53 protein-coding genes, 1 tRNA gene and 1 pseudogene (1 of these 55 running past the window's edge) are annotated in these 54,839 nt (G+C 62.5%); 34 read left to right on the top strand and 21 right to left on the bottom strand.

Features of this window, described 5'->3' with window-relative positions; translation table 11 throughout:
- The 3 genes in view from nadE to ACSVIK_RS18250 are tightly spaced (at most 10 nt apart) and all read right to left on the bottom strand, a layout consistent with a single transcriptional unit that may run on beyond the window.
- Window positions 1–126, bottom strand: partial view of an ammonia-dependent NAD(+) synthetase gene (gene nadE, locus ACSVIK_RS18260; protein ID WP_442445654.1) — the start only. 702 nt of this gene lie to the left of the window's left edge; only the first 126 of its 828 coding nucleotides appear in the window; its start codon is at window positions 124–126; its stop codon lies beyond the left edge, outside the window.
- 10 nt (window positions 127–136) lie between these two features.
- The gene (gene pncB / locus ACSVIK_RS18255; protein WP_442445653.1) at window positions 137–1,342 is read right to left on the bottom strand and encodes a nicotinate phosphoribosyltransferase; all 1,206 of its coding nucleotides are present in this window, start codon (window positions 1,340–1,342) and stop codon (window positions 137–139) included.
- Complete coding sequence (locus tag ACSVIK_RS18250) at window positions 1,339–2,025, bottom strand: nicotinamidase (protein WP_442445652.1); 687 nt, start codon at window positions 2,023–2,025, stop codon at window positions 1,339–1,341. The genes pncB and ACSVIK_RS18250 overlap by 4 nt, the downstream gene beginning before the upstream one ends.
- 100 nt (window positions 2,026–2,125) lie before the next feature.
- On the opposite strand from ACSVIK_RS18250, the gene ACSVIK_RS18245 reads away from it, so the two are divergent.
- The 4 genes from ACSVIK_RS18245 (at window position 2,126) to ACSVIK_RS18230 (ending at window position 6,144) form a co-directional block, all read left to right on the top strand.
- Complete coding sequence (locus tag ACSVIK_RS18245) at window positions 2,126–2,815, top strand: NUDIX domain-containing protein (protein ID WP_442445651.1); 690 nt, start codon at window positions 2,126–2,128, stop codon at window positions 2,813–2,815.
- A gap of 66 nt (window positions 2,816–2,881) precedes the next feature.
- Window positions 2,882–4,006 carry a GNAT family N-acetyltransferase gene (locus ACSVIK_RS18240; protein WP_442445650.1) on the top strand — a complete coding sequence of 375 codons (1,125 nt, stop codon included), beginning with the start codon at window positions 2,882–2,884 and terminating at the stop codon, window positions 4,004–4,006.
- Window positions 4,007–4,356: 350 nt separating this feature from the next.
- Window positions 4,357–5,841: a sodium/proline symporter PutP gene (putP, locus tag ACSVIK_RS18235; protein WP_442445649.1), complete on the top strand. Its 1,485-nt coding sequence runs from the start codon at window positions 4,357–4,359 to the stop codon at window positions 5,839–5,841.
- A gap of 84 nt (window positions 5,842–5,925) precedes the next feature.
- On the top strand, window positions 5,926–6,144 hold the full coding sequence (locus tag ACSVIK_RS18230) for a VF530 family DNA-binding protein (protein ID WP_442445648.1): 219 nt from the start codon (window positions 5,926–5,928) through the stop codon (window positions 6,142–6,144).
- Window positions 6,145–6,178: 34 nt separating this feature from the next.
- Here the strand turns inward: ACSVIK_RS18230 and ACSVIK_RS18225 are convergent, their stop codons facing one another.
- Window positions 6,179–9,262 carry a transglycosylase domain-containing protein gene (locus tag ACSVIK_RS18225; RefSeq protein ID WP_442445647.1) on the bottom strand — a complete coding sequence of 1,028 codons (3,084 nt, stop codon included), beginning with the start codon at window positions 9,260–9,262 and terminating at the stop codon, window positions 6,179–6,181.
- Window positions 9,263–9,407: 145 nt separating this feature from the next.
- Between ACSVIK_RS18225 and ACSVIK_RS18220 the strand changes: the two genes are divergently transcribed.
- Genes ACSVIK_RS18220 through ACSVIK_RS18210 form a run of 3 tightly spaced genes read left to right on the top strand, consistent with a single transcriptional unit; the run spans window position 9,408 to window position 11,333 of the window.
- On the top strand, window positions 9,408–10,088 hold the full coding sequence (locus tag ACSVIK_RS18220; RefSeq protein WP_442445646.1) for a class I SAM-dependent methyltransferase: 681 nt from the start codon (window positions 9,408–9,410) through the stop codon (window positions 10,086–10,088).
- 2 nt (window positions 10,089–10,090) lie between these two features.
- Window positions 10,091–10,525 (top strand): VOC family protein, encoded by a 435-nt coding sequence (locus ACSVIK_RS18215; protein WP_442445645.1) that lies wholly within the window; start codon window positions 10,091–10,093, stop codon window positions 10,523–10,525.
- Window positions 10,512–11,333 (top strand): aldo/keto reductase, encoded by an 822-nt coding sequence (locus tag ACSVIK_RS18210; RefSeq protein ID WP_442445644.1) that lies wholly within the window; start codon window positions 10,512–10,514, stop codon window positions 11,331–11,333. The genes ACSVIK_RS18215 and ACSVIK_RS18210 overlap by 14 nt, the downstream gene beginning before the upstream one ends.
- 60 nt (window positions 11,334–11,393) lie before the next feature.
- On the opposite strand, the gene ACSVIK_RS18205 is transcribed toward ACSVIK_RS18210, so the two are convergent.
- Together ACSVIK_RS18205 and ACSVIK_RS18200 are read right to left on the bottom strand one after the other, a co-directional pair.
- Window positions 11,394–12,344 carry a hypothetical protein gene (locus tag ACSVIK_RS18205; protein WP_442445643.1) on the bottom strand — a complete coding sequence of 317 codons (951 nt, stop codon included), beginning with the start codon at window positions 12,342–12,344 and terminating at the stop codon, window positions 11,394–11,396.
- A gap of 23 nt (window positions 12,345–12,367) precedes the next feature.
- Entirely contained in the window at window positions 12,368–14,083 is a 1,716-nt protein-coding gene (locus ACSVIK_RS18200) for a proline--tRNA ligase (protein ID WP_442445642.1), read from the bottom strand.
- A gap of 126 nt (window positions 14,084–14,209) precedes the next feature.
- Between ACSVIK_RS18200 and ACSVIK_RS18195 the strand changes: the two genes are divergently transcribed.
- Window positions 14,210–14,617: a PaaI family thioesterase gene (locus ACSVIK_RS18195; protein ID WP_442445670.1), complete on the top strand. Its 408-nt coding sequence runs from the start codon at window positions 14,210–14,212 to the stop codon at window positions 14,615–14,617.
- An 84-nt stretch (window positions 14,618–14,701) separates the two neighbouring features.
- On the opposite strand, the gene ACSVIK_RS18190 is transcribed toward ACSVIK_RS18195, so the two are convergent.
- On the bottom strand, window positions 14,702–15,979 hold the full coding sequence (locus ACSVIK_RS18190; protein ID WP_442445641.1) for an OprD family porin: 1,278 nt from the start codon (window positions 15,977–15,979) through the stop codon (window positions 14,702–14,704).
- 674 nt (window positions 15,980–16,653) lie between these two features.
- Between ACSVIK_RS18190 and ACSVIK_RS18185 the strand changes: the two genes are divergently transcribed.
- A complete protein-coding gene (locus ACSVIK_RS18185; protein WP_442445640.1) occupies window positions 16,654–17,085 on the top strand; it encodes an HIT family protein in 432 nt (143 codons plus the stop codon).
- Window positions 17,082–17,288 (top strand): SlyX family protein, encoded by a 207-nt coding sequence (locus tag ACSVIK_RS18180; RefSeq protein ID WP_442445639.1) that lies wholly within the window; start codon window positions 17,082–17,084, stop codon window positions 17,286–17,288. The genes ACSVIK_RS18185 and ACSVIK_RS18180 overlap by 4 nt, the downstream gene beginning before the upstream one ends.
- A 58-nt stretch (window positions 17,289–17,346) precedes the next feature.
- On the opposite strand, the gene ACSVIK_RS18175 is transcribed toward ACSVIK_RS18180, so the two are convergent.
- The 4 genes and pseudogenes from ACSVIK_RS18175 to ACSVIK_RS18160 all read right to left on the bottom strand — a co-directional run bounded on the left by ACSVIK_RS18175 (window position 17,347) and on the right by ACSVIK_RS18160 (window position 19,754).
- Window positions 17,347–17,589, bottom strand: a complete 243-nt coding sequence (locus ACSVIK_RS18175; protein WP_442445669.1) for a cold-shock protein — start codon at window positions 17,587–17,589, stop codon at window positions 17,347–17,349.
- A 120-nt stretch (window positions 17,590–17,709) separates the two neighbouring features.
- A pseudogene (locus ACSVIK_RS18170) lies at window positions 17,710–17,976 on the bottom strand (cold shock domain-containing protein membrane protein); the annotation flags it as partial.
- A 143-nt stretch (window positions 17,977–18,119) separates the two neighbouring features.
- On the bottom strand, window positions 18,120–19,187 hold the full coding sequence (locus ACSVIK_RS18165) for a GGDEF domain-containing protein (protein ID WP_442445638.1): 1,068 nt from the start codon (window positions 19,185–19,187) through the stop codon (window positions 18,120–18,122).
- Between the two features lie 96 nt (window positions 19,188–19,283).
- Entirely contained in the window at window positions 19,284–19,754 is a 471-nt protein-coding gene (locus ACSVIK_RS18160) for a Dps family protein (RefSeq protein ID WP_442445637.1), read from the bottom strand.
- A gap of 369 nt (window positions 19,755–20,123) precedes the next feature.
- Here ACSVIK_RS18160 and aspS point away from each other — a divergent pair, with 369 nt between their 5' ends.
- The 15 genes from aspS to ACSVIK_RS18085 all read left to right on the top strand — a co-directional run bounded on the left by aspS (window position 20,124) and on the right by ACSVIK_RS18085 (window position 33,183).
- Window positions 20,124–21,899 (top strand): aspartate--tRNA ligase, encoded by a 1,776-nt coding sequence (gene aspS, locus ACSVIK_RS18155; protein ID WP_442445636.1) that lies wholly within the window; start codon window positions 20,124–20,126, stop codon window positions 21,897–21,899.
- Between the two features lie 93 nt (window positions 21,900–21,992).
- Complete coding sequence (locus tag ACSVIK_RS18150) at window positions 21,993–22,742, top strand: YebC/PmpR family DNA-binding transcriptional regulator (RefSeq protein WP_442445635.1); 750 nt, start codon at window positions 21,993–21,995, stop codon at window positions 22,740–22,742.
- 152 nt (window positions 22,743–22,894) lie between these two features.
- Window positions 22,895–23,419, top strand: coding sequence for a crossover junction endodeoxyribonuclease RuvC (gene ruvC, locus ACSVIK_RS18145; protein ID WP_442445634.1), 525 nt, complete (start codon window positions 22,895–22,897; stop codon window positions 23,417–23,419).
- A gap of 21 nt (window positions 23,420–23,440) precedes the next feature.
- Window positions 23,441–24,046, top strand: coding sequence for a Holliday junction branch migration protein RuvA (gene ruvA / locus ACSVIK_RS18140; protein WP_442445633.1), 606 nt, complete (start codon window positions 23,441–23,443; stop codon window positions 24,044–24,046).
- Between the two features lie 102 nt (window positions 24,047–24,148).
- Window positions 24,149–25,201, top strand: coding sequence for a Holliday junction branch migration DNA helicase RuvB (gene ruvB / locus ACSVIK_RS18135; protein WP_442445632.1), 1,053 nt, complete (start codon window positions 24,149–24,151; stop codon window positions 25,199–25,201).
- Window positions 25,202–25,254: 53 nt separating this feature from the next.
- Window positions 25,255–25,707 carry a tol-pal system-associated acyl-CoA thioesterase gene (gene ybgC, locus ACSVIK_RS18130; RefSeq protein WP_442445631.1) on the top strand — a complete coding sequence of 151 codons (453 nt, stop codon included), beginning with the start codon at window positions 25,255–25,257 and terminating at the stop codon, window positions 25,705–25,707.
- A gap of 2 nt (window positions 25,708–25,709) precedes the next feature.
- Complete coding sequence (gene tolQ, locus ACSVIK_RS18125) at window positions 25,710–26,405, top strand: protein TolQ (protein ID WP_268178470.1); 696 nt, start codon at window positions 25,710–25,712, stop codon at window positions 26,403–26,405.
- A gap of 27 nt (window positions 26,406–26,432) precedes the next feature.
- A complete protein-coding gene (tolR, locus tag ACSVIK_RS18120; RefSeq protein ID WP_442445630.1) occupies window positions 26,433–26,885 on the top strand; it encodes a protein TolR in 453 nt (150 codons plus the stop codon).
- Window positions 26,882–27,874: a cell envelope integrity protein TolA gene (gene tolA / locus ACSVIK_RS18115; protein WP_442445668.1), complete on the top strand. Its 993-nt coding sequence runs from the start codon at window positions 26,882–26,884 to the stop codon at window positions 27,872–27,874. The genes tolR and tolA overlap by 4 nt, the downstream gene beginning before the upstream one ends.
- Window positions 27,875–27,879: 5 nt before the next feature.
- Window positions 27,880–29,178, top strand: coding sequence for a Tol-Pal system beta propeller repeat protein TolB (tolB, locus tag ACSVIK_RS18110; protein WP_442445629.1), 1,299 nt, complete (start codon window positions 27,880–27,882; stop codon window positions 29,176–29,178).
- 55 nt (window positions 29,179–29,233) lie between these two features.
- Window positions 29,234–29,734 carry a peptidoglycan-associated lipoprotein Pal gene (pal, locus tag ACSVIK_RS18105; RefSeq protein ID WP_442445628.1) on the top strand — a complete coding sequence of 167 codons (501 nt, stop codon included), beginning with the start codon at window positions 29,234–29,236 and terminating at the stop codon, window positions 29,732–29,734.
- 6 nt (window positions 29,735–29,740) lie between these two features.
- Window positions 29,741–30,550 (top strand): tol-pal system protein YbgF, encoded by an 810-nt coding sequence (gene ybgF / locus ACSVIK_RS18100; RefSeq protein ID WP_442445627.1) that lies wholly within the window; start codon window positions 29,741–29,743, stop codon window positions 30,548–30,550.
- Between the two features lie 1,174 nt (window positions 30,551–31,724).
- The gene (queE, locus tag ACSVIK_RS18095) at window positions 31,725–32,372 is read left to right on the top strand and encodes a 7-carboxy-7-deazaguanine synthase QueE (protein ID WP_442445626.1); all 648 of its coding nucleotides are present in this window, start codon (window positions 31,725–31,727) and stop codon (window positions 32,370–32,372) included.
- 2 nt (window positions 32,373–32,374) lie between these two features.
- Window positions 32,375–33,049 carry a 7-cyano-7-deazaguanine synthase QueC gene (gene queC, locus ACSVIK_RS18090; RefSeq protein WP_442445625.1) on the top strand — a complete coding sequence of 225 codons (675 nt, stop codon included), beginning with the start codon at window positions 32,375–32,377 and terminating at the stop codon, window positions 33,047–33,049.
- A gap of 58 nt (window positions 33,050–33,107) precedes the next feature.
- Window positions 33,108–33,183: transfer RNA gene (locus ACSVIK_RS18085), tRNA-Lys, on the top strand.
- 93 nt (window positions 33,184–33,276) lie between these two features.
- Here ACSVIK_RS18085 and ribD read toward each other — a convergent pair.
- The 6 genes from ribD to ACSVIK_RS18055 form a co-directional block, all read right to left on the bottom strand.
- A complete protein-coding gene (ribD, locus tag ACSVIK_RS18080) occupies window positions 33,277–34,443 on the bottom strand; it encodes a bifunctional diaminohydroxyphosphoribosylaminopyrimidine deaminase/5-amino-6-(5-phosphoribosylamino)uracil reductase RibD (RefSeq protein WP_442445624.1) in 1,167 nt (388 codons plus the stop codon).
- An 85-nt stretch (window positions 34,444–34,528) separates the two neighbouring features.
- Window positions 34,529–36,217: a WD40 repeat domain-containing protein gene (locus ACSVIK_RS18075; protein ID WP_442445623.1), complete on the bottom strand. Its 1,689-nt coding sequence runs from the start codon at window positions 36,215–36,217 to the stop codon at window positions 34,529–34,531.
- 18 nt (window positions 36,218–36,235) lie between these two features.
- Window positions 36,236–36,841 carry a GTP cyclohydrolase II gene (ribA, locus tag ACSVIK_RS18070; protein ID WP_442445622.1) on the bottom strand — a complete coding sequence of 202 codons (606 nt, stop codon included), beginning with the start codon at window positions 36,839–36,841 and terminating at the stop codon, window positions 36,236–36,238.
- Window positions 36,842–36,887: 46 nt separating this feature from the next.
- Window positions 36,888–37,820: a formylglycine-generating enzyme family protein gene (locus tag ACSVIK_RS18065; protein ID WP_442445667.1), complete on the bottom strand. Its 933-nt coding sequence runs from the start codon at window positions 37,818–37,820 to the stop codon at window positions 36,888–36,890.
- Window positions 37,821–37,939: 119 nt separating this feature from the next.
- Window positions 37,940–38,677 (bottom strand): class I SAM-dependent methyltransferase, encoded by a 738-nt coding sequence (locus ACSVIK_RS18060; RefSeq protein ID WP_442445621.1) that lies wholly within the window; start codon window positions 38,675–38,677, stop codon window positions 37,940–37,942.
- A gap of 430 nt (window positions 38,678–39,107) precedes the next feature.
- Window positions 39,108–40,016, bottom strand: a complete 909-nt coding sequence (locus tag ACSVIK_RS18055) for a LysR family transcriptional regulator (protein ID WP_442445620.1) — start codon at window positions 40,014–40,016, stop codon at window positions 39,108–39,110.
- A gap of 96 nt (window positions 40,017–40,112) precedes the next feature.
- Between ACSVIK_RS18055 and ACSVIK_RS18050 the strand changes: the two genes are divergently transcribed.
- From ACSVIK_RS18050 to nadA, 4 genes are all read left to right on the top strand, one after another.
- Complete coding sequence (locus ACSVIK_RS18050; RefSeq protein ID WP_442445619.1) at window positions 40,113–40,586, top strand: DMT family transporter; 474 nt, start codon at window positions 40,113–40,115, stop codon at window positions 40,584–40,586.
- Window positions 40,587–40,668: 82 nt separating this feature from the next.
- Window positions 40,669–41,763 carry an efflux RND transporter periplasmic adaptor subunit gene (locus ACSVIK_RS18045; protein ID WP_442445618.1) on the top strand — a complete coding sequence of 365 codons (1,095 nt, stop codon included), beginning with the start codon at window positions 40,669–40,671 and terminating at the stop codon, window positions 41,761–41,763.
- Window positions 41,760–44,831, top strand: a complete 3,072-nt coding sequence (locus ACSVIK_RS18040) for a MexW/MexI family multidrug efflux RND transporter permease subunit (RefSeq protein WP_442445617.1) — start codon at window positions 41,760–41,762, stop codon at window positions 44,829–44,831. The genes ACSVIK_RS18045 and ACSVIK_RS18040 overlap by 4 nt, the downstream gene beginning before the upstream one ends.
- A gap of 150 nt (window positions 44,832–44,981) precedes the next feature.
- The gene (gene nadA, locus ACSVIK_RS18035; RefSeq protein WP_442445616.1) at window positions 44,982–46,040 is read left to right on the top strand and encodes a quinolinate synthase NadA; all 1,059 of its coding nucleotides are present in this window, start codon (window positions 44,982–44,984) and stop codon (window positions 46,038–46,040) included.
- Window positions 46,041–46,213: 173 nt separating this feature from the next.
- Here nadA and ACSVIK_RS18030 read toward each other — a convergent pair whose 3' ends face one another.
- The gene (locus ACSVIK_RS18030; RefSeq protein ID WP_442445615.1) at window positions 46,214–47,290 is read right to left on the bottom strand and encodes an LOG family protein; all 1,077 of its coding nucleotides are present in this window, start codon (window positions 47,288–47,290) and stop codon (window positions 46,214–46,216) included.
- Between the two features lie 450 nt (window positions 47,291–47,740).
- Between ACSVIK_RS18030 and ACSVIK_RS18025 the strand changes: the two genes are divergently transcribed.
- Window positions 47,741–47,932: a hypothetical protein gene (locus ACSVIK_RS18025; RefSeq protein ID WP_268178451.1), complete on the top strand. Its 192-nt coding sequence runs from the start codon at window positions 47,741–47,743 to the stop codon at window positions 47,930–47,932.
- A 44-nt stretch (window positions 47,933–47,976) separates the two neighbouring features.
- Here ACSVIK_RS18025 and ACSVIK_RS18020 read toward each other — a convergent pair whose 3' ends face one another.
- Window positions 47,977–48,378 (bottom strand): quorum-sensing-regulated virulence factor family protein, encoded by a 402-nt coding sequence (locus ACSVIK_RS18020; RefSeq protein WP_442445614.1) that lies wholly within the window; start codon window positions 48,376–48,378, stop codon window positions 47,977–47,979.
- A 236-nt stretch (window positions 48,379–48,614) separates the two neighbouring features.
- On the opposite strand from ACSVIK_RS18020, the gene ACSVIK_RS18015 reads away from it, so the two are divergent.
- Together ACSVIK_RS18015 and ACSVIK_RS18010 are read left to right on the top strand one after the other, a co-directional pair.
- Window positions 48,615–50,306, top strand: coding sequence for an OmpP1/FadL family transporter (locus ACSVIK_RS18015; RefSeq protein ID WP_442445613.1), 1,692 nt, complete (start codon window positions 48,615–48,617; stop codon window positions 50,304–50,306).
- A gap of 54 nt (window positions 50,307–50,360) precedes the next feature.
- Window positions 50,361–51,095 (top strand): tRNA-uridine aminocarboxypropyltransferase, encoded by a 735-nt coding sequence (locus tag ACSVIK_RS18010; protein WP_442445612.1) that lies wholly within the window; start codon window positions 50,361–50,363, stop codon window positions 51,093–51,095.
- Here the strand turns inward: ACSVIK_RS18010 and ACSVIK_RS18005 are convergent.
- Window positions 51,055–51,972, bottom strand: a complete 918-nt coding sequence (locus ACSVIK_RS18005; RefSeq protein ID WP_442445611.1) for a DMT family transporter — start codon at window positions 51,970–51,972, stop codon at window positions 51,055–51,057. The two genes, ACSVIK_RS18010 and ACSVIK_RS18005, sit on opposite strands and share 41 nt — an antisense overlap.
- Before the next feature lie 189 nt (window positions 51,973–52,161).
- Between ACSVIK_RS18005 and erdR the strand changes: the two genes are divergently transcribed.
- Complete coding sequence (gene erdR, locus ACSVIK_RS18000) at window positions 52,162–52,812, top strand: response regulator transcription factor ErdR (RefSeq protein WP_442445610.1); 651 nt, start codon at window positions 52,162–52,164, stop codon at window positions 52,810–52,812.
- A gap of 17 nt (window positions 52,813–52,829) precedes the next feature.
- On the opposite strand, the gene ACSVIK_RS17995 is transcribed toward erdR, so the two are convergent.
- Complete coding sequence (locus ACSVIK_RS17995; protein ID WP_442445609.1) at window positions 52,830–53,756, bottom strand: LysR family transcriptional regulator; 927 nt, start codon at window positions 53,754–53,756, stop codon at window positions 52,830–52,832.
- Window positions 53,757–53,872: 116 nt separating this feature from the next.
- On the opposite strand from ACSVIK_RS17995, the gene fpr reads away from it, so the two are divergent.
- A complete protein-coding gene (gene fpr / locus ACSVIK_RS17990; protein ID WP_442445608.1) occupies window positions 53,873–54,652 on the top strand; it encodes a ferredoxin-NADP reductase in 780 nt (259 codons plus the stop codon).
- Window positions 54,653–54,839 lie beyond the last annotated feature (187 nt).

The raw sequence follows: 54,839 nt of genomic DNA, 5'->3' as shown, positions 1-54,839 counted from the left end.
GGCATTCTTCAGGCTGTTCTTGATGAAGGTCTTGCGCTTCTCGATCTGGGCGATCAGCGCGGCCTCGTCGGCGAAGGGCGGCACTACGTCGAGGGCTGCGGCGATTTCGGCTTGGCGGTTGCTCATGTCGGTGTCCTCACTGGGCGTCAGGGACGCGAAAGACGTGTTTCAGGTAGTGGACGAAGTTCTCGTCGCGGCATTGGGTCTTGCCGGGCGTATCGGAGATCTTGGCCACCGGTTGACCGTTGCAGGCGATCATCTTGATCACGATGTTCATCGGCTCGACGCCGGGGATGTCACAGGTCAGGTTGGTGCCAACGCCGAAGCTTACGTGGATTCGCCCGGAAAGTGCACGGTAGAGCCGTAGCGACTTGGCCAGGTCGAGGCCGTCGGAGAACACCAGAGTCTTGCTCATGGGGTCGATGCCAAGCTTCTCGTAGTGGGCGATGGCTTTTTCTGCCCACAGCAGCGGGTCGCCGGAGTCGTGGCGCAGGCCGTCGAAGAGCTTGGCGAAGTACAGGTCGAAATCCGCCAGGAAGGCGTCCATGGTGATGCAGTCGGTCAGGGCGATGCCGAGCAGGCCACGGTATTCGCGCACCCAGCAGTCCAGCGCGGCAATCTGGCTGTCGATCAGTCGTGGGCCCAGTTGCTGGTGGGCCATCAGCCATTCGTGGGCCATGGTGCCGATGGGCTTGAGGTCGAATTCGCGCGCCAGGTGCAGGTTGCTGGTGCCGACGAAACGCCCGGGAAAGTCGCGCTTGAGGATGTGCACCGCCTGCTCCTGCACGCGGTAGGAGAAGCGCCGGCGGGTGCCGAAGTCGGCCAGTTGGAAGCCCTCCAACTCGCTGGGCGAGGCCTCTGCCTTGAGCCAGTCGAGTTTTTCATAGAGGCGTTCGGCGGCCTGTTCCAGCAGCACTTCGCGGTAACGGTAGCGGTTGCGCACCTCGCTGACGATGGCCAGCAACGGCACCTCGAAGAGGATGATGTGCAACCAGGGGCCGCGCAGACGAATGCTCAACTGGCCGTCTTCGATGCTGCTGTGGACGTAGCGCATGTTGAAGCGGAACAGGCTGAGGAAACGGATGAAGTCGGGTTTGATGAAGGGAATGCGTTCGAGGAAGGCGAGCTGGTCGACGCTCAGGCTCAGCTCGCTCAAACGCTCGATCTGGTAGCGGATTTCGGCCAGGTAAGGGGTCAGGTCTTCGCTGCTGCGACAGCGGAACTCCCATTCCACCTCGGCGTTGGGGTAGTTGTGCAGCACCGCCTGCATCATGGTCAGCTTGTACAGGTCGGTATCGAGCAGGTTCTGCACGATGCGCTCGGCGAAAATGCTCTCGCTCATAACGGGGGCTCCTTGGTGAGGGCGCTGTCCAGCTCATCCAGGCTGGCGGTCAGGAGAATGCCCTGTTCGCGCATCAATGTGCAGGCTGTTGCCGCTGTATCTTCGGCGATGGCGCGGCAGGCTGGCAGGTGGACGATCACCCGCAAGCCAGCACGGCGCAGTTGCAAGGCGGTGGTCTTGACGCAGTAATCCAGCGCCAGGCCCCCGACCAATACCAGGTCGACGCCATTTTGCCGAAGAAATTCGATCACGCCCGTGCTGCGTTTCTCAGCCAGGTCGTGGTAGCAGGCGCCATAGGGGTGCAGATCCGGCTCAACGCCTTTCCACACGAAATAGTCGTAATCCAGCGGTGCGGGCAGGCCGTCCAGCAGCTCGAAACCGCGGGTGCCCGGTACGCAATGGCTGACCCAGGTGAGGTCGGCATTGGCCAGTGGCAGCGGCTGCAGCATCTGTGCAGGCTCCGGCACCACCCAGGCGGCCTGCGGGCTATGGGCATCCTTGCTGCCGATGCGCAATTGCGCGCGGGCAGCCAGTTGGTTCAAGGCGGGCACTATGGCATCGCCTTCGGGCACGGGCAGTTCGTCGGGGCACAGCGGGGTGAAGCCTTTCTGTGCATCGACGTCGAAGCTGGCGATCTTCATGCTGGGTCTCCTTTCTGTGCCTGGGTTGTCTACATATTTCATCTGATGAAATATATGGTCAAGTGTTTTTTCTCATCCAGAGGTGAAAAAACTCGGCTTATTGGTCAAGATGAAATAAGTGCAAGGAGAAGTGAGGGGCGCGATGAGTGCAGTGGAGGTTCTGGCGGGCGTCGATATCGTGGCCCTGCGTCTGGGTGAAGGTGGTTTGCAGGTGCTGCTGTTGCGCCGCCAACGAGAACCCTATGCCGGGCAATGGGCGTTGCCGGGTGTGCTGGTCAACGGTCGTTGTGCCGATGCCAGCCTGGATGCCGCCGCCGCCCGCGCCCTGGCGGACAAGGCAAGGTTGCAGCCACAGTATCTGGAACAGGTGGCGACGGTGGGCAATGGCGTGCGTGATCCGCGTGGCTGGTCGTTGAGCACCTGCTATCTGGCGTTGTTCGCGCCGGACGCCGAGGCGCAGGACGAGAACCTGCGTTTCGTCGAGGTGCAGGCGGTCACCAGCGGCGAGCAGGCGTTGCCTTTCGACCATGCGCAACTGGTGCGCCTGGCGGTGGAGCGCCTGCAGGGCAAGTCGGTGTATAGCTCGCTGCCGCTGTATCTGCTGGCGCCGCGCTTTACCGTGACCGATGCGCTCGGCGCGTTCCAGGCCTGCCTGGGCCAGCCGCTGCAGCACACCACCTTGCGCGGGCGCCTGGACAGAATGAAGGCGCAAGGCTGGATCCATGACACCGGCGAGAAGAACTACCCGAAGATGGGCCGCCCACAGAACTTGCTAGAGCATCGCCCGGTGGCGACGGGCGCCTTCATCTTCGACCGCAGCCTGCTCGCCTGAACGCTGACAGGCCACCTGCGGACTGTCATCCTGTGCCGATGTCGTTCGCGCCACGAGATCTTCGTCATGCCCTTACAGAGCCTCGACTCACTCAATGCGCTGCCGGCTGCTACCTGGGATGCACTGTTACCCGAGCCGCAGCCCTTCGTGCGCCATGCCTTTCTCTCTGCATTGGAGGACAGCGGCAGTGTTGGCGGGCACAGTGGCTGGCAGCCATCGCATCGCCTCTGGTGCGATGAGCACGGGCAGGTGCAGGCGGCGCTGCCGGCCTATCTCAAGCAGCATTCCTATGGCGAATACGTGTTTGACCATGCCTGGGCCGATGCCTGTCGGCGTGCCGGTATTGCCTATTACCCCAAGTTGCTTGGCGCCGTGCCGTTCTCGCCAGTCGCTGGCGCGCGCCTGCTCGGCACGGCGCAGGCGGCGGAGCAATTGCTCGATGCCCTGAGCGCCGGGCTGGAGGGCGAGGGGCTGTCGAGCATGCACCTCAACTTCACTTCGCCGGCTTGCGATCAGGTACTGGCCGGGCGCGATGGCTGGTTGCAACGGCTGGGCTGCCAGTTTCATTGGCACAATCGGGGTTACCGCGACTTTCAGGATTTTCTCGATGCGCTCAGCTCGCGCAAACGCAAGCAGATGCGCAAGGAGCGGGAGCAGGTGGCCGGGCAGGGCATCGAGTTCGACTGGCGCCAGGGCCATGAGCTGAGCGAGGCGGACTGGGATTTCGTCTACCACTGCTACGCCAACACCTACCATGTGCGCGGCCAGGCACCCTATCTGACGCGCACCTTCTTCAGTCTGCTGGCCGAGCGCATGCCCGAGGCGATTCGCCTGGTGCTGGCGCGCCAGCATGGCCGGGCGGTGGCCATGGCCTTCTGTCTGGTGGGCGGTGCTACCCTCTATGGGCGCTACTGGGGCTGCCTGGCCGAGTTCGACCGGCTGCATTTCGAGACCTGTTTCTATCAGGGCATGGCGTTGGCCATCGATGCCGGTTATGCCCGCTTCGATGCCGGCGCGCAGGGCGAACACAAGCTGATTCGTGGTTTCGAGCCGGTTATCACGCATTCCTGGCACCGTCTCTGCCATCCTGGCTTGCGTGCCGCCGTGGCGGATTTTCTCGAGCAGGAGCGCCCAGGCGTGCGCGCCTATGCCGAAGAGGCCCGTGGTTATCTGCCCTACCGGCAGGTATGATCGCGCGCCTCGCGCTGATGGCACGCACGTCGGTAAGTGGCCGGTGCTGGAGTTTCCTGCAAAAAATCCAGAGTTTTTTGCAAGAAGCAGACGCAGTGCAACCTCTACATTCCGCCGTCGGCTGTTATCAGGCCGTTTTTGCCGGTGTCTTGCTAGGCTCTGTACGAAAGAACGCCGAAGGCCAATGCTTTTCGTAGATAGCCTAGGATGAACCGGGTACCACCGCCCATGATCCGTATCAACACGGCGTGGTTCTTGCGTGGTGTTCGCCCCGAGCGAATGCGTTTTGCCAATGCTGGGAGTGGCCGAGTTCACGCCCTATAACAACAAACGAGAGGGGAGCCCCCCAAATGACAGCTAGTACTCCAATGCTCGTCACCTTCGTGGTGTACATCGCCGCCATGGTGCTGATCGGTCTGATCGCCTATCTGCGTACCAAGAACCTTTCCGACTACATCCTCGGTGGCCGCAGCCTCGGCAGCTTCGTCACCGCGCTGTCCGCCGGTGCTTCGGACATGAGCGGTTGGCTGCTGATGGGCCTGCCGGGCGCCATCTTCGTTGCCGGTATCTCGGAGAGCTGGATCGCCATTGGCCTGGTCATCGGTGCCTACCTGAACTGGCTGTTCGTGGCCGGTCGCCTGCGCGTGCAGACTGAGCACAATGGTAACGCCCTGACCCTGCCGGACTACTTCACCAATCGCTTCGAGGACAACAGCCGCCTGCTGCGCATCTTCTCCGCGCTGGTGATCCTGGTGTTCTTCACCATCTACTGCGCCTCCGGTGTGGTCGCCGGTGCCCGTCTGTTCGAGAGCACCTTCGGCTTGTCCTACGAAACTGCACTGTGGGCCGGCGCCGCCGCCACCATCGCCTACACCTTCATCGGTGGCTTCCTGGCGGTGAGCTGGACCGACACCGTGCAGGCCACCCTGATGATCTTCGCGTTGATCCTTACCCCTGTAGTGGTGATGATCGCCACTGGTGGTTTCGACCCGGCCATGGTGGCCATCGAGGCGGTCGATGCCAGCCACTTCGACATGCTCAAGGGCGCCACCTTCGTCGGTGTGATCTCGCTGATGGCCTGGGGCCTGGGCTATTTCGGCCAGCCGCATATCCTGGCGCGCTTCATGGCCGCCGATTCGGTCAAATCGATCCCGGCTGCTCGCCGTATTTCCATGACCTGGATGATCCTCACCCTGGCCGGTGCCGTGGGCGTCGGCTTCTTCGGCATCGCCTACTTCTCGGTGCACCCGGAAGTGGCCGGGCCGGTGGGCGAGAACCCGGAGCGGGTGTTTATCGAGCTGTCCAAGCTGCTGTTCAACCCCTGGATCGCCGGCGTCCTGCTGTCCGCCATCCTCGCTGCGGTGATGAGCACCCTGAGCTGCCAACTGCTGGTGTGCTCCAGTGCCCTGACCGAGGACTTCTACAAGGCCTTCCTGCGCAAGGGCGCTTCGCAGACCGAGCTGGTCTGGGTCGGCCGCGCCATGGTGCTGCTGGTGGCGCTGGTGGCCATCGCTCTGGCCGCCAACCCGGATAACCGCGTACTGGGACTGGTGTCCTATGCCTGGGCCGGTTTCGGCGCTGCCTTCGGCCCGGTGGTGATCCTCTCCCTGGTGTGGAAGGGCATGACTCGCAACGGCGCTCTGGCCGGTATGCTGGTCGGCGCGGCCACCGTCATCGTGTGGAAGAACTGGATCGGCCTGGGTCTGTACGAGATCATTCCGGGCTTCATCCTCGCCACCCTGGCCATCGTCGTCTTCAGCCGTATCGGCCAGGCGCCGAGCGCCTCGATGATCAGCCGTTTCGACAAGGCCGAGCAGGAATACAAGTCGGTATAATCCGGCAGGCTGTACAGAAGGCGATGATTGCGCGGCAGTCATCGCCTTTTTTCATTTCATGCGATCTGCACACGGAACTGCCTCATGCACAGCAACGATCCCTTGCACGGCCTCAGCTTGCAGACAATTCTCACCGCACTGGTCGAGCGTCTCGGCTGGGAGGGGCTGGCGCGCCAGGTGGACGTGCGCTGTTTCAAGCATGAGCCGAGCATCAAGTCGAGCCTGACCTTCCTGCGCAAGACGCCCTGGGCACGGGCCAAGGTCGAGGCGTTGTACCTGCAGACTTTCCGTGTACGCGATTGAGCGCCTGCCAGCAGCCTGATGTGCTGGCGTCGGCTTACTGCCAACTGATCCGGTTGGTGCTGGTGGGCGCTGTGCACAGCGTGGCGCTGGTGGCTTCGAGATAGGGCGCCAGGATCGGCGCCATGCCCTTGAGCACCTGCACCGGCAGTGCCGAGGTGAAGGAGAAGCCCTCGGCGTCGCGCCCGGGCACGAAGGCGGTGAGGGTGCCGTAATGCCGCGGGCCGAGGTAGAAGACGAAGGTGGCCGTGCGGTTGATTGCCCGGGAACTGAGCACGCGGCCCCCGGCGCCCACGCTTTCGATGCGGTTGTCGCCGGTGCCGGTCTTGCCACCCAGGGTCAGCAGTTGCCCGTCCGCCAGCTTGAAACTGCCTTGCAGGCGCCTGGCCGTGCCGCCTTCGACCACCTGCGAGAGGGCTTCGCGCAGCGCCGCAGCGACCTCCGAAGGCATGACCCGGCGCGCTTTGCGCCCTTCGTTGCGCAGGCGGGTTTCGTAGGGCGTGCCGGCGGCGAAGTGCAGGCTTTCGATGCGCAGCACCGGCTGGCGGATGCCGTCGTTCTGGATGATGCCCATGAGCTCGGCCAGGGCCGCCGGGCGATCACCCGAGCTGCCCAGGGCGGTGGCCAGCGAGGGCACCAGGTGGCCGAAGGGGTAGCCGAGGTTGCGCCAGCGCCGGTGGATGTCGGAGAAGGCCTCCACCTCCAGCATGATGCGAATGCGGCTGTCGCGGGCGCTCTTGTGCCGGCTGCGCAGCAGCCAGCCGTAGACCTCCTGGCGCTCGCCGAAGCTGGCGGCGACGGCATCCTCGAAGCTGGCCTGCGGGTGGCTGGCGAGAAAGCCCAATAGCCACAGTTCCAGTGGATGCACCCGGGCGATGTAGCCCTGATCCGGCAGGCTGTAAGCGCCGGGGGCATAACGCATGTAGAGCTGCTCGATGCGCGCATCGCTGAGCGCCTGTTGCGGCAGTTGTGCGCGCAGGAAGGCGGCGAAACTGTCGCGGTCGGCATCGGGGTGCAGGTAGCGATGCACTGCAGCCAGGCGTACCGGGGTTTGTTGCAGCCCGCTGAGGAAGGTCTCCAGGCGCAGTTGCTCGGGTTGGCCCTGGTACTTGCGCCAGAAGCGCAGGAGGAAGGTGCGTCCTTCGCGGTCGGCGAAACGCTGCAGGTATTGCAGGCGACGCGGATCCTTGTCGTCCTTGAGCAGTTCGGCGCTGTTCTGGTAGGTGCTGTAGCGCACCAGGTCACGCATCAGGCGCACGAAGGGCAGGTTGATGGACTCGCGTAACGCCTCGCGCACTGTGGGGTTGCGGTCGTTGTCCTGGCGTCGGAAGTTGCCGAAGGTATGCACGCCGCCGCCAGTGAAGAAGCGCTCGTGTGGGTTGGCCGAGTAGCGCCGCTGCAACGCGGCATCGAGCATGCTGGCCAGGTCGGCATTGCGATGCCGGCGTAGATAATCGATGCTCCAGCGACTCAGCGGATCCTCTTCGGCGATATCCAGCGCAGCCAGCTCGGTGGCGGATTTGCTGGCATGGCGGCGATGCAGCTCGGCGATGATCTCCAGATAGGTGGCCAGCACCCGCAGCTTGGCGGTGGAACCCAGCTCCAGTTTGCTGCCTTCGTTGATGTCGAAGGGCTGATCGGTGCTGTCGGTCTGTACCCGCACCAGGCTGCCGCTGGCGGTGCGCTCGAACAGGGTGAAGCTGTAGCGCACGGCGGCGGTTTTCTGCGGCGACAGCAGGCGTTCGCCGAACAGCCCGATGTCTTCCGCGAAGCCTGGTTCGGCCAGGCGTTGCAGGTAGCGGCTGACGGCCTGCTGGAGATCATGTTGCAGCGTGCTGTGGGCGCTGAGATCGAGGCGGTCGAGGTCGTACAGCGGCATGCCCAGCAGGCTGGACAGGCGCGAGCGCACCACGCTGATGCCCTTGTCGTTCTCCACCGTGCGCAGGTTGGGCTGCAATGCCCAGTCGCGGTACTCCATGGGCTGATCCAGTGCGGCGTCGCGCAGCTTGGTGTCAATCACCCCGGCACTGGCCAGCAGGCGGATATGGCTGTCGGTCAGGGCTTGTAGATCCTTGCGACCCTGGGCCAGGTAATAGGTTGGGCGACGCTGGGCGATCATCAGCGACAGCACCTGGCGCAGTGCCAGGCCGCGCTCGGCGGCGCTGGCCTGGGGCGTGCGTGCAGGGTCGAGCAGGGCGTTGACCTGGGCGAAGTCGGCGCCGTACCAGATGTGCAGGCCATCGGCCAGACCATGCACCTCGCCATGCCCGGGCGCCGCCGACAGGGGCACGCTGTTGAGGTAGTCGCGCACGATGCGCTGGCGTGCGGCCAGGGTCTGCGGGCCTTGTTGGTAGGCACGTACGCTGGCGGAAATCATCTGCCGCAGCTTTTCCCCGCCGGACAGCGTCAGCCCGTCTGGGGAATGGCGGTACTTCTCCAGTTGCGTGGCCAGGGTGCTGCCACCGGCGGACTGATTCTGCAGGTCGAGCAGCTTGCCGAGTTGCGATAGTGCCGCCATGGCGAAGCGTGGCCAGTCCACGGCCGGGTTGGCCAATGGCTGTTCGGGATCCAGCAGATGACGGTTCTCGATGAACAGCAGGCTGTTGACTATCAGGGGCGGAATGTCCGTGAAGCTGGCATAGCCTTGCCGGGGGTAGTGGAAGTCATAGAAGGGCAGGCCACGGCAGTCGGTCAGGGTCAGACCGCTGCTGCTCTTCTCCACATAGGGCGGGAAGAACCCGCTCTGGCTGTAGCGCAGCAGTGCCGAGGAGAAGCGCACCTGCTCGGTGATGCTGAAATCGCGCTGCTGCAGACGCTCGAGCAGCAGGGGTAGATAGGCGTAGCCCTGGCGCTTGTCGAACGGGCCGTCGCTGGGGTAGATGATGGCCGGGCTCGGCCCCGGTGCCAACTGGTAGGTCAGGGTGGCGGCATAGCGGCTCAGCTCACGGGACTGGAAATGCGCGCTGCGCAGCTCGAAGACCAGCAGCAGGGCCGGGCTCAGCATCAGCAGCGCCAACAACGCATAGCAGAGCCGGCGTCTGTGCCGTCTCCTTTTGCGCGCCTGCATTCCTTGCTGCGAATGGTCGTACCGCTGAAAAGCGGAGTGCCTTGATACGCCCATGACCCACTACTCGTGCCACGCTCAGCTATCGGATGCTCGTCGTGTAACTGCAGTCTAGCCCGTCTGCCCGATAGTTGCCGGGAACCGTGCGTGGCTCTGCAATAGGCCCTAGAATGCCTGGCACGCCTCGCGCAAGGACTCCCCCATGCAACGCGATCACCGTGAACAATTGCAGTTGAGCTGGCAGGCCAATGCCGACGCTTGGGCGGCGGCGGTACGTGAGCAGCGCATCGAGAGCCGCCGCCTGGTGACCGATGCGGCGATCCTCCAGGCCGTGCTGGCCCTGCAGCCCAGGCGCGTGCTGGACATCGGCTGTGGCGAAGGCTGGCTATGCCGTGGCCTGTTCGAGCATGGCATCGAGTCGGTGGGGGTGGATGCCTCGGCGCCCCTGATCGAACAGGCGCGCGCCGCCTGCAAGGGTGGCAGCCAGTACCGCGTGTGCGGCTATGCCGAATTGCAGAGCCACGCCGAGCAGTTGGGGCGCTTCGAGGTGCTGGTGTGCAATTTCGCCCTGCTCGAAGAACCGCTCGAAGCCTTTATGCATAGCCTGCACGGGCTGTTGGCGCCGGGCGGCAGCCTGTTGATCCAGACCTTGCATCCCTGGCGCGCCAGCCACGGGGAGCCCTATCAGGATGGCTGGCGGGTCGAGGATTTTGCCGGCTTCGGTGAAGGCTTCAAGGCGCCCATGCCTTGGTTCTTCCGTACCTTGCAGTCCTGGTTGAGCCTGATCGCGGCCACCGGTTGGCGCCTGGAGTGGCTGCAGGAGCCGCTGCACCCGGAAAGCGTGCAGCCGGTATCGCTGTTGCTGCTGCTCAAGCCACTCTGATCATGCAACTGCTGCTGAATCTCGATGTGCCCGATCTGCCGGCTGCCCTGGCCTTCTATCAACAGGCGCTCGGGCTGAGCGTCGGGCGAGTGTTGTTTGAGGGCACGGTCGTCGAGCTGCTCGGCGCAGGCGTACCGCTGTACCTGCTGCACAAGGCGGCTGCCACTCGACCCTTTCCACAGGCAGCAGTGCAGCGTGACTACCGTCGGCACTGGATGCCACTGCACCTGGATCTGGTCGTCGATGATCTGGACATTGCCCTGGCGCGGGCGCTCGCCGCTGGCGCGCAGCAGGAAGGTGAGATCAGTGAACATGACTGGGGACGTCTGGTCACATTGAGCGATCCCTTTGGCCACGGCCTGTGTCTGCTGCAATGGCGTGGTGAGGGGTATGACCTGGTCAGCAGCCCTCTGGGAGAAAGCGATGCGCAGAATTGAATTGGCGGGCGTGCAGGTGCCGGTGATCGGCCAGGGTACCTGGCGCATGGGTGAGGATGAGCGCCAGCGCGCGCGTGAGGTCGCCGCGCTGCGTGAAGGGCTGGATCTCGGCCTGAGCCTGATCGACACCGCCGAGATGTACGGCGAGGGTGGCGCGGAGCAAGTGGTGGGTGAGGCCATTGCCGGGCGCCGTGACGAGGTGTTTCTGGTCAGCAAGGTCTATCCGCACAATGCCAGTCTGGACGGTGTTCAGGCGGCCTGTGAGCGCAGCCTGAAGCGCCTGGGGTGCGAGCGTATCGATCTCTACCTGCTGCACTGGCGCGGTCGCCATCCGTTGGCAGAGACCGTCGAAGGCTTCGAGCGGCTGCGTGAGCAGGGCAAGATCGCGGCCTGGGGCGTTTCCAACTTCGATCTGGACGATCTGCTCGAGCTGGATCAGCCGGCGTGCCGAACCAATCAGGTGTTGTACAACCTGGAAGCACGTGGCATCGAGCATGATCTGCTGCCCTGGCAGCAGCGCGTTGGCATGCCGCTGATGGCCTACTGTCCACTGAGCCAGGCGGGCGCTTTGCTACATGAGCCGGTACTGCGCCAGGTAGCCGAGCGGCATGCAGCCACTCCCGCACAGATCGCGTTGGCCTGGACACTCTGCCAGGACGGCGTGATTGCCATTCCCAAGGCGGTCGGCAGTTCGCATCTGCGTGACAATGCCGCCGCGGCTGACATCAGCCTGCAGGCGGACGATCTGGCCTTGCTGGACGAAGCCTTTGCCCCGCCGCAGGGCAAGCGACCGCTGGAAATGGTCTGAAGGGACTGGCAGCGCGCCGTTGCCTCGGAACGGAAAGGCGACAGGGTCTGCCGCCGGCAATCAGTTGGCTGGGTCGGCCGCCAGGCGTCCGGCATCCTTGAGCAGCGCCTTGAGGAAGGCCTCCTGCAGTTCCGGATCGTTACGGGTCAGCTCGATCAGGCTCTGTTCCAGCTCGCTGGCTTCTTCTTCCAGGCCGAGGTCGGACAGGCGTTTGACCCGGTGCACCCACTGCGCCACGTCGTCGCCTTCCAGGTCGTCGAAGATCAGGTCATGGGCTTCGCGCAGCTTGCCGCGCAGGGTATGGCTGACCAGCAGGCTGGCCTGCGCCTTGGCCTGACCCTGTTCATCCTCGACGCTCAGCAGCAGGGTGCCGATGCGGCCGATGTCCTGTTCGCTGAAGGGGCTGTCCAGCAGGTTCAGGCGCAGCACGCCATTGCGGTCGGTGAGCAGCTCGAACTGTTGCTGGTTGGCCTTGACCTGCACCGGGCGCTCGGCCCAGGGCAGGTTGCTGTACTCCATGCGCCGATCACGCTGGGTTTCATTGATGCTGGCCAGGTTCTGCTCGGCGCGGCCGTTGGACTCGACATTCATGAAGGGGTTGAGACCGGCCATGCCATAGCTGATCCAGTCGCGGGTCGCGGTTTCCGGCAGACTGCCGAGCAGCACCACGTTGAGCACGTTGGCACCGACACCGGCGACCACCGCCACTGCACCCATGGGCACCTCGTAGAGTTCGCGCCAGGGCTGGTAGGGGGTGTAGCGGTCGTAGCGACGGGTAACCTCGAAGGCCGTGACCTCGAAACTCTTCTGCTCATGCACGCGCACACGCCGTTGTGGCAGCTCCAGCACCTTGGGTTCACCGACGTCGATCTGCAGGCTGTGATCCAGCAGTTTGCGTTCGACACGCTCCTCGTGTTCGCTGCGCTGTGGCAACTGATTGGCGCAGCCGCCGAGGAGGAGGGCGCCGCACAGGGCGGCGCCGATGAAGCGAAGGTTGTAGCTCGTGTGCATGATGGCTCGGCGGTGCGCTGTGATCAGCGGCTGATACGGGCTTGCAGGAAGGGCAGGATATCGGCCAGGGCGACGGCTTGCGGTTCGGTCTCGGCGCGGCTCTTGTACTCGAGGTTGCCCTCGGCCAGGCCACGGTCGCTGACCACGACGCGGTGCGGAATGCCGATCAGCTCCATGTCGGCGAACTTGATGCCGGGGCTGGTCTTCTTGTCGCGGTCGTCCAACAGCACCTCGAAACCAGCAGCGGTGAGCTCGGCATACAGCTTGTCGGTGGCTTCGCGAACCTGCTCGGTTTCGTAGCGCAGCGGTACCAGGGCGATGTGGAACGGCGCCAGGGCGTCGTTCCAGCGAATGCCGCGCTCGTCGAAGCTCTGTTCGATGGCGGCGGCCACCACGCGGGAAACGCCAATGCCGTAGCAGCCCATGGTCAGGGTCACCGGCTTGCCGTTCTCACCCAGCACCTGGCAGTTCATCGCCTCGCTGTACTTGGTGCCGAGCTGGAAGATGTGCCCGACTTCGATGCCGCGCTTGATCACCAGGGTGCCCTGGCCATCCGGGCTGGGATCGCCTTCGACGACGTTGCGCAGGTCGGCCACGGTCGGCACCGGCAGGTCGCGCTCCCAGTTGACGCCGAAATAGTGTTTGTCGTCGATATTGGCACCGATGACGAAGTCGCTCATCAGCTCCACGGAACGGTCGATGATCACCGGCAACGGCAGATTCAGCGGGCCGAGGGAACCGGCGCCGGCACCGATGGCCGCGCGCAGTTCGGCATCGCTGGCCATGGTCAGCGGGCTGGCGACCTGCTCCAGGTTGGCGGCCTTGATCTCGTTGAGTTCGTGGTCGCCACGCACCACCAGGGCGATCAGCTTGCCTTCTTCGGCGGCATGCACGATCAGGGTCTTGATGGTCTTTTCTATCGGCAGGTCGAAGCCTTCGACCAGGGCGGCGATGGTCTTGGCATTCGGGGTATCGACCAGGCGCAGTTCTTCGGTGGGCGCCGGGCGGCTCTTCTCGCGCGGCAGGGCTTCGGCCTTCTCGATGTTGGCGGCGTAATCGGAGCTGTCGCTGAAGGCGATATCGTCCTCGCCGGAGTCGGCCAGCACATGGAATTCGTGCGAGCCGGTGCCGCCGATGGAGCCGGTATCGGCCTGCACCGGGCGGAAGTTCAGGCCCAGGCGGGTGAAGACATTGCAGTACGCCTGGTGCATGCGGTCGTAGGTTTCCTGCAGGGATGCCTGGTCGGCATGGAAGGAGTAGGCGTCCTTCATGATGAACTCGCGGCCGCGCATCAGGCCGAAGCGCGGACGGATTTCGTCGCGGAACTTGGTCTGGATCTGATAGAAGTTGATCGGCAACTGCTTGTAGCTGTTCAGCTCGTTGCGGGCCAGCTCGGTGATCACTTCCTCGTGGGTCGGGCCGACGCAGAATTCGCGGTCATGGCGATCCTTGACGCGTAGCAGCTCGGGGCCGTATTGCACCCAGCGACCGGACTCCTGCCACAGCTCGGCCGGCTGGATGGCCGGCATCAGCACCTCCAGGGCGCCGGCTGCGTTCATTTCCTCGCGTACCACGTTCTCCACCTTGCGCAATACGCGCAGGCCCATCGGCAGCCAGGTATACAGGCCGGAGGCCAGCTTGCGGATCATGCCGGCACGCAGCATCAGCTGGTGGCTGATCACCACGGCATCGGAAGGGGTTTCTTTCAGGGTCGAGAGCAGGAACTGACTGGTGCGCATGTTTGGCCGTTCTGTCGGTTGCTAGGGCGTTTGATAGGCCGGCATTGTACGGTGCCTGTACAGTGGCGTACAGGATGTGGGCAGGCGCATTAGCGTGATTGCACGAGGGAGCGGAGGATGTCGACATTGACCGCGCCAGAGGTTCAGGCGCTGATTCGGGCGGGGCTGCCTATGGCAGAGGATATCGACCTGCGCATCGACCGGCTCGATGCCGAGGGTGTAGTGGCGCGGGTGCCGTTTCACGCCAAATTGGTGCGCCCAGGCGGCACGCTTTCCGGCCCGACCATGATGGCCCTGGGGGATGCCGCCATGTATGCCGTCGTGCTCGGGCGCCTGGGGCGTGTGGAGATGGCGGTGACGTCCAATCTGAATATCAATTTCCTGGTCAAGCCCAGGCCCGTTGATCTGCTGGCGCATGCCACCGTTCTGCGCCTCAGTCGGCGCCAGGCGGTGTGTGAGGTCTCTATCTATTCGGCGGGCAACGAGGAGGAATTGGTCGCCCATGTCACGGGCACCTATGTGTTGCCGGGGTGATTGGCGAAAGGATGCTGCCTGAAATGAATCAGCCCGGCAAAAGCCGGGCTGATTTTTACGTGAGTCGTTAAGTAATCGCAGGGATTACAGAACGCTCAGCGGGTACTCCACGATCAGGCGGACATCGTTGACATCGCCCTGCATGGAATCACGGTAGAAGGCTTGACGGACGCGGAAGGACAGATCCTTGGCGGCGCCTTCCTGCAGAACGTACTTGGCTTCTACGTCGACTTCACGCGCAGTTTCATTGGTGCTGCTGGTGGTGTCGATGTCGCTACCGCGAATGTAGCGCGTCATGAAGCTCAGGCCTGGAACACCATAAGAGGCCATATTGAGGTCATAACGGGCCTGCCAGGACTTCTCATCTTTCCGGTTGAAGTCGGAGTATTGAACCGAGTTGGCCAGGAAGATGGTGCCGCCACCGTCTACGCCGTAGTCGTAACCACGATCACCGGTGGAGCGCTGGTGAGCCAAGGTGAAGGTGTGAGCACCCATGGAGTAGGCTGCTGCCAGGCTCCAGATGGTGTTGTCCTGGTCGCTGGTAGTCTTGGTGTACTTCTTATCGTAATCGGTCTTGTAGATATTGAAGTCGAAGTTCAGCGCTTGTTCTTCAGCCAGCGGCAGATTGTAGTTGACGTTGCCGTAGTACTTTTTCCAGTAGTCTTCTACATCGGAGGCGTGAGCTGCGACACTCAGGTCGTCTGTTACAGCGTAGGAAGCGCCGAGGATGTTGGCAGATTTCAGACCTGGATCCTTGCCATTGATGTCGTCGCGGCTGCTACCAGCCTGGCTGCTCAGAGCGGTGAAGCGACCAGCGCTCAGTTCGAGGCCTTTGATTTCATTGCTGACCAGGTAAGTACCGGTTGCAACTTCCGGCAGGATGCGGCTGTCATCGGTAGAGAATACCGGGCTGGCTACGAACTGGCTGCCATATTTCAGGACGGTATCGGAAATGCGGAACTTGATGGCACCACCGACCTCGGTCTGGGTGTCGTCGGCACGACCATCACCGGTTTGGCCGAACAGGCCATTACCAACGCGACCGCGGCCGCTGTCAATTTTGATGCTGCTCAGAGAGTGAGCGTCGAAGCCGACACCTACGGTACCTTGGGTGAAGCCAGACTCGTACAGCAGGCGAATGCCCAGGCCAGTTTCTTCACGATAACCTGCTTTGTCGGCAGACGTGCTGTTGGTGTTCGGGCCATTACGGAAGTCACGGTTCATGTACAGAACACGGTTGAAGATGTTGAAGCTGCTGTCTTCGATAAAACCGTTGGACTCGGACTGGCTGGAAGCCACGGCCATTTGGCTGGTGCCCGCGGCGACTGCCAGGGCGATTACGCTCCACTTCATCACTTGCATCGTGAATGCTCCTTGGGGTTTGGAAGAGTTGCGCTGCCCAATCTTTTGTTATATGGGCGGCTCTTTCTTTTTGTGTCGGCGGTAACTTATAGCACGCAGCCAGGGTTGGCGATAGTTTCAGTCTATTCCTTGCGGCTTCTGTGGCTCCATGTCGCATGGAGTTGGGAAGGATGTCGCAAATCTGTAGCTGCTCTTTACGTGCTATGGCAAGCCGACGCTCTCGCGGTTCTGTCGTGGCGGATACCGCTGTTATTGGTTGGCTGCACGGCGTGCCGGGCATTGCGGTGAGCTTTAGCAAGAGTCGTGCTCAAAATTGTATTGCCAGCCTAATTCATTGATTTTCGTGGAGGCATCCGGGCGTAAAACGGGTATTTCGTCACGCTTGGCTCGATTTTCATGGGCGTGCGTAGGTCTGCTTGCGTAGATGCATGAGGTGCTGCTCGCTGCACCCAGCCATGCCTTGGCTGTGGGGGGAAGGCTTTTGGCGGTAACGAGGTAGCAGGGGGTATTACCCAAGGAAACAAAATGGTGCACGCTCGTGACGTGAGTGCATTCTGTTGGTGCGCTCTTTTCGAGGTGATCTATTGGGGTAGCCTGCGTATGCTGCGCGCCTTGTGGCTCGGGGCGATGCCTCGGTGTCAAACTTTGCAGGTCATCGCCAGAGGAGTGCTGCCATGTTCAGCCTGGATTCGCGTTTGCAGCAGGACTGCCTGTTGCTGGGGGACTTTCCATTGTCGCGTCTGTTGCTGATGAATGACGCGCAATACCCCTGGTTCATTCTCGTACCGAGGCGTGAGGAGGTCAGCGAGCTGTTCCAGCTCGATGCCGAGGATCAGCGCCAGCTCTGGCAGGAAACCACCTGGCTGGCCGAAACGCTCAAGGACACCTTCGCCGCCGACAAGATGAACGTGGCGACGCTGGGCAATGTGGTGAGCCAGTTGCACATGCATGTGATCGTGCGTCGTCGCGATGACATTGCCTGGCCGGCACCTGTCTGGGGCAGGCATGCGGCAGTGCCCTATACGGCTGCGCAGATCGAGGCGCTCAAGGGCAAGCTGCGTCTGGTTCTGACCGAGGACTTCCGTTTTGCCGAGGAGGAGGTATGAGTCTGGAGACACGCATTACCGAACTGGAGAGCCGCTTGGCCTTTCAGGACGACACGATTCAGGCACTCAACGATGAGCTGGTCGAGCAGCAGCGGCGTATCGAGCGCCTGCAGTTGCAGTTGGCGGCTCTGGCACGGCGCCAGGAGGAATTGCAGGGGCAGGTGGGGGTGATCGAGAGCGAGGCGCCGCCGCCACATTACTGAGCTTGAAAACAAGAAGCCCGCGAAATTCGCGGGCTTCTTGCTTTCTGGCGTTTGCTCGTCAGTGGCGCGATGGCGCTGCGGCGATCACGTCTTCGGCTTGCAGGCCCTTGTCGCGCTGCATCACCGAGAACTCCACACGCTGCCCCTCTACCAGCACGCGATGGCCCTCACCGCGAATGGCGCGAAAGTGCACGAAGATGTCTTCGCCGGAATCGCGGGAGATGAAGCCAAAACCCTTGGAGGTGTTGAACCACTTGACCGTGCCGGTTTCACGGTCTTCTTGCGGGGCGCTGTATGCCACGGCCTCATCGCGCGTGCTGGCGCGGATGGCGGGGGCGTTCGCCGCGGCTGGTAACTGGCAGGCCAGGTGCAGAGTGACGGCGGCGAAGGTGATGAGCAGGCTCAGCCAGATGGCGGGTTGCCCGCCAATGCTCGGCAGCGGCGCCAGTAGTACCAAGGCCTGCAATACGGCGGCGAGAATCAGCAGGGCAGAGGCCATGCCCTGCAGTTGTTGGCGTAGCGTGCTGGTGGTGTTGCTTTGCACTGGGGCCAGGGTCAGGTTGAGCAGGGCGATCAGTGCCAGGTAAAGCGCATCGGGCGTATCCAGGAGGCCTTGCGCGGAAATGCCGGAAAAGAGCGACAGTAGCAGGGCGGCGAGCCCCACCAGGAGATGGGCGATTTTCAACATGTTCGAGTAACTCACTGATTGAATGACGAGGTGCTGGTGAATGCAGGAGGAGGCAACGAGCCTTTTTGCCAGATTGCTTGCCGCTGCGGAACGAGAGTGCGGCTAGCGGAGCTATTTAACCGCAAAGGCTGGGGCTACTCAAATCAAGCGCTTAGCGTGCTTTCATCGATGTTCGGGTGAACCTGATTGCGGCCATTGCGCTTGGCCTGATAGAGGGCGTCGTCGGCGCGGGTGAGCAGGCTTTCCAGGCCATCGCCTGCCATGGCCAGGGCGAAGCCGAAGGAGGCGGTGATGCTGTCCAGTACCTGGTCGGTACTGCGTACCTTGACCCGCAGGCCGTGCATCTTGTTGCGCAGGTGCTCGGCAAAGTGCCGCGCCGCCTCGAGGCTCTGGCAGTCGCGCAAGACCACGCAGAATTCCTCGCCGCCGTAGCGAGCGGCAAAGGCGCGATCAGGCAGGTTCTCGCGCAGCAGGCGGCCGACGTGCTGCAGCACGCGGTCGCCCAGGGGGTGGCCGTACTGGTCGTTGAACTGCTTGAAGTGATCGATATCCAGCATGATCAGGCTCAATCCGGCCGTGGACTCGTGCAGCGCCTGCTCGAGCAGGCGTGTGAAGGCCTGGCGGTTGAGCAGGTGGGTCAGGCTGTCGAGAGTGGCGGCCAGTTGGGCGCGCTCCAGTTGGCTGCGCAGGTGCTGGATTTCGTTCTGGGCGGCGCGCAGCTTGTAAAGCAGTTGCTGCTGCTGATCCTGCATCTGCTGCGTGCTTTCCTGCAGTTCGCCGATCACGCCGGGTAGGTCTTCGATGAGGGGGGCGTGCAGGGCGCTCAGGCCCTGGGCCAGGCTTAGCTGGTAGTGCTGGCTGCTGGCCACGCTGCGCGAAACGTCGCCTTCTATGTCGTCCACCAGCTCGATGACCTGCTGCTGACCTGCGCGCGCTTCTTCGAGCTCGCCATGGATGATGTGCTCGCGGAACAACCTGCGCGCGACTTCTCCCGGGAAGGCGTCGAAATCCTCGACGATCCTGTCCAGGCGCTTGTTCAGATCAGGGTTCTCGCCGCGGCAGTAGGTGTACCACAGCGCATAGTGCACGGGGCTTGGTGGAATGTCGTGGCGCACCATCAGGGGCACGGCTTGCTTTAGGAGTGCGGCCGCAGTGCGCGTTTCCTCGGGGTACAGCTCGAGGAGAGTGGGGAGCTTCGGTATTTGGGACATGCGTGCACAGGCGCTTGGCGACATGGGTACACAGCATAAAGCAGATGGATCGCAATGGGCTAATGAAAAGGCCCGGCGAGCCGGGCCTTGTAGACGTCATGCCGCCAGCAGGCTGCGCAGCATCCAGGCAGTCTTCTCGTGCACCTGCATGCGCTGGGTCAGCAGGTCGGCAGTGGGTTCGTCGCTGACCTTGTCCAGCAGCGGGAAGATCCCGCGAGCGGTGCGTACTACGGCCTCCTGGCCTTCGACCAGTTGCTTGATCATGCCTTCGGCGCTCGGCACGCCTTCTTCTTCCTTGATCGAGGACAGGCGGGCGTAGGCGGCATAGGTGCCCGGCGCCGGGAAGCCCAGTGCACGGATACGTTCGGCGATGGCGTCGACCGCCAGCGCCAGCTCGGTGTACTGCCCCTCGAACATCAGGTGCAGGGTGTTGAACATCGGGCCGGTGACGTTCCAGTGAAAATTATGGGTCTTCAGGTACAGGGTGTAGGTGTCGGCCAGCAGGCGCGAGAGACCCTCGGCGATGGCGGCACGATCCTGTTCGGCGATTCCGATGTTGATGTCCATTCTCTTCTCCTCTGGTGTGGCTCGGGATGTCTTGCCTCAGTGAATGGGGCAAGCCTATCACGGAGGGCGGGCGAGCCGGTTTGGGCTTGTATCAATCGGGTGGATGCTTAGAGGCTATCGATGGCCTGGAGTTCATTGAGTGAGCGCTTTCGGCTGCCTGTTTATGGTCATCGTGTTGCGCCTGGCGCCGGTCTATCTGTCGCTGCGTGCTGCACTGGCGGCTGCGTCCTGTCAATTTAGGCGATATAATCCCGCGCTTTGTCAAAGCTGGGTGCGCGCAGGGCGCGTGGCCAGCGTCGCTCCTGGCCTGCGTGCGCAGGGCGAGACCTGACCTGTCCAAGACCTAATCTAGAGAAGCGAACCACGATCATGATGCGCAGCCACTATTGCGGCCAGTTGAACGAGAGCCTGGATGGCCAGGAAATCACCCTTTGCGGCTGGGTACACCGTCGCCGTGACCATGGTGGGGTGATCTTCCTCGATATCCGTGATCGTGAAGGCCTGGCCCAGGTGGTGTTCGACCCGGATCGCGCCGAGACCTTCGCCAAGGCCGACCGTGTGCGCAGCGAGTACGTGGTCAAGATCACCGGCAAGGTGCGCCTGCGTCCGGCCGGTGCGGTGAACCCGAACATGGCGTCCGGCGCCATCGAAGTGCTGGGCTACGAGCTGGACGTGCTCAACGAAGCGGAAACCCCGCCATTCCCGCTCAACGAGTACACCGACGTCGGCGAGGAAACCCGTCTGCGCTACCGCTTCATCGACCTGCGTCGCCCGGAGATGGCCGAGAAGCTCAAGCTGCGCTCGCGCATCACTTCGAGCATCCGCCGCTACCTGGACGACAACGGCTTCCTCGACGTGGAAACGCCGATCCTGACCCGCGCCACCCCGGAGGGCGCGCGTGATTACCTGGTGCCGAGCCGCACCCATGCTGGCAGCTTCTTCGCCCTGCCGCAGTCGCCGCAGTTGTTCAAGCAACTGCTGATGGTGGCCGGCTTCGACCGCTACTACCAGATCGCCAAGTGCTTCCGTGACGAAGACCTGCGGGCCGACCGCCAGCCGGAGTTCACCCAGATCGACATCGAGACCAGCTTCCTCGATGAAAAAGACATCATGGACATCACCGAGACCATGGTGCGCAACCTGTTCAAGGAAGTGCTGGACGTCGAGTTCGGCGAACTGCCGCACATGACCCTGGCCGAGGCCATGCGTCGCTTCGGTTCGGACAAGCCGGATCTGCGCATTCCGCTGGAGCTGGTGGACGTTGAAGATCAGCTCAAGGACGTGGAATTCAAGGTTTTCGCCGGCCCGGCCAACGATCCGAAATGCCGCGTCACCGCGTTGCGCGTACCGGGCGGGGCGAGCATGCCGCGCAAGCAGATCGACGACTACACCAAGTTCGTCGGCATCTACGGTGCCAAGGGCCTGGCCTATATCAAGGTCAACGAGCGCGCCGCTGGCGTCGAAGGTCTGCAGTCGCCAATCGTCAAGAACATCCCGCTGGATAACATCAACGTCATCCTCGATCGCGTCGGCGCGGTCGATGGCGATATCGTGTTCTTCGGCGCCGACAAGGCCAGGATCGTCTCCGAGGCGCTGGGTGCGCTGCGCATCAAGCTGGGCCACGATCTCAACCTCTTCACCTGCGAATGGGCGCCGCTGTGGGTGGTCGACTTCCCGATGTTCGAGGAAAACGACGATGGCAGCCTGACTGCCATGCACCACCCCTTCACCTCGCCCAAGTGCAGCCCGGAAGAACTCAAGGCCAACCCGGGCGCCGCGCTGTCGCGTGCCTACGACATGGTGCTCAACGGCACCGAACTGGGTGGCGGTTCCATCCGTATCCACGACAAGAAGATGCAGCAGGCGGTCTTCGAGGTGCTCGGCATCAGCGAAGCGGAGCAGGAAGAGAAGTTCGGCTTCCTCCTCGATGCGCTGAAGTTCGGTGCGCCGCCCCATGGTGGTCTGGCCTTCGGCCTGGATCGTCTGGTGATGCTGATGACCGGTGCGCAATCGATCCGCGAAGTGATCGCCTTCCCGAAAACCCAGAGCGCCGCTTGCGTCATGACCCAGGCGCCGGGTGTGGTGGACGCCAAGTCGCTGCGCGAGCTGCACATCCGCCTGCGCGAGCAACCCAAAGCCGAATAAAGGCAGCGGCAAGCGGCAAGCTTCAAGCTGCAAGAGCCTTGCTTGAGGCTTGTAGCTTGCGGCTTGCAGCTCAGAAGTTGATAGGAGTGAGTTATGGCTGGTCATTCCAAATGGGCCAATATCAAGCACCGCAAGGGGCGTCAGGACGCCAAGCGGGGCAAGATCTTCACCAAGCTGATTCGTGAGCTGACGGTCGCCGCCAAGCACGGCGGCCCGATTCCGGCGGATAACCCGCGTCTGCGCCTGGCCGTGGACAAGGCGCTGACCAACAACATGTCGCGCGATGTGATAGACCGCGCCATCGCCCGTGGCGCCGGCAACAACGAAGCCGACAACGTCGTCGAGTTCAGCTACGAAGGTTACGCGCCGAGCGGCGTGGCCATCATCGTCGAAGTGATGACCGACAACCGCAACCGGACCGCCGCCGAAGTACGGCATGCCTTCAGCAAGTGCGGTGGCAACCTGGGCACCGATGGTTCGGTGGCCTACATGTTCGAGCGCAAGGGGCAGATCAGCTTCGCCCCGGGCGTCGACGAGGATGCTCTGATGGAAGCGGCGCTGGAAGCCGGCGCCGATGACGTGGAGATGGGGGAGGATGGCTCGGCCATGGTGTCCACCAGCTTCACCGAGTTCCATGCGGTGAACGAGGCGCTGAGCGCTGCCGGCTTCAAGGGCGAAGAGGCGGAAATCGCCATGATTCCCTCGATCAGTGCGCCGATCACCGATCTGGAAACCGCACAGAAAGTGTTCAAGCTGATCGACATGCTCGAAGACCTGGACGACGTGCAGAACGTCTACCACAACGCCGAAGTGGCCGACGAGATCATGGAACAGCTCGGCTGAGGTGTGCCCTAGAGGCGATCCAGGCTACCAACGAATAAGCCGGAAGCGCTATGCAGTGCTTCCGGCTTTTTCATGATTCATGGCGCGTCACGGATGACGGCATGCGGAGTGCCCCGTATACTCGCCAACTGGATAAATAGACAGTTGCTGACATGACCCTGATCCTAGGCATCGACCCCGGCTCGCGCATCACCGGCTATGGCGTGGTACGCGACACCGGGCGCGGCTGCGAGTACGTGGCTTCCGGTTGCATTCGCACTGGCAGCGGGCCGCTGGCCGAGCGTCTGCAGATCGTCTTTCGTGGCGTCAGTGAGGTGATTCGCAATCATGGGCCGGTGACCATGGGCATCGAGCAGGTGTTCATGGCGCGCAATGCCGACTCGGCGCTCAAGCTTGGCCAGGCCCGTGGTGCGGCCATAGTCGCGGCGGTGGAGGCGGGGCTGGACGTCAGCGAATACACCGCCACCCAGGTCAAGCAGGCGGTGGTCGGCACCGGCGCGGCGGACAAGCAGCAGGTGCAGATGATGGTCATGCATCTTCTCAAGCTGGTGCAGAAGCCACAGATCGACGCCTCCGATGCCCTGGGCATCGCCCTGTGTCATGCCCATCATCGGCAGAGTCTCATTCCCCATGGGCTGGCCGGCGCCAAGCGGCGCGGCGGTCGTCTTCGTTTGTAATCGGATTGAAGGAAAGCGCTGGTGATCGGACGTTTGCGCGGCACCCTGGCGGAAAAGCAGCCGCCACATTTGCTTCTGGATGTGAATGGCGTCGGTTATGAGCTGGAAGTGCCGATGACCACCCTTTATCGTCTGCCTGCCGTGGGCCAGCCGGTCACCCTGCATACCCATCAGGTGGTACGCGAGGATGCGCACCTGCTCTACGGCTTTTTCGAGAAGCGCGAGCGCGAGCTGTTTCGTGAGCTGATCCGCCTCAATGGCGTCGGCCCCAAGCTGGCCTTGGCCTTGATGTCCGGGTTGGAGGTGGACGAGTTGGTGCGTTGCGTGCAGGCGCAGGATACCGCCGCGCTGGTCAAGGTGCCGGGTGTCGGCAAGAAGACCGCCGAGCGCCTGCTGGTGGAGCTCAAGGATCGCTTCAAGGCCTGGGAGTCGATCCCGGCCATCGCGCCGCTGGTCGTTGAACCTCAACTGGCTCAGGCAGTCTCAAGCGCGGAGAATGACGCCGTCAGCGCCCTGATATCCCTGGGTTACAAGCCGCAGGAGGCCAGTCGGGCAGTCGCAGCGGTCAAGGAGGATGGCTTGAGCAGTGAAGATCTGATTCGTCGCGCTCTGCGTGGCATGGCGTAGGGTGGATGACGCCTTTTTCATTCACCGGCTTTCAGGTGGAAAACGCTGCGCGGTTTTCCACCTTAGCATTGCAATTCAATGGACTCTTAGTGGAACCCTTCGATGATCGAAGCCGATCGCCTCATCACCGCCAGCCCGCGAGAGCGTGAAGAACAGCAGGACAGGGCCATCCGCCCGCTGCGCCTGGCTGACTATATTGGCCAGCCGGTGGTACGCGAGCAGATGTCGCTGTTCATCCAGGCCGCGCGTGGCCGCACGGAGGCGCTCGATCACACGCTGATCTTCGGCCCGCCCGGCCTGGGCAAGACCACCCTGGCCAACATCATCGCCGAGGAAATGGGCAGCTCGATCAAGAGCACCTCCGGCCCGGTGCTGGAGCGCCCGGGGGATCTGGCCGCGCTGCTGACCAATCTGGAAAGCGGCGATGTGCTGTTCATCGACGAGATTCACCGCCTTTCGCCGGTGGTCGAGGAAGTGCTGTATCCAGCCATGGAAGACTTCCAGCTCGACATCATGATCGGCGAAGGGCCCGCCGCGCGGTCGATCAAGCTGGATCTGCCGCCCTTCACCCTGGTCGGCGCCACCACCCGTGCCGGCATGCTGACCAACCCGCTGCGTGATCGCTTCGGTATCGTCCAGCGCCTGGAGTTCTATGGCATCGATGACCTCGCCACCATCGTTTCGCGTTCCGCCGGTATTCTCGGCCTGCCCATCGAGGCCAAGGGCGCCTATGAAATCGCCCGTCGTGCGCGCGGTACGCCGCGTATCGCCAACCGCCTGCTGCGCCGCGTGCGTGATTTCGCCGAGGTGCGCGGTAACGGGCAGATATCCCAGGCCATCGCCGACCAGGCGCTGAACCTGCTGGACGTCGACGAGCACGGTTTCGATCACTCCGACCGCCGCCTGCTGCTGGCCATGATCGAGAAGTTCGACGGTGGCCCGGTGGGCCTCGATAGCCTGGCCGCGGCCATTGGCGAAGAGCGCCATACCATCGAGGACGTGCTGGAGCCCTACCTGATCCAGCAGGGCTACATGATGCGCACCCCGCGCGGCCGGGTGGTCACCCGCCATGCCTATCTGCACTTCGGTTTGAACATTCCCAAGCGCCTGGGTGAGTCGCCGGCGCCTGACCTTTTCTCCACAGGTGAGCCATGACGAAAAAATTGTTACCGACCCGGATTGGCAAGTCTCGGGGGCGGGACTAGAGTATGCCCGCACAAAACGGAGTCCAGCCGTTTCGTCATCGTTGTCGTGTCTACTACGAGGACACCGACGCCGGTGGCATCGTCTACTACGTCAATTACCTCAAATTCATGGAACGGGCTCGCACCGAGCGCCTGCGTGAGCTGGGTTATGCCCAGTCGACGCTGGCCGGTGAGGGCCTGTTGTTCGTCGTGCATTCGGCCGAAGCGCGCTACCACGCGCCGGCCCGCCTGGACGACGAGCTGTTGATCAGCGCCGATGTGATCGAATTGAACCGTGCCAGCCTGCGTTTTCGTCAACAGGTCAGGCGAGCTGCGGATGATGTGCTGCTCTGCGAAGGGCAGTTCCTGGTGGCCTGTGTGCGCACCGACAACTTGAAGCCCCGGGCCATACCCGAACCGATGCGCCAAGCGTTCGCCGGTTCCCAGGTGCCCGGTCAAATTGCAGCAGGAGAGTAAGCGTGGAAGCCAACGCCGTTGACCATATGTCGATGTGGAGTCTGATCAGCAACGCCAGCTTTGTGGTGCAGCTGGTGATGCTCACCCTGGTGAGTGCATCGATCATTTCCTGGGTGATGATCTTTCAGCGCAGCAACGCCATACGTGCGGCCAAACGCGCGCTGGACAACTTCGAGGATCGTTTCTGGTCCGGTATCGACCTGTCCAAGCTGTACCGCCAGGCCGGTAGCAACCCGGATCCGGACTCGGGGCTGGAGCAGATCTTCCGCGCCGGCTTCAAGGAGTTCTCCCGCCTGCGTCAGCAGCCGGGCGTCGACCCCGATGCGGTGATGGACGGCGTCGCCCGTGCCATGCGTGTGGCCATCTCCCGTGAAGAAGAGAAGCTGGAAACCGCACTGCCGTTTTTGGCCACCGTGGGTTCCACCAGCCCTTACATCGGCCTGTTCGGTACCGTGTGGGGCATCATGAACTCCTTCCGTGGCTTGGCGCAGGTGCAGCAGGCCACCCTGGCCACCGTCGCGCCGGGCATCGCCGAGGCGCTGATCGCCACCGCCATCGGCCTGTTCGCGGCCATTCCGGCTGTCATTGCCTACAACCGCTTCTCCGCACGCGGTGAAATGCTGATCGGCCGTTACTACACCTTCGCCGACGAGTTCCAGGCCATCCTGCACCGCAAGGTGCACACCTCGGAAGACTAAGGCGAGCGAAGAGGACAGGTTTTAACCATGGCGAGAATTCGCAACAGACGCAAACCGGTCGCCGAGATGAACGTGGTGCCCTACATCGATGTGATGCTGGTGCTGCTGGTCATCTTCATGGTCACCGCGCCGATGCTCAACCAGGGCGTCAAGGTCGAGCTGCCCAAGGTCAGCAGTGAAGTGCTGCCGCAGGATAACGACGCCCAGGTGCTGACCATCTCCATCAAGGCCGACAAGACCTATTACTGGAACATGGGCAGCGAAGTGGACATCGACACCGAGCAGGAGCGTGCCTCCACGCTGGCGCAGATGACCCAGGCCGTCTCGGCGATCATCAATGAGAACCGCCGCCAGGGTAAGAAGGTGCAGGTCTTCGTGCGCGGCGACAAATCCGTGGATTACGGCACCGTGATGGCGGCCATGGGCGGTCTGCAGCAGGCCGACGTGGGCAACGTCGGCTTGATCACCGAGGCCCCCTGATGCAGCAGCCCGAGCGTCCGCAATCGGAAAGCTACTTCTGGCCCATTGTCTGGGCCGTGGGCTTGCACGTCCTGATGTTCGCCATGCTGTTCGTCAGCTTCGCCTTCTCGCCTGAGCTGCCGCCGGCGCGTCCGGTGGTGCAGGCCACGCTTTATCAGCTCAAGTCGCAGAGCCAGGCCACCACCCAGACCACGCAGAAAATCGCTGGCGAGGCAAAGAAGACCTCCGCGCCGCAGTTCGAGAGCGAGCGTCTGGAACAGAAGAAAGCCGAGGAACAGAAGGTGGCAGCGGCCAAGAAGGCCGAGGAACAAAAGCAGGCCGAGGAGGCTCGAAAGGCCGAGCAGGCCAAAGCTGAGGCGGCCAAGGCCGAAGCGGCGAAGAAAGCCGAGGCCGAGAAGGCCGCTGAGCAGAAACGCCAGGCCGATATTGCCAAGAAGCGCGCCGAGGAAGAGGCGAAGAAGAAAGCCGCCGAGGAGGCCAAGAAAAAGGCAGCCGAGGAAGCGAAGAAGAAAGCGGCGGAAGAGGCCAAGAAAAAGGCCGCTGCCGAAGCGGCGAAGAAAAAGGCGGCCGAGGAGGCCAAGAAGAAAGCCGAAGCGGCCAAGCGCAAGGCAGCCGAGGATCAGAAGGCAGCGGCTCTGGCCGATCTGCTCTCGGACAACGTACAGAACCAGCAGGCGCTGGCTGATACCCACGGCGATCAGGTGGCAGGTAACCTCGATGATCTGATCATCAACCTGATCACCCAGAACTGGCAGCGCCCGATGTCGGCACGCCGTGGCATGAGCGTCGAGCTGCTGATTCAGATGTTGCCCGATGGCACCATCACCAATGCCAGCGTGTCGCGCTCCAGCGGCGATGCGACATTCGACAGCTCAGCCGTGGCTGCGGTACGCAACGTGGGACGTATTCCCGAGATGCAGCAACTGGATCGCGCCACTTTCGACAGCCTTTACCGGCAGCGTCGCGTCATTTTCAAACCGGAGGATTGAGCTCTGTGAACAACCTGATTCGTATCGCCCTGTTGGGGCTGGTCATGCTGGTCGGCAGCGTCCAGGCGGCCGATCCGCTGGTGATCTCCCAAGGTGCCGACCGCGCCACGCCCATCGCCGTGGTGCCCTTCGGCTGGCAAAGCGGCAGCGTGCTGCCCGATGACATGGCCGAGATCGTCGGCAACGACCTGCGCAACTCCGGCTACTTCGAGCCGATCCCGCGGCAGAACATGATCAGCCTGCCGACCCAGGCCAGCGAAGTCATCTACCGTGACTGGAAAGCCCTCGGCGCGCAGTACGTGCTGGTCGGCAACATCGTGCCCAATGGCGGCCGCCTGCAGGTGCAGTACGCCCTGTTCAACGTCGCCACCGAGCAGCAGGTGCTGACCGGCAACGTCGGTGGCGGCACCGATCAGTTGCGTGACATGGCCCACCACATCGCCAACCAGGCGTTCGAGAAGCTCACCGGGGTCAAGGGGGCGTTCTCCACCAAACTGCTCTACGTCACCGCCGAGCGCTTCGGTGCCAACAACACTCGCTACACCCTGCAACGCTCCGACTACGACGGTGCGCGTGCGGTGACCCTGCTGCAGTCGCGCGAGCCGATCCTGTCGCCGTCGTTCGCACCGGATGGCCGTCGTATCGCCTACGTCTCCTTCGAGCAACGTCGTCCGCGTATCTTCGTGCAGCACATCGACACCGGCCGCCGTGAGCAGATCACCAACTTCGAGGGCCTCAACGGCGCGCCGGCCTGGTCGCCGGATGGTTCGCGCCTGGCGTTCGTGCTGTCCAAGGACGGCAACCCGGAAATCTACGTGATGGATCTGGCCAGCCGGCAGATGCGCCGGGTGACCAACCACTATGCCATCGACACCGAACCTTTCTGGGGCAAGGACGGTCAGACCCTGTACTTCACCTCGGATCGGGCTGGCAAGCCGCAGATCTACAAAACCAATGTCAATTCAGGTGCGGTGGAACGTGTGACCTTCGTCGGCAACTACAACGCCAACCCGAAACTTTCGGCGGATGAAAAGTTGCTGGTGATGATCCATCGTCAGGAGGGTTTCACCGTGTTCAAGGTGGCCGCTCAGGATCTGGAAACCAACCGCCTGCGCATTCTTTCCGACACAAGTTTGGATGAGTCGCCCACTGTTGCGCCCAATGGCACCATGCTAATCTACGCCACCCGCCAGCAGGGCCGGGGAGTCTTGATGTTGGCGTCCACCAATGGACGCGTGAGGCTCCCTCTTCCTACCGCTCAAGGCGAAGTTCGAGAGCCTTCTTGGTCCCCTTACCTGAACTGATTGCGGTGCTTTACCTTAATTGCTTAACACACTGGGGTTCTTTAGGAGTTACATGATGGAAATGCTGAAATTCGGTAAGTTCGCTGCACTGTCCCTGGCTCTCGCCGTTGCCGTAGGTTGCTCCTCCAAAGGCGGTGACGCTTCTGGCGAAGGCGCGGTCGACCCGAACGCTGGCTACGATGCCAACGCCAACGCTGGCATGGACAGCAGCCTGAGCGAAGAAGCCGCTCTGCGCGCTATCACCACTTTCTACTTCGAGTTCGACAGCTCCGACCTGAAGCCTGAAGCCATGCGCGCTCTGGACGTACACGCCAAGGATCTGAAAGCCAACGGTAACCGTGTCGTCCTGGAAGGTCACACCGACGAGCGCGGCACCCGCGAGTACAACATGGCTCTGGGCGAGCGTCGTGCCAAGGCCGTTCAACGCTACCTGGTTCTGCAGGGCGTTTCCCCGGCTCAGCTGGAACTGGTGTCCTACGGCGAAGAGCGTCCGGTCGCCACTGGCCACGACGAGCAGTCCTGGGCTCAGAACCGTCGCGTAGAGCTGCGCAAGTAATTTGCCATGCTCAATTGCCGCCGTACTCTGACCCTTCTGGCACTGGCCTTGCCGCTTGCGGCAATGGCTGAGGTTCCCGTACTGGAAAGCAGCTCCATGCAAGGCAGCAGCTATCCACCGGCGGGTTATGGTACGGCTGGCGCCTCCGCCGGGGCGGGCGCGCAAGCGCCCGTCTCGGCGCAGGGCATGCTGTTCAATCAGCTTCAACAGTTGCAACAGGAACTGGCGCAACTGCGTGGCATGGTCGAAGAGCAGCAGAATGAAATCCAGCGCCTCAAGCAGGAAGGCCTGGAGCGTTACCAGGATCTGGATCAACGCATCTCCGCCGGCGCTGCTGCCGGTGCTCCCGCACAGAATTCATCTGCCACTGGCGCGGTCAATGCCAATGGCGCGCCGACGCCGCCCGCTGCCCAGCAGCAGGCCAGCGCCGAGCCGGCCGATCCGGCCAAGGAAAAACTCTACTACGACGCTGCCTTCGACCTGATAAAGGCCAAGGATTTCGACAAGGCGTCGCAGGCGTTCACCGCCTTCCTCAATCGCTACCCCAACAGCCAGTACGCCGGTAACGCGCAATACTGGCTGGGTGAAGTGAACCTGGCCAAGGGGGATCTGCAGGCCGCAGGTCAGGCCTTCGCCAAGGTCAGCCAGGCTTATCCGAACCATGCCAAGGTGCCGGATTCGCTGTTCAAGCTGGCCGATGTCGAGCGGCGTCTGGGCCACAACGACAAGGCCCGTGGCATTCTTCAGCAGGTCATCGCCCAATATCCGGGTAGTTCGGCTGCGCAGTTGGCGCAACGCGACCTGCAACGCCTGTAAGCCTGAACGCGTGCCAAGAACCCGCGCCTATCGCGGGTTTTTCTTGTGGCCTGGCATCTGGCGGCCGTCACACAGCAACGTTAAAAGGTTCATCGCATTTTCAGGGGGAATGCCTGGTTGACACCGGACTGGTAAGTTTGTGTGAGTGCTCGGTGGTTTTAAGTATTCAAGCTGCTTATCGGCGTCTGCTGATATCTCTCGTTTCGCCCTCCCGGGCGAGTCACTTTTGCGGGCAAAAGTAACCAAAACCCTCCGCCCGGTCATCCGGCCCTCGCTACGCGAGGGTTCGCTCACTCCATCGCCGTTCCAGAGGCCCGCCGCGGTGGGCCATCCTTGGCCCATCGCGGCTTTCGCGACATCCATGTCGCTCAACCTCTTCCACGACGATTCCGTTCGCCCTCCTGGGCGGGCTCTGCACGCGCCTGAACCTCCGGTAACTCTTTGGGACTCTGCGTGCTTGAACATGAGGTCAGCCGTAGGGCTGACCGAGATGCCGGCTGCAGGCCGGCAGGCTGCCCACGCGCATGAAACTGCGCGAATGAAACTATTGGTTTAATTCGACGGCTACATCACGACTCCACAGCTACCAGAGCATGCAGGACTAACCTGGCATACCTGTCCGTTCAGGCGCGCGAATGCCCCCTTCAGGAGGCCGAACGTAGGCATTGCGCAGGGGGCGAGCGGCATGGATGCCGCGAGAGGCGTAATGGGCCAGGGATGGCCCATGTACGCCGACCCCGGAGCGATGCCGGAGTGAGGGAAGTCGAGCGCAGCGAGACCCGGATGGCGGGGGTGCGTTTCTTTTGCTTACTTTTCTTTGCGCATTTCAAAGAAAAGTGAGTCGCCCGAGGGGGCGAAACCCGGAATATCCCAACACACTGAAGCGGCGTCCAGAACACCAATGCAAGCCAACAAGATCACACAAACTTGCCAGTCCGGTATCAATACTGATTTTCCCGAGATTCCGCGAAGAACCCGTTAAAAACACTCCGATGATTTTTTGTCCGTGCTTTGGCGACTTCCATTAGAATGCCGCGCTGTTTGCGTGACAGGGTTTCAGCTCGGCTGATGTCCTTGTCGCTCGGCTTCATCGAGTATTGGCCCGCGCCGACGCTCCTTTCCTTCCACGCAACGGAGGCGGATGGCCTGTTTCGTCATCACGCCCGTGGCTACCATGCAAGAAACCCTGCGCATCACCGAGATTTTCTACTCGTTGCAGGGGGAGACGCGTACCGCCGGCTTGCCGACGGTATTCGTGCGCCTGACCGGCTGTCCCCTGCGCTGTCAGTACTGTGACACCGCCTATGCCTTCAGTGGCGGCGAGATCGTCACGCTCGATAGCATCCTCGAACAAGTGGCCGCCTACCGGCCGCGTTACGTCTGCGTCACGGGCGGCGAGCCATTGGCCCAGCCCAATTGCATCCCCTTGCTCGCTCGCTTGTGCGAGGCCGGTTATGAGGTGTCGCTGGAAACCAGCGGCGCGCTCGATGTCTCCAGGGTCGACCCACGGGTGAGCAAGGTGCTCGATCTGAAGACACCAGGCTCGGCCGAGATGCAGCGCAACCGTTACGAGAACATCCAGTGGTTGACCGCCAACGACCAGGTCAAGTTCGTCATCTGCTCGCGCGAGGATTACGACTGGGCGGTTTCCAAGTTGATCGAGCATGACCTGGTCGCACGCGCCGGTGAGGTGCTGTTCTCGCCCAGCCACAAGCAGGTCGATGCCCGCGCGCTGGCCGACTGGATAGTGGCGGACAACCTGCCGGTACGCCTGCAACTGCAACTGCACAAGATTCTCTGGAACGACGAGCCGGGACACTGAACATGAACGACAAGAAAGCGGTCATCCTCCTCTCCGGTGGCCTGGATTCGGCCACGGTGGTGGCCATGGCCAAGGCCGAGGGTTACACCTGCTACAGCATGAGCTTCGATTATGGCCAGCGCCATCGCGCCGAATTGCAAGCCGCCGAGCGCGTGGCACGGCAATTGGGCGTGGCCGAGCACAAGGTGATCGGCCTGAACCTCAACGGCATCGGCGGCTCCGCGTTGACCGATGCCAGTATCGCGGTGCCCGAGACCCCAGGCGAGGGCATCCCGGTTACCTACGTGCCGGCCCGTAACACGGTGTTCCTGGCTCTGGCCTTGGGCTGGGCGGAAGTGCTCGGAGCGCGCGATATCTTTATCGGCGTCAACGCGGTGGATTACTCGGGTTATCCCGATTGCCGCCCGGAGTTCGTCGAGGCTTTCCAGCGCATGGCCAACCTCGCTACCAAGGCTGGCGTGGAGGGGCAGGGCTTCACTATCCGCGCACCGCTGCAGCAGATGAGCAAGGGCGAGATCATCCAGGCCGGCATGCGCCTGGGGGTGGATTATGCGCTGACCGTCTCCTGCTACCAGGCCGACGAGGATGGCCGCGCCTGTGGCAAGTGCGACAGTTGTCGCCTGCGCGCCGCCGGTTTCGCCGCTGCCGGCGTACCCGATGCCACCCGCTATTGCTGAAAAAGTTTTCGCGAAGTGTTGATTTCCTGAATTAAATCAGTATCATGCGCCTCGCGTTGGGTCGTTAGCTCAGTTGGTAGAGCAGTTGGCTTTTAACCAATTGGTCGTAGGTTCGAATCCTACACGACCCACCATCCTTTTCAGGGAATTCCAGTTTTCTCGCTGGTTAGCCCCGACACAAGAAGTCCGCCCTTGCCGGCGGACTTTTTCGTTTCTGCACCTATCAATCACCTTGCCTGCCTGAGCGAGCCGATCTCATCGGCGGCCACCCAGGCCTGTGCTCTGTGTTGTTCGATGCCCTGTGCCTTGGCACGCAAACGCAACCTCACGTCTTCGCCGAGCTGCGTGCATTCGTACAGCTCGAAGCCAGGGGCCAGTGCCAGGGAGTCCGGTGACAGGCCTTCGACCAAGGGCCGGGCATTGGCTCCCAGCAGGCGTGGCGCCACGTAGAGCAGCAGCTCGTCGACCAGGCCGGCCCTGACCAACGCTCCGCCCAGGCGAGCCCCCGCTTCGACGAACAGATCGTGGATGGAGCGGTTGCCAAGCACCTCCATCAACTCCCAGAGCATCTTTTCGTCATCCCTGGCCAGCAGCGGCAAGCGCTCGACGTGATCAGCCAGATCCGTGGCGGGAGGGGTGTCGTAACGATGGGCGACCAGGGTCGGGGCCTGGGTGTCGAAGACCCTGGCCTGCGCCGGGACGCGTGACCAGCGATCCAGCACGATTCGTTTTACCGGCGGTAGCGGCTGATCGAAAGGGATGCGTACGGTCAGTTGCGGGTCGTCCGCCAGTACGGTTGCGCTGCTGGTCAGAATGGCCGAGCTGGCTTGTCGCCATAGCTGCACGTCATGGCGGGAGGCCTCGCTGGTGATCCACTTGGATTCGCCATTGGCCAGGGCCGTGCGTCCATCCAGGCTCATGCCATATTTCAGGCGCACCCAGGGCCGACCGCGCCGAGCGTTGGAAAGAAAGCCCAGGTTGAGCTCTTCCGCCTCTTCACGCAGCAAACCCACCTCTACCTTGATACCCGCCTCGCGTAGCAGGCGCAGGCCATTGCCATCGACCTGATGGAAGGGATCCTGGCAAGCCACCACGACGCGACGGATGCCGGCCTCGATCAAGGCCAGGCTGCAAGGCGGGGTGCGCCCATAATGGGCGCACGGTTCGAGCGTGACATAGGCGGTAGCGCCTTGCGCTGCAACACCGGCCTGTCGCAAGGCGAAGACTTCGGCATGGGGGCCACCTGCCCGCTGGTGCCAACCTTCGCCGATGATCCGCCCCTGGTGCTCAAGGACACAGCCCACGCGAGGGTTGGGATGGGTGCTGTAACGTCCTCGGCTGGCGAGCTCCAGAGCACGGGACATGCAGCGTCGATCTGTTTCGGTGAAATTCATTGCAATGATCCATGCCTGCGCTGCCGGGGCGGCGCAGGGCGCGTGGTGCCTGCGAGGTGCAAGCACCTCGCAGGCGGGTGGCGTTTCAGGCTCGAGCCTCGATGGGGTACAGATGTCCATCGTAGGAACTGGCGATGAAGGCCTCCGTTTCCGGCGAGTAGGTGATGCAGGAGATGCCACTGGTGGTCGGTTTACGCTGAGTGATCCAGCGCTGCGTTTCCAGGTCGAACAACGCCACCGTGCCGCCATAGCTGCCGGTGGCGATCAGCTTGCGATCCGGTGAAGCGGCGATGCATTTGACCGAGTGCAGGTGCGGGGTCTTGAACACCTCGCTCTTGCCGGCACGCCACAGGCGCAGCTTGAGGTCGCGCCCCACGCTGGCGAAGCCACCCTCGATGGTGGTGCAGGCGTTGGAGATGCGTTCATGGGCAAGCTCGTTGTAGGCATGTTCGGTGAAGTCGGAAATCCGATGGAAGGCGGCGGCGGTATTGGCGCAAACGCTGAACAGGTACTCCTCGTCGGCGGATATGCCCTTGATGGCGTTGTCGTGCATCAGGATCTCGCCCTGATAGGCCGCTTCGCCCTGGTCATCCAGGGCAAACACCAGGGCCTCGCCGGTATAGGTGCCGATTGCCGCGTGTGCTCGACCGTCGCGCTGGAATGCCGTGCCGCAATTGAGTGGCGAGCGATGCTGGTAGATCAGCTTGCCGCTCACCGCATCGAACACCTGACCCATCTGGCCGCCGGTCAGAATGGCGTCGCCAAAGGGCAGCAGGAAATTGCACAGGCTGCCGATCAGGGTGCTTGGCTTGCCATTGACCAGCAACAGACCGGCATCCCCGATGGCGTAGGTATTGCCTTGATGCACGGCGACGGCATTCAGGCTGATGGCCTGCTCGATGCCATCGAGATCCCATTCGTTGGTGACGTGGTTCCACACGGCGTAGGACGAACCGAAGGTAACGAAGGCGATATGCCGTTCGCCGAGGAAGGTGCAGCTACGTGGCCAGATGAGATTGGGCAGAGAGCTTTCGGCGAGTTTCCTCAGCTCACCGTTGCCGAGTGCGTGCCAGAGCACCACCGAGCGATCGTAGCTGAGGCTGATCAACCAGCGTTTACGATCGTCCCAGACGACTCGCTTGACCCCGGCGGCATGGGCCTGATGACGACGCTGGCCGCTCTTGTCGATGATGGTCAGGCGTCCTTCATCGTCACCGGCGAAGATGGTGCCGTCGCTGGCCAGGGCGATGGTGTCGGTTTCCACGCCGCCCAGGTCGATGCTCTCGAGCTGCACGCCGCGTTGGACGTCCCAGCGGCGAATGGTGCCGTCGTCGCTGCTGGAAACCAGGCTGGCACCGTCGGCCGCCCAGCTCACCGAAATGACATCGGCCTGGTGGCCGCGCAGCACATGACGGCATTGGCCACTGGCGACATCGAACAGACGGATCGTGTGATCCCGTGAACAGGTGGAGACGGTATCGCCGGCTGGGTTGAAGACGGCCATTTCGACATCGTCCTCATGGCCGATGAGCGCCGCTTTCAAGCGCATGCTCGGGACTTCCCAGATGCGCGCGCTGTAGTCGCTGCTGGCGCTGACCAGCAGTTTGCCGTCCGGGCTGAAGGCGCACTGGTTGGCCAGGTGGTCATGGAAGACCCGGTGGATGGCTTGCTTGGTTCGCGCGTCCCACAGGATGACCTGGTTGTCGTAACCGGCAGTGGCGACGTAGCGCTCCTGAAAACTGGCGATGCCGCTGATGGGGGCAAAATGTTTCATCGCAGAACTCCTTGTATGTCAAGCCGGCAGATCGAGCTTGATGGCGTGATTCTTCTTCTGGGCCTTGGCCAGCAGGTAGTTACGGTTGTGTTCGGTCACGAAGATGCCCGTGGGAATCACCTCGTCGACCTGCAGGCCGAACGCGTGCAGGGCCTCGACCTTTTCCGGGTTGTTGGTCATCAGGCGGCAGCGTTTGACACCCAGCGCCGCGAGCATCTGCGCCGCGACGGTGAAATCGCGGCCGTCATCGGGGAGGCTCAGTTGGCGATTGGCCTCGAAGGTATCCAGCCCGCCGTCCTGCAGGCGGTAGGCGGCCAGCTTGGCGTACAGCCCGATGCCCCGGCCTTCCTGGCGTAGATAGAGCAGCACGCCGCCTTCTTCGCTCATGCGCTTCAGGGCTTCGTTCAACTGGGCGCCGCAGTCGCAGCGATGGGAGCCGAAAATATCGCCCGTCAGGCATTCGGAGTGCACCCTGACCAGCGGTGACTCCTGCTCCAGGGAGCCCATGACGATGGCGACATGTTCTTCGGGGGATTCAAGCCCATCGAAGGAAAAGAACTTTCCTACATGGCCATTGGGCAGAATCGGGATCTCGACGCAATTTCTTATACGGTATGCACACATAGCGAATCTCTCTGGAAACAGGTAACGGATGTGCTGGCTGCCAGGCTCAGAGGCTCTCGGCCAGGCGAAAGCCCATCACGTAGATCGGTCTGGGAAACTTTCCATGGCGTCGCGTGGCGCGCGCCAGATCACGGAAACGGGAAAAGCTGCCGCCGCGGGCGACCCGGTGATTCCCCACGGCGGCGATCAGGTCGTCGTTCACCTGCTCCCCGCCGGGGTAGGGGCGGTAATCGTCGGCGACGTACTCCTCGACATTGCCGGCCATGTCCAGGCAGCCGAAGGGTGAGGCGCCACAGGCGAACAGGCCCACGGGGGTGGTATGCAACAGGCCGGCCTCGGCGGTATTGGCGTGGTCTGCCAGGAACTGCTGCCCCCAGGGGAATTCGAGGTTCTGCGGCCCGGCGGCGGCATACTCCCACTCGGCTTCGCTGGGCAGACGGAAGCGCCGGCCGGTCGTCTCTGCCAGCCAGGCGGCATAGCAATCGGCATCCTCCGCACTTATGCCGCTGACCGGGTGATTGGCCTGCTCGGCGGGATAGCAGCCGAGGAACCAGTTGTCCGGCAGGCGCTGCTCGCCGCCTTGTTGCAGAAAGGTTCGATATTCCTGGTTGGTCACCGGGTAGCGGGCGATCCGGTAGGGGGCGAGGCGCACGCGGTGGCGCGGTGTTTCCTTGACGATCCATTGGCGGTCGAGATTGAGATCCGCCAGCCTATCCATGACAGCGTCCAGCTCGGCCGTGTCCAGGCCGATGCAAACCTCTCCGCCAGGCACGTCGAGCATTTGCGGGGTGAGGGGATCCAGGCGCGGGTCACCGTACAGGGCGAGTAGACGCCCGGCCTGATAGCGCCGAGCCAGTGGCTCGTCTTGGCTTTCCAGCAGTGCCACCAGGCGCAGCCTGTCGAGCTGGGCCAGGGCACGCAATTGATCCTCAGGCAGATGCAGTTCACGTGTGGCGGTGTAGGACTCGGGAAGTCCCAGCAAGGCCCGGTCGCTCAATTCCGGTGAAGCCTTCGCCAGGAAAGGAGGTGAGTGGAAATGCTTTTCCATTGCCATCTTATCGCTCTCTATATAAATGAATATCAGGCAACGACTATGGCTTAAAGTCGGCAGGTCAAGCCGGTCTGTAGGCAGTTTTCCTGGAAGGTGTCCCAGAAACCCGGGGTATAACGTTTGATATCGCTGTCCAGGAGCATGGGCTTTTGCCAATGCACTTCGCGAAGTCCGGCTTCGGCCATGGCCGCTTCATAGTCTTCGCGGCTCCAGCGGAAGAAGGTGAAGGGACTGGGTGGGGTGGTGACGAACTCGGCCTGATGACGGAAACCTTCCGCCCATGGCTCCTCGGTGAGTACATTGACTCCGTAAGTGGTGAAGTTTCCCTTGGCCAGTTGGAAGTCCGGTTCGACCGTATAGGCGACCAGACGTCCTGAAGGTTTCAGGTTGTTGGCCACGGCCTTGAACATCTTTTTCATGTCATCCAGCGATTCGGCGTAATTGAACAACCAGGCCGCCATGACCATGTCGAACTTGCCAAACGACTCCATGTTGCAGACGTTGCGTACATGAAATTCGATGGTGTCGCCGTTCTTGCGCGACTCTTCTCGAGCCAGGTCGATCATTTTTTCCGAAATATCCACGCCGACCACGCGGCTCGCGCCTTTCCTGAGCAGTTCACGGCCGAAGAAACCATAGCCGCAGGCCAGATCCAGAACGCTCTGGCCTTTCACGTCCCCTGCCATGTGCATCAGCGTGCGTACTTCAACCGCACGTTGAGCAGCGGTGTCGGTAAAGTTCTCGAAGAGTCCGCCGATCGAGTCGTAGGTCGATTTCTTTTTCATCTCAAGTATCTCTTGTCATGGCATTGAAGTAGTGAGCCTTTGTTCTGCACTGACAGAGCAGGGCGCAAACATTCAATGTAAGGGTGCACCAAGGTGTAATGGCAAAGTAATTGTCAGTTCACACCCTGGCAGGCAGTTAATTGAAGCGAAATCATTCGCGACACGAATAGATATAGGGGAGTTCTTTGGGGGGTTCCAATTCTTTTGCTGCATCATGAATATTCTTGCGGCGAATCAAGCGTTGGTTGTAATGCGCAAGCTCATCGACTGTTTCACTGTTTTATAAAGACGCGCGATAGCAGCAAGGAGGAGGGTACAGCACTGAACTGCGATAAAAGAACAGTAATGGATGGCCCGCCCGGGCAAAAAAAAGCAAGGATCGGAGCTTATGGGAAATGAAGGATTTATTTAATCAGTATCCATATTCAACTCAGCCATCATTCGCCACGCGCATGATCATTTGTCGCAACCACGAATGCGCGGGATCGCCTTCACGGCGTTGATGCCAGATCAGGTCGAAGTCGAAAGGCTCGATCGCCAGCGGTGGCTCGAACACCCGCAGTCGCGGATCCACTTCAACCGACTCTAGGCTGCGCCGGGCCACGGTAAGAATCAGATCGGTGCCGGCGATCAGCTCGTTGGCCACGCCCCAGTGCGGCAGGATCATGGCTATCCGTCGGTTCAATCCTTCCCGTGCCAGTGCGCGGTCGATTTCGTTGTCACCGCCCGAGCGCATGGCCACCAGAACGTGCGGGCGTGCCAGCCAGGCGTCCAGATCGAGTACACCGCTTTCCGGCAGGGTCGAGGCGTCGGCCAGGCAGGCGAAGCGTTCGACGAACAGTGTGCGCATGCGCAACTTGTCCGAGTTCTGCCCCGGGAAGACGCCGAGTGCCATATCCGTTTCGCCATCGATCACATCGGCCAGCATCGATTCCCGGCTGGCCTGGTTGACGACGAGGTCGATGCCCGGCGCGATGGTGCGCAGCGAGCGGGTCAACCCTGGCAGCAGCACCCGTGCGCCGTAATCCGACATGGCCAGGCGAAATGCCCGCTGCGCACGGGTGGGGTCGAACTGTGGCGGATCGAGCAGCGCGCCCAGTTGATCCAGGGAGTCGGCCAGCGGCTGCATCAACTCGCTGGCGCGCGGTGTCAGCTCGAGTTTGCCCGAACGGCGGATCAGCAAGGGGTCATCGAACAGCTTGCGCAGATGAGCCAACGAATGGCTGACCGCCGGCTGGCTCTTGTGCAGGCGCAAGGCCGCCCGTGAGATGTGTTTCTCCAGCAACAAGGCATGCAGGGTGACCAGAAGGTTGAGATCGATGCGCCGAAGTTTATTCATGTGAAGAATATCCATTAAAAGAAATATGAATTTCCATTCAGGATATTAATACGTAAAAGTTCTTCCCAGGACAACCCATGACCCTGGAGTGATCGCATGTCTTCTCCGCTTTCTCTCGCTGGCACAGCGCTGGCCCTGGCCGCCCTGGTCGCTGGAGCTCTGGTGCCCTTTCAGGCCGGCAGCAACGCTGCGCTGGGACGGGCACTTGGCCACCCCTTGTGGGCAACCGTCGCTTCACTGCTGGTCAGCCTGCTCGTGGTGCTGCCGGTCATTCTGGCCATGAGGGCGCCCGCACCCTTGCTCAATCAGGCTGGCGCACTCCCTCTTTGGGCCTGGTTCGGCGGCGTTGCCGGGGTCATCTACATCACCTCGGCGCTGATGCTGACACCCCGCCTGGGCGCGACCGGTTTCATCGTCTGCGTGATCGCGGGGCAGATGCTCACCTCCTTGCTGATCGACCACTTCGGTCTGATGGGGCTGCCTGTAAAGGAAGCCAATCTGGGCCGTGTTGGCGGTGTTCTGCTGATCTTCGCCGGCATGCTCATGGTGCAGTGGTCCACCAACCGTTAATGGTTGGGGCAGGAGCCAACGACGGGAGCGTTCGTCGCGCACACCACCATCAACGCATCTTCAAACGCGGGAGACTTACAGGATGAAGACCTCGCTCGCTCTTGCAGCGGCCGTGCTGGGTGCGGCTTCGCTGGCGACCTGGAGCCTCTGGCCGGTGCAGGCCGAAGAGGCTGAGACGAACCTGCAGCCCGGGGTGAAGGTCGCCCTGGGCCAGGTCGAACGCCAGGAAATGCCGCGCTATTACAACAGTATCGGCACCCTGGAAGCCGTCAGTCAGGTGCAGGTGACTGCGGAAGTACCGGGTCGGGTGGCGGCCTTGCATTTCGATTCCGGGCAGAGGGTCGAGGCCGGGCAGCTGTTGATCAGCCTCAATGACGCGCCGGAGAGGGCGCAAAGGCGACGCTTGCAAGCCGTGTTGCGCAACGCCGAGCAGCGTCTGCAACGGATTGCCAAACTGGCGCCCGGTGGTGCGGCCACCCGCGAGCAACTGGACCAGGCCCGCGCCAACCGTGACGCTGCCCTTGGCGAGCTGCAGCAGGTCAATGCGCTGATCGCGCAGAAGAATATCCGTGCGCCTTTCAGCGGCGAACTGGGCCTGCGCCAGGTGCACCTGGGGCAATACCTCAACCCCGGCGATCCCATCGCCAACCTCAGCGACAATCGCCACCTGCGGGTCAATTTTTCCCTCGATGAACAAGCGCGCACCGAGCTTGAGCTGGGGCAGGTCGTCGAGCTGCGTTTTCATGCACGCCCGGATCAGCGCTTCGAGGCGCGCATCAATGCCATCGACCCGATTCTCGACGGTGCGCGGATGATCCGCGTCCAGGCCAGCCTGGACGGTGGCGACAGCCATCTGGCCGCCGGGATGTTCGCCGATGCCCGGGTGCGTCGCCCCAGCCACGGCAAGACCCTGAGCGTTCCGCAAACTGCTGTGGTAGCGACTGCCTACGGCGACATGGCGTTCGTCGCCCGCGAGGAGGAGGGTGTGCTGCGGGCCAAGCGCGTACTGGTACGCACTGGTGAGGCCTGGAACGGCCGGGTGGAGGTGCTCAAGGGCTTACAGGCGGGCGAGCGGGTGGTGGTGTCCGGGCAAATCAAGCTGAGCGACGATGCCCCCCTGCAAGTGCTGTCCCGCAACAGCCTGGATGAGGTTTCCGGGCAGAGTGTGCAGCCATGAAGTTCACCGACCTGTTCATCCAGCGGCCGGTGCTGTCGCTGGTGGTCAATGCCCTCGTCCTGTTGCTCGGTGTGCTGGCGCTGGAACACCTGCCTATTCGCCAGTACCCCTTGCTGGAAAACGCCACTATCAGGATCACCACCGAATACCCAGGTGCTCCGGCCGAACTCATGCAAGGGTTCGTCACCCAGCCGATTGCTCAGGCGCTGGCGTCGGTGGAAGGGGTGGATTACCTGAGTTCTTCCTCGGTTCAGGGCAAGAGCACGATCGACGTGCGACTGAGCCTGGGGCAGGACTCGACCCAGGCGCTCATCGAGGTGATGGCTCGAGTCAATCAGGTGCGCTATCGCCTGCCGGAAGAAGCCTATGACCCGGTGATCGAGCGCTCCAGTGGTGACTCCACCGCTGTCGCCTATGTGGGCTTCTCGAGCCAGGAGCTGGCCACCCCGGCGTTGACCGATTACCTGTCGCGCGTGGTGGAGCCGATGTTCTCCTCGATCGATGGCGTGGCCAAGGTGGAAACCTTCGGTGGCCAGCGCATGGCCATGCGTCTGTGGCTCGACCCGGCGCGCCTGGCTGCGCGCGGGCTCACTGCCGAGGAGGTGGCAGCGGCGATTCGCGCCGAGAACTACCAGGCCGCGCCAGGCAAGGTCAAAGGTCAGTATCGGGTTTCCGCTATCGAAGTGGATACCGATCTGAGCAGCGTCGAGCAGTTCCGGGAGATGGTGATACACAGCGACGCCCGTGGCCTGGTGCGGATCAAGGACGTAGGCACCGTCGAGCTGGGCGCGGCTGCCAGCGAAACCAGTGCGCTGATGGATGCTCGGCCGGCGGTGCACCTGGGCGTATTCGCTGCGCCGCGTGGCAACCCGCTGGTGATAGTCGAAGGGATCAAGCAGCGCTTGCCGGAGATCCGCAAAACGCTGCCGCCAGGCGTCGAGGTCGAGCTGGCATTCGAGACCGCGCGCTTCATCCAGGCCTCCATCAACGAGGTCATGCACACCCTGATCGAGGCGCTGTTGATCGTCGTGGTGGTCATCTACTTCTGCCTTGGCTCGTTTCGCACCGTGCTTATCCCGATCATGGCCATCCCCTTGTCGATGCTCGGCGCTGCCGGGTTGATGCTGGCCTTTGGCTTCAGCATCAACTTGCTGACCCTGCTGGCGATGGTGTTGGCCATCGGCCTGGTGGTGGACGATGCCATCGTCGTGGTGGAAAACACTCATCGACACATGGCCGAAGGCAAGTCGGCGGTGGTCGCGGCCCTGCTCGGCGCACGGGAGGTGGCCGGGCCGGTGATCGCCATGACCCTGACCCTGGCCGCGGTATACGCCCCGATCGCTTTCATGGGTGGCCTGACCGGTGCGCTGTTTCGGGAATTCGCCCTGAGCCTGGCGGGGGCCGTGCTGATCTCCGGCATCGTGGCCCTGACGCTTTCGCCGGTGATGGCCTCCATGTTGTTGCGTCATGATCAGGAGAGTCGCGTGGCGCAGGGGGCGAACCGCTTCTTCGAGGCACTTGCGCAGCGCTACGGCAACCTGCTGCAGCGCTCGCTGGCGCATCGAGGGGTTTCCCTGGCGGTCGCCGCGATCGTGCTGGGCAGTCTGCCTTGGCTCTACCAGCAGGCGCAGCGTGAGCTGGCGCCCGTGGAGGATCAGGCGAGCATTCTCGCCGCCATCAAGGCGCCGCAATACGCCAACCTGGCCTATAGCGAGCTGTTTTCCCGCAAGCTCGACGAGGTGTTCCAGGAACTGCCGGAAACCACCAGCCGCTGGATCATCAACGGCACCGACGGGCCGGCCACCAGCTTCGGTGGCATCAACCTGTCCGCCTGGGATGAACGCGAGCGCGACGCCTCGGCGATCCAGGCCGATCTCCAGCAGAGGGTCGGCGATGTGGAAGGCACCAGCATCTTCGTCTTCCAACTGCCCCCCTTGCCCGGCTCCACGGGGGGCATGCCGGTGCAACTGGTGCTGCGCACGTCGCAGGACTACCGCACGCTGTATGACAGCATGGAAACGCTGAAGCGCAAGGCCCGTGACAGTGGCCTGTTCGCCGCGGTGGACAGCGACCTGGATTACAACAATCCGGTGCTGCGCCTGCGTGTCGATCGTGACAAGGCCAATGCCATTGGTGTGCGCATGAGCGACATCGGCCAATCCCTGGCGGTGCTGGTCGGCGAGAACTACGTCAACCGCTTCGGCTTTCAGGGGCGCTCCTATGACGTCATCCCGCAGAGCACCCGCGAAATGCGCATGAGTGCCGAGGCCCTGGGGCAGCAATACGTGCGCAGCCGCGATGGGCGCCTGGTGCCGCTGTCGGCTCTGGTGCAGGTGGAAGAGAAGATCGAACCCAACAAGTTGACCCAGTTCAACCAGCAGAACTCGGCAACGCTGCAGGCCATTCCCGCGCCTGGTGTCAGCCTCGGACAGTGCGTGGCCTTTCTGCAACGAGCCAGCGCCGATTTGCCGGTGGGTTTCACCCTGGACTGGCAGGCCGACTCACGGCAGTACGTACAGGAAGGCAATACCCTGGCGTTCGCCTTCGCGCTTGCGGTTATCGTCATTTATCTGGTGCTGGCCGCTCAGTACGAGAGCCTGGTGGATCCCTTGATCATTCTGTTCACCGTGCCGTTATCCATCTGCGGTGCGCTGATTCCCCTGGCCTTGGGCCTGGCGACGTTGAACATCTACACCCAGATCGGTCTGGTCACTCTGATCGGCCTGATCAGCAAGCACGGCATTCTCATGGTGGTCTTCGCCAACGAGATACAGGTCAGGGAAGGGCTCGACCGTCATGCCGCCATACTGCGTGCAGCACGCATTCGCCTGCGGCCGATCCTGATGACCACTGCGGCGATGGTGGTGGGCCTCATCCCGCTGCTGTTCGCCAGCGGTGCCGGGGCTCACAGCCGGCAAGGCCTGGGGCTGGTGATCGTGTGTGGAATGCTGGTGGGCACTGCCTTCACCCTGTTCATCCTGCCCACGGCCTACAGCTTGTTGGCCCGAGATCATCGGGCGCTGGAACTCGATCCAAGAAGCGTCGAGTTGAAGCATGCAACGCAATGAGGCACTGCAAGGCGTCTGGCGACCACCTACGACCTCGCTTGGCGCCTTGGCGTGAGCCGACTTTCCTCTGATTCGCTGGTCAGCTCGTTCTTTCCGGGGGTATCGGGAAGGTATACTCGGCGCGCCGGACAACAATCAGAGCCTGATGAAATGACGCAGATTTCCGAACGTCTCCTCGTTCAAGCCCATCTCGATGCCAAGCAGCCCAAGCCGCTGACCGCCGAGGAGGAGGCTGTCTATCGCCGCGAGATCGCCGCCGAACTGAAGAAACAGAACGCGGTGCTGGTGGCGCACTATTACTGCGATCCGGTGATCCAGGCCCTGGCCGAGGAAACCGGTGGTTGCGTTGCCGACTCTCTGGAAATGGCCCGCTTCGGCAACCAGCACCCGGCGCAGACCGTGGTGGTGGCCGGGGTCAGATTCATGGGCGAGACGGCGAAGATTCTCAACCCGGAAAAGCGCGTGCTGATGCCGACGCTGGAGGCGACCTGCTCGCTGGATCTGGGCTGCCCGGTGGACGAATTCTCGGCTTTCTGCGACCAGCACCCGGAACGCACCGTGGTGGTTTACGCCAATACCTCGGCGGCGGTGAAGGCGCGTGCCGACTGGGTGGTGACTTCCAGTTGCGCCCTGGAGATCGTCGAGAGCCTAATGGACAACGGCGAGACCCTCATCTGGGCACCGGACAAGCATCTGGGCAATTACATCCAGCGCGAGACGGGCGCCGACATGCTGCTGTGGGACGGGGCCTGCATCGTTCACGAGGAGTTCAAGTCCAAGCAGCTCATGGACATGAAGGCGCTGTACCCGGACGCCGCCATCCTGGTGCACCCGGAGTCGCCGCAGAATGTGGTGGAACTGGCCGATGCGGTGGGCTCCACCAGCCAGTTGATCAAGGCGGCGCAGACCCTGCCCAATTCCACCTTCATCGTCGCCACTGACCGCGGCATCTTCTACAAGATGCAGCAGCTATGCCCGGACAAGATCTTCATCGAGGCGCCGACGGCCGGTAACGGCGCGGCATGCCGCAGTTGCGCGCATTGCCCGTGGATGGCGATGAATACCCTGGAACGCGTGCTGACCGGGCTGCGCGAAGGCACGGGCGAGATTCAGGTGGACCCGGCGTTGATCCCCAAGGCCATCAAGCCGCTCAAGCGCATGCTCGACTTTACCCAGGCCGCCAGGCTCAAGGTGGCCGGTAACGCTTGAGAGGAGCCGCGACAAGCTTCAAGCCACAAGCTGTAGCAGGCCGTTGAAAAACTGCTCCCTCTCCCATTTATGGGAGAGGGCTGGGGAGAGGGTGGTTCAGGCCGCGCTCAGTGTCGCCGGATAGACCCTCTTCCCCGAGGGGAGGTAAACACCTAGCCCGGATTGCATCCGGGCTAGGTGTTTACCCAGTTATGCGGCTCGTTGACCAGGTCGAGCAGCGCCCGTAAGCGGCCGTAGTCGCGGCCGTTGAAGGTGAAGGCCAGGCGTGTCAGGTGGCGTAGTTCGGGCTCGTCGCGCTCCTGCTCGCACTGCTGCTGCTGGCTGAAACCGCCGCTCTTGCACAGCCTGGCGAAATCGCCGTTCAAGCGTTCCAGGGCTGCTTCGCTCAGCGGGTGGTTGAGGCGAATCACGAAGCGATCCTTGAGCCAGCGGCTGGAGTGGAAGTTGCGGTAGAAGCGGGCAATTTCATCCACTGCCTCTTCGGGGCTGTAGACCAGGTGCAGCAGGTTCAGGTCGGTGGGCAGAATGTAGCCGTTGTCTTCCAGCTGGCGGCGGATGAAGCCCAGGGCATCCTTCCAATAGCTGCCGCCCGGCTGGTCGAGCAGTATCACGGGCACCAGCGGGCTCTTGCCGGTCTGGATCAGGGTCAGCACCTCCAGTGCCTCGTCCAGCGTGCCGAAACCGCCGGGGCAGAGCACCAGGGCATCGGCTTCCTTGACGAAGAACAGCTTGCGCAGAAAGAAGAAATGGAACGACAGCAGATGGTGACTGCCGCGCATCGTGGCATTGGCGGTCTGCTCGAAGGGCAGGGTGATGTTGAAGCCCAGGCTGTTGTCCTGCCCCGCGCCTTCGTGGGCGGCGGCCATGATGCCGCCACCGGCGCCGGTAATGACCATCAGATCATGCTGCGCCAGCAGCGTACCCAGCGTGCGGGCCTGCTGGTAGAGCGGGTGATCGGCCGGGGTGCGTGCCGAGCCGAACACCGTGACCTTGCGCCGGCGTTTGAGCTGTTCCAGCACGGCAAAGGCCTTTTCCATCTCGCGCAGGGTCTGCAGCATGATCTTGGCGTCCCAGCGGTTACGATCGGCCTGAGCCATGTGAATCACGGTGCTGAGCATTTCCCGGTAAAGCGGCAGGTTCGGGCTGTTGCCCGGAGCGGCAAGCGCCAGCAGTTCGTCCACCTTGCTCGGCAGGTCGACCTCGCTGGTCTGCACATGGCGCGACAGGTAATCGTCCGGTTCATAAGGCATGGACATTCTCCTTTTCTTGGACTGGTGTGGGGGCAAGCTGCGCGCGCCCGCGCCGTTTCCCTGAATTATGGCTTGGGCAGCAGCTTGTCACAGCCAGGTTGCAGCCTGGCGGCAAGCTTTTCGTAAGCGCGCTTTACAGGCCGATCCCGTTTCTGCCTGGCACCCTGCCGGTCGCTCCCGACATGCAGGCCGGTTCGCTACCTGCAAGGGCATTGGCGCCAATGGGCTGGCGTGCCGTTCGTCTTCACAAGCTGGTGAGCGTCAGGCGTCTGATTTACTTGCAGGATAGGGATCTTTCCGCGAAGCTCGCTATCCAGATACATGACGGGCCTGATGGCGAGATCGGACACGATGTTCGAACCCGGCACATGAATAGGCTGCGGGACGATGTGTTGCTAAGCCGCAACCCGGCGGCTTGCATCGAGTAGCGACGGGTAGAGGAGGGCAGGTATGCCCAAGCTGATCGTGGAAGTGGATGAAGAGCTGTACCAGATGCTGCAGGAAGCGGCACGGGTGAACCAGCTAAGCCTGGAAGACGAATGCCTGCGTCGCCTCGAGGGCGGCGTGCGTCGTTCACGCTACATGGATGCGCTGTTGGCCGAGCTGCGCGCCGGTGACGCGCAGCGTCGTGCCAAGGGCTGAGGAACGGCGCCACGCAACCCTGCGTGGCGCAGCCTGAGGCCAGCCTACAGACCGCAGTCGCTGCGCTCGAATACCTCGGTGGTGATCGGCCGATTGCTGCGGTATTCGCTGAACTGGTAGCGCAACTGCGCACCCTCGCTCAGCAGTTGGCGATAACCCGGATTGCGGCAGACGCTGGCCGCTAGCTGGCTCCTGACGATGTCGGGGTTGCCGCGCATTTTCGCTGCATGCGCCGGGCGCACGCTGAGGTGGTTGATCAGGGTGTGGCCATCGACGGTATAACCCTGATCGAGAATGTCTTCGTTGATCGCCCGCGGCGTGCCCACGCTGCTTTCCTGGGCGACCTTTTCCAGCGTTCGCGTCAACTCCATTTCCTTGAGTGAGGCCGCCTGAGCGAGCGGAAGCGTCAGGCTGAGCGCGAGCGCGGGAAGAATGTAACGCAGCATCTGGGTTGACTCCTGAAAACAAGGACAGCGGATTGGACAGGGCGAGGTGGTCGTTGTTCGCCTGCTGGCCATTTGCCCGTGAAGAAATGGGTGTTACGAATTGAGACGTAATGGCATTTGGCTGCCAGTCGTCGTCACGACCAAAGGCTGGGGATCGTCCTCATAGTACGTCCGTCCGAAGAACTAGCCGCTGTGCAAGCGGCGTTCAAGACAGCGTGCAGTGCAGGAGAATAATAATGACAACTTTCTCTCGGCGCTGGCCATCGTCTCTGATGGCTGGCAGTTTACTGGTTTTGCCCTGCCTAGAGGTGCAGGCCTCCGGTTATCACTTCGGTTCCCAGTCCGTGGCCGCTCAGGGCACTGCCCATGCCAACGGTGCGGAAGCGGCCGACCCTTCGACCATTTTCTACAACCCGGCAGGCCTGGCCCGGCTCAAGGGCACCCAGGTGACCTCCGGGTTGACCCTGGTGTTGCCCGATGGCGAGTACGAGGACAAAGGCAGTCGTGACGTATTCGGCAATCCGGTGCAGGGCGATGCCGGTGACTTCCTGCCGGATGCGGCCGGGGCGCCGAATTTCTATTTCTCGCATGAGATCAACGACCGCGTGACCATCGGTCTGGGCATCTTTACGCCCTACGGCGCCAAGCTCAATTACAAGGAAGACTGGGCCGGGCGCTACGGCATCCAGTCCGCCAGCCTGGAAACCGTGACCTTCAACCCCAGTATTTCCTTTCGCTTCAACGAACACCACAGCATCGGCTTTGGTGTCTCGGCGCAGTACATCAAATCCATTCAACGTGGCGCTGCCGATGTGAAGGGAGCTTCGCGGCAGTTGGCCGGGCAGTTCGTCAAGGCCAATCAGGATCTTACCGAACTGGCGGCTTCACCACTCGGTCAGGTGGCCATTCCGCTGCTCTATGGCGGGCTGACGGTACCGAGTGAGATCACATCCTGTGACGGGCAGGGCGGAGATGCCTTCGTTGATTGTGTGGCGAAGAACTTTGCCGACAACGTACAAGGCGATGGCTATTTCCGGGTCAAGGGTGACGACTGGGGTTATGGCTGGAATATCGGCTACATGTGGGAGCCGACCGAGTCGACACGCTTCGGCGTAGCCTATCGCTCGCATATCCGCCATACCCTGGAGGGCGAGACCAAGTGGAGCTTCGCTGACGTGTCGGGAAGTGTACCTTCGCCTGATACCGACCTGAGCGGCGGGATAGACCTGGGTATCATCACGCTGCCGCCAGAGGACGCACTCGGCCAGGTGCTGGATCCGAGCAACTGGATCAACCCCGGCGACTTCGCCGCAACCCGCCTGCACCCGAACTCCAAGGCCAAGACCGCCATCGATACCCCGGAAACCCTCTCGTTCAGCGCCTTCCATCAGCTCAACGACAAGGTGGCGTTGATGGCCGACCTGACCTTCACTCGCCACTCCCGGCTCGATGAGGTGCGCATAGGGATCGATCAGGTCGCAGGTTATCCCTACTTCAACGGCGTCACCGAAGGGGATCTGGCGGTCAAACAGGACTGGAAGGACACCTACAAGATTTCCCTGGGCATGAACTACCAGTACAGCGATGACCTGCTGTTGCGTACCGGGGTGGCCTACGACAAGTCGCCAGTCAACTCCCCCGAGCTGCGCCATCCGGCATTCCCGGATGCCGACCGCTATTGGTTGTCCTTTGGTGCCAACTACAAGTTCACCCCCGACACCTCGGTGGATCTGGCCTACAGCTTCGTGCAGTTTTCCAGCGGCAAGATGGATTACCGCGACGGCTGTTCGCCTGCCGGCTGGATACCGGGCAGCGGCGGCCTGTACGTGGACAGCGGTGAACGCTGCACTGGCAATGGCGGTAATTACACGGGGGAATACCGCACGCGCATCCACTTCGTCGGTCTGGCGCTGAATCACAGCTTCTGAAGCCGGGCTGCAGGGGGTGATAGACTTGCGCCCCCTTTGCCGGCCCATCGCGTCATGACCTTACCTTCTTCCCCTGCGCCTCAGCATGCTGTCGCCCGTCTGCGCGCCGAACGTCTGGCGCGCAGCCTGAAACCCTTCATCGCCCGCGGTTCGCGGGCCGAGCGCTGCCCGGCCTGTCGCATCCAGCCAGCTTATTGCCTGTGCGCCTGGCGCCCGCAGATTGCGGCGCAGTCGGGCATGTGCCTGGTGATGCACGATATCGAGGCGCTCAAACCAAGCAATACCGGCTGGCTGATCGCCGACGTGGTGCCCGATACCCACGCCTTCGGCTGGGCGCGTACCGAGGTGGATCCGGCCTTGCCGACGCTGCTGGCCGAGCCACAGTGGCAGCCTTATCTGGTGTTTCCCGGCGAGTATGCGGGCCAGGAACGCGTGGTCGAGGAGGTCAATCTGGCGCCCGGCAAACGGCCTCTGTTCGTGTTGCTGGATGCCACCTGGACCGAGGCGCGCAAGATGTTTCGCAAGAGCCCCTATCTGGATGCGCTGCCGGTGCTCAGCTTCAAGCCGGAGCAGCTCTCGCGCTATCGCCTGCGCCGCTCGACGCGCGGCGACCACCTGTGCACTGCCGAGGTGGCGGCGCTGTGTCTGGAACTGGCCGGCGATGACCAGGCCAGTGCCGCACTGGACGATTATCTGGATGCTTTCAGCCAGCACTACCTGGCAGCCAAGCGGCGCCTGCCACTGGATCTCAACGACGCGCTGCACCAGCGTCTGCAGGCGTACCGCTGAGCGCTGACGGTTTCGGCCACAACTGCGCGATCAGCATGCCGGCGAACATCAAGGCGCAACCCAGGTAGCCGCGCAAGGCCAGTACTTCGCCCAGCAGCAGGGCGCCGGCGATGGCGGCGAACACCGCTTCCAGCGACAGGATGATCGCCGCATGCGAGGCGATCGCGTGCTGCTGCGCCACCACCTGCAGGGTGAACCCGACCGCCACGCCAAGCAGGCCGCCGTAAAGCACCGCCGGGGCGGCGGCGAGGATGCCGTCTGGCGTTGCCGTCTCGAAGATCGCCGCCAGCAGCAGGCTGATCAGCGCGCAGGTGACGAACTGGATCAAGGCCAGGCGCAGCGGGTCGTTACGGCTGGCGAAAAAACTCACCAGCAGCACATGGATGCCCCAGACGAAAGCGCCGGCCAGTTGCAGCCAATCGCCGGGCGCCACGCTGAAGCCTTCACCGACGCTGAGCAGAAACATGCCGAGCACCGCCAGGCAGGCGCCCAGCCAGATGCCCAGGCTGCTGCGCTGACCGATGAACAGACCGAGCAGCGGCACCACGATTACATAGAGCCCGGTGATGAAGCCGGAATTGGTCACGCTGGTGAACAGCAGGCCGACCTGCTGCAGATTGATCCCCAGCGCCAGTACCAGGCCCATGATCATGCCACCGAGCAGCGTGCTGCGATCGAGCGCGGCACCTTGCCGTTTACCCGGTTGCAGCAGCATCAGCACCGGCAGCAGGGCCAGGCTGGCGAGCGCGAAACGCAAGCCGGTATAGAGGAAGGGGCCGATGCTGTCCATGCCCAGGCGTTGGGCCACGAAGGCGCTGCCCCAGATCATCGCGGTCAACAGCATCAGCAGATCGGCACGCAGGGCGGGATTTGGCATGGCAGTTCTCGGTGCAAAGCGCAGCATCCTGCCGCAAAGTCTCGTGCTTGACCACCTCGTCACGTCTCGGCATGCTGAGCGCCGCCCTGGCTCCGCGAGGGGAGGCGGCGTGCCAGATGCGCTACGCTGAGCGGACAAGGGAGTCGAGGCGCCAAAGGGCGCCGCTCATAAAAACAACAGGATCTGCCAATGGCCGTTTATGAAATCCTGATTGCCGATGATCACCCGCTTTTTCGCAGCGCCCTGCATCAGGCGCTGACCCTGGGGCTGGGGCCCGATGTACGTCTGGTAGAAGCTGCCAGCATCGCCGAACTGGAAGGCCGCCTGGCTGAGAAAGGCGACTGGGATCTGGTGTTGCTCGACCTGAACATGCCCGGCGCCTATGGCTTTTCCGGCCTGGTGCTGCTGCGCGGGCAGTACCCGCAAATCCCGGTGGTAATGATCTCCGCTCAGGAAGAGGCCTCGGTGGTCAACCGCTCTCGCGAGTTCGGCGCCAGTGGCTTCATTCCCAAGTCCAGCCCGCTGGAAACCTTGCAGCAGGCCGTGCGCCAGGTGCTCGATGGCGATACCTGGTGGCCGCCGCTGGCCGAGGAGAGCACGCCGGTATCGGAGGAAACCAAGGCCGCCAGTGCCGGCCTGGCCAGCCTCACGCCGCAACAGTTCCGCGTGCTCACCATGGTCTGTGAGGGCCTGCTGAACAAGCAGATCGCCTACGAGCTGAGCGTTTCCGAGGCCACGGTCAAGGCCCACGTCACCGCCATCTTCCGCAAGCTGGGGGTGCGTACCCGGACTCAGGCTGCCTTGCTGTTGCAGCAGATGGAGTCGATCCCGGCGCACTGAGCCCGAGCCCAGTTCGTTCAGACGATGGGCGGCAGCACGATCTGATCGCTGCGACTCACGCCGGCCGTAAGGGCACGGCACTGCTCGAGGAACTCACGCATGGCGGCGGTCTGGTACTTCTGTTTGTGCCAGATGAAGTAGAACTGCCGGCGCAGATCCAGCGCCGGGGTTTCCACCGCCACCAGGCTGCCCCGGCGGATGGCGTCACGCAGGGCCAGGCGGGAAATGCAGCCGATGCCCAGACCGGATTCCACGGCGCGTTTGATCGCTTCGGTGTGCTCCAGCTCCAGGCGGATGTTCAAGCGGTTGGGGTGATGGCGCATGGCCTGATCGAAGGTCAGGCGGGTGCCCGAACCCTGTTCACGGAGGATCCAGGCTTCGTGGGTGAGTTCTTCCAGGCTGGCGCTGCCACGTCGGGCCAGGGGATGCTGCGGCGCGCAGAACACCACCAGTTCGTCTTCCACCCAGGGCTGCACCTCGATGTCCGGGTGCTGGCAGTCGCCCTCGATCAATCCCAGATCCAGTTCATAATGCGCCACCTGCTGCACCACGTGGGCGGTGTTGTGCACCTGCAGCTTCACCCGGCATTCGGGGTGATGCTGCATGAAACTGCCGATCAGCAGGGTGGCCAGATAGTTGCCCACGGTCAGGGTGGCGCCGACGTTGAGCGAGCCATAGCCGCTCTTGCCACCGAGCAGGCGTTCGATCTCGCGCGCCTGGTCGAGCAGGGCCACCGCCTGGGGCAGCAGTTGATGGCCCAGGGCATTGAGCGCCAGGCGCTTGCCGGCGCGGTCGAACAACTGGCAATCGGACTGGCGCTCCAGCTCGGTGAGCGAGGTGCTGGTGGCCGACTGCGACAATGCGAGCGATTGCGCGGCGCGGGAAACGCTCTCATGCTGCGCCACGGCGACGAATACCTGAAGTTGTCTGAGGGTAAATCGCATATCGATATAACCGATAACCTATATCTTGATAATCCACTTAACAGATATTGTTGCCGCGAATAGAATGCCGCGCAATCGCGCTTTTGGGCGCTGTGTTTCTCGAGGAAAACATCATCATGAGCAATATGAACGTCGAGCGCGTGCTCAGCGTCCACCACTGGAACGATACCCTGTTCAGCTTCAAGTGCACCCGTGACCCGGGCCTGCGCTTCGAGAATGGCCAGTTCGTGATGATCGGCCTGCAGCAGGACAACGGCCGCCCGCTGATGCGCGCCTACTCCATCGCCAGCCCCAACTGGGAAGAGCACCTGGAGTTCTTCAGCATCAAGGTGCCCGATGGCCCGCTGACTTCGCAGCTGCAGCACCTCAAGGAAGGCGACGAGATCATCATCAGCAAGAAGCCCACCGGCACCCTGGTGCTCGATGACCTCAACCCCGGCAAGCACCTCTACCTGCTCAGCACCGGCACCGGCCTGGCGCCGTTCATGAGCGTGATCCAGGATCCGGAAACCTACGAGCGTTTCGAGAAGGTGATTCTGGTGCATGGCGTGCGCTACGTGAATGAAGTGGCCTACCGCGAGTTCATCACCGAGCACCTGCCGCGCAACGAGTTCTTCGGCGATGCGCTGAAGGAAAAGCTGATCTATTACCCGACGGTAACCCGCGAGCCGTTCGAGAATCAGGGCCGCCTGACCGACCTGATGCGCAGTGGCAAGCTGTTCGCCGACATCGGCCTGCCGCCGATCAACCCGCAGGACGATCGCGCGATGATCTGTGGCAGCCCGAGCATGCTCGACGAGACCAGCCAGGTGCTCGACAGCTTCGGCCTGAAGATCTCCCCGCGCATGCGTGAGCCGGGGGACTATCTGATCGAGCGTGCTTTCGTGGAAAAATAAGGTTCTTCGCGGGATCGCGGGGAAGTTGGTTTTGATACCGGACTGGCAAGTTTGTGTTTTGATTTCGATTGTCTCGGTGTTCAAGCTGCTTATCGGCGTTTAGCTGATGTCTCCTGTTTCGCCCCCCGGCGACCTTCTTTTGTCAAACGCCACAAAAGAAGGCAAAAAGGCTTGGCCCCGCCATCCG

Source organism: Pseudomonas sp. NCHU5216 (assembly GCF_052156495.1).
Classification (GTDB): Bacteria; Pseudomonadota; Gammaproteobacteria; order Pseudomonadales; family Pseudomonadaceae; genus Aquipseudomonas.
This window is presented reverse-complemented; position numbering and strand designations above follow the sequence as displayed.

Coding starts and splice junctions, on each gene's coding strand:
- pncB (WP_442445653.1), bottom strand. CDS start 1,342: ATGAGCGAGAGCATTTTCGCCGAGCGCATCGTGCAGAACCTGCTCGAT.
- ACSVIK_RS18250 (WP_442445652.1), bottom strand. CDS start 2,025: ATGAAATATGTAGACAACCCAGGCACAGAAAGGAGACCCAGCATGAAG.
- ACSVIK_RS18245 (WP_442445651.1), top strand. CDS start 2,126: ATGAGTGCAGTGGAGGTTCTGGCGGGCGTCGATATCGTGGCCCTGCGT.
- ACSVIK_RS18240 (WP_442445650.1), top strand. CDS start 2,882: ATGCCCTTACAGAGCCTCGACTCACTCAATGCGCTGCCGGCTGCTACC.
- putP (WP_442445649.1), top strand. CDS start 4,357: ATGACAGCTAGTACTCCAATGCTCGTCACCTTCGTGGTGTACATCGCC.
- ACSVIK_RS18230 (WP_442445648.1), top strand. CDS start 5,926: ATGCACAGCAACGATCCCTTGCACGGCCTCAGCTTGCAGACAATTCTC.
- ACSVIK_RS18225 (WP_442445647.1), bottom strand. CDS start 9,262: ATGGGCGTATCAAGGCACTCCGCTTTTCAGCGGTACGACCATTCGCAG.
- ACSVIK_RS18220 (WP_442445646.1), top strand. CDS start 9,408: ATGCAACGCGATCACCGTGAACAATTGCAGTTGAGCTGGCAGGCCAAT.
- ACSVIK_RS18215 (WP_442445645.1), top strand. CDS start 10,091: ATGCAACTGCTGCTGAATCTCGATGTGCCCGATCTGCCGGCTGCCCTG.
- ACSVIK_RS18210 (WP_442445644.1), top strand. CDS start 10,512: ATGCGCAGAATTGAATTGGCGGGCGTGCAGGTGCCGGTGATCGGCCAG.
- ACSVIK_RS18205 (WP_442445643.1), bottom strand. CDS start 12,344: ATGCACACGAGCTACAACCTTCGCTTCATCGGCGCCGCCCTGTGCGGC.
- ACSVIK_RS18200 (WP_442445642.1), bottom strand. CDS start 14,083: ATGCGCACCAGTCAGTTCCTGCTCTCGACCCTGAAAGAAACCCCTTCC.
- ACSVIK_RS18190 (WP_442445641.1), bottom strand. CDS start 15,979: ATGCAAGTGATGAAGTGGAGCGTAATCGCCCTGGCAGTCGCCGCGGGC.
- ACSVIK_RS18185 (WP_442445640.1), top strand. CDS start 16,654: ATGTTCAGCCTGGATTCGCGTTTGCAGCAGGACTGCCTGTTGCTGGGG.
- ACSVIK_RS18180 (WP_442445639.1), top strand. CDS start 17,082: ATGAGTCTGGAGACACGCATTACCGAACTGGAGAGCCGCTTGGCCTTT.
- ACSVIK_RS18165 (WP_442445638.1), bottom strand. CDS start 19,187: ATGTCCCAAATACCGAAGCTCCCCACTCTCCTCGAGCTGTACCCCGAG.
- ACSVIK_RS18160 (WP_442445637.1), bottom strand. CDS start 19,754: ATGGACATCAACATCGGAATCGCCGAACAGGATCGTGCCGCCATCGCC.
- aspS (WP_442445636.1), top strand. CDS start 20,124: ATGATGCGCAGCCACTATTGCGGCCAGTTGAACGAGAGCCTGGATGGC.
- ACSVIK_RS18150 (WP_442445635.1), top strand. CDS start 21,993: ATGGCTGGTCATTCCAAATGGGCCAATATCAAGCACCGCAAGGGGCGT.
- ruvC (WP_442445634.1), top strand. CDS start 22,895: ATGACCCTGATCCTAGGCATCGACCCCGGCTCGCGCATCACCGGCTAT.
- ruvB (WP_442445632.1), top strand. CDS start 24,149: ATGATCGAAGCCGATCGCCTCATCACCGCCAGCCCGCGAGAGCGTGAA.
- ybgC (WP_442445631.1), top strand. CDS start 25,255: ATGCCCGCACAAAACGGAGTCCAGCCGTTTCGTCATCGTTGTCGTGTC.
- tolR (WP_442445630.1), top strand. CDS start 26,433: ATGGCGAGAATTCGCAACAGACGCAAACCGGTCGCCGAGATGAACGTG.
- pal (WP_442445628.1), top strand. CDS start 29,234: ATGGAAATGCTGAAATTCGGTAAGTTCGCTGCACTGTCCCTGGCTCTC.
- ybgF (WP_442445627.1), top strand. CDS start 29,741: ATGCTCAATTGCCGCCGTACTCTGACCCTTCTGGCACTGGCCTTGCCG.
- queE (WP_442445626.1), top strand. CDS start 31,725: ATGCAAGAAACCCTGCGCATCACCGAGATTTTCTACTCGTTGCAGGGG.
- queC (WP_442445625.1), top strand. CDS start 32,375: ATGAACGACAAGAAAGCGGTCATCCTCCTCTCCGGTGGCCTGGATTCG.
- ribD (WP_442445624.1), bottom strand. CDS start 34,443: ATGAATTTCACCGAAACAGATCGACGCTGCATGTCCCGTGCTCTGGAG.
- ACSVIK_RS18075 (WP_442445623.1), bottom strand. CDS start 36,217: ATGAAACATTTTGCCCCCATCAGCGGCATCGCCAGTTTTCAGGAGCGC.
- ribA (WP_442445622.1), bottom strand. CDS start 36,841: ATGTGTGCATACCGTATAAGAAATTGCGTCGAGATCCCGATTCTGCCC.
- ACSVIK_RS18060 (WP_442445621.1), bottom strand. CDS start 38,677: ATGAAAAAGAAATCGACCTACGACTCGATCGGCGGACTCTTCGAGAAC.
- ACSVIK_RS18055 (WP_442445620.1), bottom strand. CDS start 40,016: ATGAATAAACTTCGGCGCATCGATCTCAACCTTCTGGTCACCCTGCAT.
- ACSVIK_RS18050 (WP_442445619.1), top strand. CDS start 40,113: ATGTCTTCTCCGCTTTCTCTCGCTGGCACAGCGCTGGCCCTGGCCGCC.
- ACSVIK_RS18045 (WP_442445618.1), top strand. CDS start 40,669: ATGAAGACCTCGCTCGCTCTTGCAGCGGCCGTGCTGGGTGCGGCTTCG.
- ACSVIK_RS18040 (WP_442445617.1), top strand. CDS start 41,760: ATGAAGTTCACCGACCTGTTCATCCAGCGGCCGGTGCTGTCGCTGGTG.
- nadA (WP_442445616.1), top strand. CDS start 44,982: ATGACGCAGATTTCCGAACGTCTCCTCGTTCAAGCCCATCTCGATGCC.
- ACSVIK_RS18030 (WP_442445615.1), bottom strand. CDS start 47,290: ATGCCTTATGAACCGGACGATTACCTGTCGCGCCATGTGCAGACCAGC.
- ACSVIK_RS18025 (WP_268178451.1), top strand. CDS start 47,741: ATGCCCAAGCTGATCGTGGAAGTGGATGAAGAGCTGTACCAGATGCTG.
- ACSVIK_RS18020 (WP_442445614.1), bottom strand. CDS start 48,378: ATGCTGCGTTACATTCTTCCCGCGCTCGCGCTCAGCCTGACGCTTCCG.
- ACSVIK_RS18015 (WP_442445613.1), top strand. CDS start 48,615: ATGACAACTTTCTCTCGGCGCTGGCCATCGTCTCTGATGGCTGGCAGT.
- ACSVIK_RS18010 (WP_442445612.1), top strand. CDS start 50,361: ATGACCTTACCTTCTTCCCCTGCGCCTCAGCATGCTGTCGCCCGTCTG.
- ACSVIK_RS18005 (WP_442445611.1), bottom strand. CDS start 51,972: ATGCCAAATCCCGCCCTGCGTGCCGATCTGCTGATGCTGTTGACCGCG.
- erdR (WP_442445610.1), top strand. CDS start 52,162: ATGGCCGTTTATGAAATCCTGATTGCCGATGATCACCCGCTTTTTCGC.
- ACSVIK_RS17995 (WP_442445609.1), bottom strand. CDS start 53,756: ATGCGATTTACCCTCAGACAACTTCAGGTATTCGTCGCCGTGGCGCAG.
- fpr (WP_442445608.1), top strand. CDS start 53,873: ATGAGCAATATGAACGTCGAGCGCGTGCTCAGCGTCCACCACTGGAAC.